The following is a 57671-nucleotide window of genomic DNA, read 5'->3' on the forward strand; positions in this document are numbered from 1 at the left end:
GTGCCGGACGGCGAACCGGCTGGATGCTCGCCGGCGCCGAGCGCGCCCAACTACAAAACGACCCGAAAGGAACCTTGGTGTGAGCCCCGCGATCCGCCCCGTCCCCGCTCGAGCCATCGACGCCATCCTCACGTTGGCTTTCGCGGAAGACTGCCCGCGCGGCGACGTGACCGCCGATAGCCTGCTCAATCCCACGGTGCAGGCCACCGCCGAGGTGGTTGCTCGCGAACCCGGCGTGCTCTCCGGAACAACCGTCTTCGCGCGGGCCATGTCGATGATCGACCCGGACATCGACACCACCGTGCTGCTCGAGGACGGCCAATCCTTTGCGGCCGGACAAAGCGTCCTACGGGTCAGTGGCCCGGCGGCTGCCATTCTCACGGCCGAACGAGTGGCGCTGAACCTGCTACAGCGCATGAGTGCCATTGCCACCGCCACCGCGCAGCTCGTGCAGGCGGTCGCCCATACGCGGGCGAAGATTGCCGACACCCGGAAAACTACTCCGGGACTACGTGTGCTTGAACGCTACGCGGTGCGCTGCGGAGGGGGAGTCAACCACCGCGATAATCTCTCCGAAGCCTTCATGGCCAAGGACAACCACCTGGCCGTGCTCGGCAGCGGAGAACAGCTCACCGCTGGTCTGCGCCGGGTTCGCGCGAGTTTGGGGCACACCACCGCCATGGAAGTGGAGGTCGATCACATCGATCAGATCCCCGCGGTGCTCGACGCCGGTGTCGATGTGATTATGCTCGATAACTTCACCCCCGAGCAGATCCCCGCCGCCCTCGAATTGATCGATTCACGTGCCGTGGTGGAAGCCAGCGGAAACGTGAATCTGCAGACGGTGGCCGCGCTGGCCGAAACCGGCGTGGATGTCATTTCCTCGGGCGCGATCACCCACTCGGTTCAGGCCATCGACTTCGGGCTGGATATGGTGATCTCATGATCTACATGGATGCGGCCGCCACCGCCCCGCCGCGACAAGAGGTGCTGGACACCATCACCCCGCTGTTGACCGGCGAATTCGGCAACCCGGCCTCGCATCACGAACTAGGGCACTCCGCACGCCGCGCCGTGGACTGGGCCACCGGACAGGTCGCCGGCCTGCTCGGCGTCGCACCCGACGAGGTGTTATTTACCTCCGGGGGCACCGAATCCGATAACACCGCAATCATCGGTACCGCTCTGGCCAATCCGCGTGGTCGGGTCGTGGTTTCCTCGGCGGTGGAGCATCCGGCAGTTCTCGAAGCCTGTAGCTATCTTGTGCGGATCCATGGATTCACCCACCGGGTTATCCCGGTGGACCACCACGGCACGATTGACCTCGCCGCGGCCGCTGAGCTGATCGATCAAGACGTCGCAGTCGTCTCGGTGATGGCCGTAAACAACGAGGTCGGCACCGTGCAGCCGGTTGCCGAGGTTGCCGCGCTGGCACGCGCAGCCGGCGCCGTGATGCACTGCGACGCCGTGCAGGCAGCGGGCTGGATGGATTTGGCCGAACTCTGCGCGCAGGTCGACGCGCTAAGTATCTCCGGGCACAAGATCGGGGCCTTGAAGGGCAGCGGCGTGTTGTACCTGTCGCAGAAAGTCGCCCTCGAACCGTTGCTCCATGGTGGCGGGCAACAACGCGGGTTGCGCTCGGGGACCGAGAATCCCGCGGCCGCGGTAGGCATCGCCCGCGCCTTGGCGCTCTGCGCCGAACAGCGCGGGCAGGGCCGAGGCGACAGCTACGGTCGCTACCTCATCGAGCGAATCTGCACCGAACTTGAGCGTAGCCACCCGGGTTCCGTGCAACTCACCGGGGCTCCCGAACAACGCGTTGGCGGCATCGTCTCGTTCGTTTTCCCGCGTACCGCCGGCGAAACCGTGCTCATCGAACTTGAGCGGCGCGGCGTCCTATGTTCTTCGGGATCGGCCTGCGCGGCGGGTAGCACCGAGCCTTCGGCCGTGCTCACGGCCATGGGCTACCCTGCAGAACTAGCACACACCGCAGTACGGCTTTCCTTTACCCGCGCGGCCAAGGAAAACGAGATCAGCCAGGTGGCCAGCGCGGTGATAGCCGCCGTGCGCTCGCTGCTGGGCTAAGGATCACTGCTAGGGCGCATAAACGACAGAATGCCGCCCAACGCTCACGGCGTTGGGCGGCATTCTGTCTGGTCGATTACTCAGAAGACGTGGGCTAGCGCGTCTAGCATTTTGGCTTCATCCGGTTGGTCACATCGGTCCAGACCCACCGTCCGTCGTGCCAGATTTCATCGCGGCGATTCTTGGCATCCCAGCGGGAATACACCACATGCTCACCGCACTTGATGGTGCCCACGCGCTTATCGCCCGAGGTGCTTGCCCTGTCGAAGGTGGCGCCGGTCTTCTGCGCGTAGCGGTACTGGGTTTTGGGCTTCTTGCGGTTGGTGTCACCGGACCAAACCCACCGTCCCTGATACCAGATTTCATCGCGGCGGTTCTTCGCGTCCCAAGTCGCATAGGTGACCTTGTTGCCCACGCGCAAGGTGCCGATACGCTTTGCGCTCGACTTATCGGCGCGGTCGAAGATGGGCGCGGTACGTTGTGCGTAACGGTACTCGGCCTTCGGCTTATTACGGTTGGTCGCAGAGGTCCACACCCACTTGCCATTGAGCTTTACCTCATCGCGGCGGTACTTCCCATTCCACTTGCGGTACTCCACCTTGGTGTACTTGCGGATTGTGCCAACACGCTTGTCACCCGAGGTGCTCGCGCGGTCGTAGACCGCCGCAGTGTACTGGGCGTAGCGGTACTGTTTGGCCTTGGACGAGCCGAGCTTCAGGTAACTACCCGAGACCCAACCGCTGCGGTTCTTGTATTCCACGGGATACCAGCCGCTCTTCCGGGCACCATGCACCTTGACTATGGAGCCCTTGGGGATGGTGAGAATGACGCCATGGGAGGAGCCGATGCCCTTGCGAAGGTTCAGGTTGGCGGTGGTGATGGCCGAACCCTTGGGGATCGAGGGGGAATTGGAATTCCCGGATCCCACTCCGTAGTAGCTTTCTAGGGACTTGGCACCGGATGCCTTGTAGCTCTTGGCCATGGAGGTGCCCACGTAGCGGAAATGCCACGGCTCGTAGGCATAACCCGTCACCTTTTCCTGCCCCTTGCCGTAGCGCAGGATAAATCCGTACTTGTGGGCGTTCTTGGCGACCCAGCGGCCGACCGGCGTGTTTTCAAAACAGCTCTGCAACCCACAGGCACCATTGTGGTTGCCCACGTCAATCGCCAAACCGGTTTGGTGTTCGCTGGTTCCTGGCCGCGCCGAAATACGTTCGGCATATTTCTGTCCGTAGATGCGGGTATAGTAATTGAACAGCTCCGCCTGCCGGTTATAGGACCGGTACCCGGAGACGAGGCGGATCTTCACGCCGGACTTTGCGGCCGCGGACACCATTTTCTTGTAGGCCGTTGCTGCCTCGGGACGCAGACTGATGTTGGTGCCGCTGACTCGGGTGGTTTTCGGTACGTACCGTTTGGGTGAGAGCGGGTATTGCTTGTTGACGAACACGGTTAGTGAACTGGCCGTGCGGTCAATCTTCCGGGTCGGAACGGCCACGGAATTTGTCGGTTGAACCGACTGGGTCGTTGTGAGGAACCCAGGTACCGAGGTACCTGGCGTCGTTGATATGGCGTTGGCTGGTCCGAGGGGAGCGACGATCAACGTAGTGACCATCGCTGTCCCGGCGGCAACCTTAGCAAGCTTCGGAAGGCGTTTCTCGGGCATGATGACTCCATGGTGGCGAATGTGTGAGCAAATCTATCAGATCGAGTGGATCGTCACATTGCTGTACTCCATACTTCGGAGTAATATCCGCCAAATGGGCTAGCGGCCGCGGGAAATTGCGCGGTAACAGTTGACTACCGCCGGGTAGCGGTCAGTTGTCATGCCCTAAGGGTTCTTTGATAAGTTAGCGTCCATGCAGATCCGCGACGAAGTCTTTGATGATCGGGCGGCAGTTTTTGCCCTGACCCACGCGGCCTTCGCTGGTACCGACCCGGTGGCCGAGCCGGCCGAGGTGGATCTGTTGCGGAACCTGTTTACCGACCCGGGCTACGATCCGCACTATTCCTTGGTTGCCGTTGACACGCCGGTTGTGATCGGGCACGTGATCGCCACCTGGGGTTCGATCGACGACTCCAAGCCAATCCTCGGGGTCGGGCCAGTGGCGGTCTCGCCGGAGTATCAGCGCAACGGTGTCGGGTCCATGCTGATGCAGACGCTTCACGACCGTGTGCAAGCACAAGGCTTGCCCGGAATCGTGCTCTTGGGCGACCCGAAATACTACGGACGTTTCGGGTATGAGCCAGCCGCAAAGTACGGCATCGTCCCCAGCGATCCGTCGTGGGGCGACTACTTCATGGTGCGGGTCTTCGACGAAGCCACGCTGCCAGCGGGCAACTTCCGTTATGCCGCACCCTTTGCCTGCTAGTACTCCGAAAAATCGCGCCGCTTGAGCCATTTGCCGGGTGAGTAGTTCGGTTCTTCCCAGCCGTGCCGTGCGCACCACGAACCAGAAGGTCCCGTGCCCGACCGAAGGCAGCAAAACCGCTGACTCTGTGCCGGTACTTACTGGTTCTTCATGGTTGAATTTCTCTCTCGCGCAGACGAGGATCGGGATATGACTTCTTCCGAGCTTTCCGGTGACGGGCAATTGACCGATCTATCGTTCACCGTCAATGGTTTTATCTCGCGCCCACCATCCGAGGTGTTTGAAGCGGTGGCCGACCCGCAGCAACTTTCGGCGTATTTCACCACGGGCGAGGCACACGGCCGCCTTGAAACGGGTGCCGAGGTCAGTTGGGACTTCCACGACTTTCCGGGGCGCTTCACGGTCCGCGTCGGTGAAGTGGTGGCCGAGCAGAGCATTGAACTATTCTGGGCTTCCAGTGCGCCATTGGGCGAGGAAGCCGATACTCGAGTGTTATTCGAGTTTGTGCCGGTCGACGGTGGTGCGCGTACCGAGGTGCGGATCACCGAATCCGCGTGGCCGCTGAGCGTCGAAGGATCACGTGCGGCCTTTGGTAATTGCATGGGGTGGACCGGCATGCTGGCCGCAATGAAAGTGTGGCTGGAATATGGAATCAACCTGCGCGAAGGGTTCTACAAGTAAGCTCGTTGTCCCGGACCGTATCATCGGGACAACGAGCCTACTTTGACCGCCTAGTCTGCGAGCAGGTTACCGCGCAATTTCTGGCAGAGACGCTGCAGTTCGAGGAACTCCGACTCGTCCAGCGCCTGTCCCATGAGTTGGTGCAGGTGTTGCATGTGCGCCCGACCAATCTTCGCTTGAAGCTCCCGCCCGGCGTCGGTCAGCGATAGCGACTGTGCTCGGTGATCTCCCTCGTCCACCTCGCGTTGCACGAGGCCGCGAGACTCTAGGCGATTGATCATGCGGCTGAGGCTCGGTTGAGAGATCAGCAGGTGCTTATTCAGGTCCACCATGCGGCTGCGGTCTTGCGGGCAGTTGCGCAGATTAAACAGCACGTCATACTCGCGGATGGACAGTTCACCGAACTCTTCCATGGTGCTGATTCGGCGCATTACTTCCACCTGGGCACGGAAGAGAGCCTCCCAGCTTTCGGCCACGGTGCGAATGCCGGCTTGATTCTTAGAGCTTTCGGTCATCGCCTTCGCTCCGTTCTGCGCCCTGAGCGGCGAGCTTGGCGTCCCGCGCCGCGACGAGACCGGCATGAGTCGGAGCCGGGGTTAGGTCTTGCGGGGCGCGTGCTTCCATTTCCTTGCGCAAGGTCGGCAGTACGTGCTCACCAAACATGTCGAGCTGATTCAGGACGGTCTTTAGAGGCAACCCAGCGTGGTCAACCAGGAAGAGCTGTCGCTGGTAGTCACCGAAGTACTCCTGGAACGTCAGGGTCTTCTCGATGACTTCCTGTGGTGAGCCGACGGTGAGCGGAGTCTGGGACGTGAAATCTTCCAGCGACGGGCCGTGCCCATAGACCGGGGCGTTATCGAAGTACGGGCGGAACTCGCGCACCGCGTCTTGAGAATTTTTGGCCATGTAGAACTGGCCTCCCAGACCAACCACTGCCTGGTCGGCTCGACCGTGGCCATAGTGTTCGTAGCGCTCGCGGTAGAGCCCGATGAGCTGCTGATAGTGCTCCTTCGGCCAGAAGATGTTGTTTGCGAAGAATCCGTCGCCGTAGTAGGCGGCGATTTCGGCTACCTGTGGGGTGCGGATTGACCCATGCCATACAAAGGGAGCTACATCATCCAGTGGACGTGGGGTAGAGGTGAAGTTCTGTAGCGGCGTGCGGTAGCGGCCCTCCCAGTTCACGATGTCCTCATCCCAGAGCTTGCGAAGCAGGCTGTAGTTTTCCACGGTGAGGTTCACCGAATCCTGAATGTTCTTCCCGAACCATGGGTAGACCGGACCGGTGTTGCCACGTCCGAGCACCAAGTCCACGCGTCCGTTCGACAGATGCTGGAGCATGGCGAAGTCTTCGGCGATCTTCACCGGATCGTTGGTGGTGATCAGCGTGGTCGCGGTGGACAGGATAATGCGTTCGGTCTGAGCCGCGATAAAGGCCAGGGTGGTGGTTGGCGAGGAAGAGAAAAACGGGCGGTTGTGGTGCTCACCGAGGGCGAAGACGTCCATGCCGATCTCTTCGACCTTCTTGGCGATGGCCACGATTGCGTCGATGCGCTCCTTCTCGGTGGGCACCTTGCCGGTGGTGGGGTCGCGCGTAATATCACTGACGGAAAAGACGCCGAACTGCATGGTGGGCTCCTTCGGGTTGCTGAGGTAGGTGTACCTGCCACCGACCAATTTATATGCGTATGCATGTAATAACAAGCTGAAGCGTCAATTATTCCCGTGATTCATCCGGCGAGTTCCTCGCACCTAGTGATGTCCGCGACGGTATCTCAGCGCTCTGCGGTAAAGCGCTTGGTCACGGACAGGTCCCTGTCGCCAAGCCCTGCGTTGATTACTTCAAGTACTGCCTGTTGCAGGGTCGGCAATAGGGTCGCATTCACCGCGGTGTCCCGGGCGATCTCCTGGGCGGATTGCAGGTCTTTGAGTAAATACTTGATGGCACCGGATGGTGAGTCGTCATTCGTCACCAAGCGCTCCTTGCGGCTATCAAGCAATCTCGACGAGGCGTATCCACCACCCAGCAGATCCCACATGGCAGCTAGGTCAAGGCCAGAGCGCTCGGCCAGGACCGAGGCCTCGCCAAGGGCAAATATGGTTGCGCCAACCACCAACTGGTTGCATGCCTTGGCGACTTGTCCGGATCCTACGCCCCCTAGCCTGACCGGCGTGCCGCATGGTGCTAGAACTTCTGCGGCTCGCGCGCACGAGGGGGCGGTGCCCCCGAGCATGATCGACAGCGTGCCTGCCTCGGCGCCGTCTTCGCCGCCGGATACGGGGGCATCGACAACGTCGACTCGTTCGCCATACCGCTCGTGAAGATCCGCCGCCAGCTGTCGCATGCCAACGGCCGAGCATGTGGATCCTATGATCAGCAGAAGGGCGGGGGACTGGCCTGGGCGATGAGTAAGGCCCGCCAGGAGCCCGTCTGGGCCTTCGAGGTACTCTCGGATCTGCGGCAGGTCGGGCAGCATGAGTAGGATTGCGTCGCAATCCGTTGCCATGTCGTTGGCGTTGCTGTTCCATCTGAATGCCGACGCGGGAGTGTTTGTCCCAGCATTGAGGTCTGCTATGACCTCATGTTTGGGCCGACGAGAAGTGATGGCGACCGAGCCATGGGCCGCTGCCAGATGTCGCGCCATGGGGCGGCCCATGGCGCCGAGTCCGATGATGCCTACCCGTTGCTCGGGATGGTTCGAGGTGCTGGTCATTGCATTTGCCTCCGGGGCGGTGGTTTCGGGATAAAGTGCAGGACAATATGAAGAACTCTGTTCAATATACTGGCCAAGCCGTTATGCTGTCACTAAACGAAAGGACGTGAGACCAAATGACCTCCACACCACAGCGCCTTCGCGTGGGAATCGCCGTCGACCTGCCGCTGGCCGACGTTCAGCTCCTGCGCGAACTCGAGCCGCGCCTAGAGCTCGTGCACGACCCAGAACTCAATCGACCACAGCGTTGGGACGGTGACTGGGAGGGGGATCCTCGCTTCACTCGAACCTCCGAGCAGAACGCGAAGTTCACGCAGATGCTGCATTCGGTGGACGCCCTGTTCGGTATTCCTGACGTCAATCCGGCACTACTGACCCAAAGCGTGCATGCCAATCGGGATCTGCGCTGGGTGCACACCACGGCGGCTGGCGGCGGCGCCCAGGTCAAGGCGGCGGGACTTTCGGCGACGGAGCTTGAACGAGTGGCCTTTACGACCAGCGCTGGAGTCCATGGTTCGACACTGGCGGAATTTGCTCTCTTTGGGGTGCTGGCCGGAGCGAAAAACTTGCGCAAACTCGAAGCCGACCAGGCTAGGAAAAACTGGCCCAGCGAACGCTGGCGGATGCGTCATCTCGATGAGATGACGGTCTTGGTCGTGGGGCTCGGGGGAATCGGAAGCGCCGTTGTCGAGCGCTTCAAGGCCTGCGGATCCACCGTGTGGGGCACCTCGCGCAGTGGGCGCCCTGTCCCCGGGGTGGATCGGCTGATCGATCCAGAGCACTTGGCGCAAGCAGCTTCGCAGGTTGATGCCATCGTTGCGACGCTGCCAGGAACGGCGAGCACCGAAGGGCTTATCGGAGCGGAGGTCTTCGCATCGGTGCGCCCGGATACCATTCTGGTCAATGTGGGTCGGGGCGCGGTGGTGGATGAGTCGGCGCTACTACCGGCACTTAATGACGGGCGTATTGGATTCGCGGCTCTCGACGTCGTGGCTCAGGAGCCATTGCCTGAGGATAGTCCGTTGTGGCAGCACCCGAACGTGTTAATTAGCCCGCATACGGCCGCGCTCAGTGCGCAAGAAACTAGCCGAATTGCCAGACTGTTCGCTTCGAACGCCACGCGATTGCTTGACGGGAAGCCGTTGCGAAACCGGGTGGATACCGTAGAGTTTTACTGATGAGAAGCGACAATGAAGGCCCAGCTGACGCCGATAATGCTGCCGGTGATCGTGTAACGCGCGATCCCGCGCCTGCGGTTACCCGTGCCATAGCGATCATGGGTCTTTTGGCCGAATCTGAGGGCCGAGCTATTTCATTGAGCGAAATGGCCCGCACCCTTGGCATTGCCAAGTCCTCATGCGCCAATCTCTGCCAAGCCCTCGAAGACGGGGAGATGATCCGGCGTACCAGTGACGGTTTTTCCCTCGGGCGTCGCACGGCAGAGCTTGGCGGGGCCTATGCGCTTCAGTTCAACCAGGTGCGCGAATTCTTCGGCTTGATCTCCTCATCACCGACCTTGCGGGGCGAAGTAGTGCAGATCGCCATGCTTGACCAGACGGACGCCTTGTATCTCGCTCGGCACGAAGGTCGAGCTCCCTACCGGTTCGGGACCCCGTTGGGTTCACGGCTGCCTGCGGTGTTCAGCGCCGCCGGCAATGCGCTGCTGATGTCCTTGTCGGATGACGAGGTGGAGAGTCTGCTTGGTCCGATCCTGCCCTTGCGTAGCGGGGTCGATGGCCTTGAGCTCACCCTGAAGGAGGTTCAGCGCGAATTGCGCCAGGCCCGAGAGCGAGGTTACGCCCTCGATGAGGGGCATTCGACCGTAGGCGTGATCGGCGTCGCCGTGCCCCTGCCGGCATGGTCGCCAGGTGATCCACCGTTGGCGCTAGGAACAGCAATTCCCGCAGATCAAGCCGACCCGGTGCGCATTGCCGCCATTGGCACGGCACTGCGCGAGGTCGCGGCGCGACTTGAAAACCCTTGGCGTGCCCGCACAGCCCGAGACTAGACCGTTCACCCATTCATCCGAAGCTTCTAAGAGCCCGTGCCCGCTGGGGCACGGGCTCTTCTTGTTGAGCGGTAGGGTCGGACGGCGTTGAAAGTTAATCGTTCAGTAGGTTGTACGACGTTCGCTATACTGGTACATTCGATGCACAGCTAGAAGTGATCTCACTCACTTACTCGTCGAAGGAGACTCGCATGAACGTCATCGCATCCTCATCCCCGGGGTCTGGTGGTTCCGCCACGGACGCGAACTACGCCAAGAACCTACAGCGCGCCACTCTGGCTGCCAGCATCGGCAGCGCATTGGAGTATTTCGACTTTGCGCTCTATGGGCTGGCCACCGCCCTGATCTTCAACGTCCTGTTCTTCCCACAGGGTGACCCGGCCATGGCTACGGTCGCGGCCTTCGCCACCTTCGGCGTGGGCTTTGTGGCACGTCCCTTTGGTGGATTGTTCTTCGGCATGCTCGGTGACCGGCTGGGGCGCAAGCTCGTGCTGATCGTGACCATCATGCTTATGGGTGGTGCCTCTACGTTGATTGGGGTTCTGCCGACCTATGAGATGGCGGGGATGTGGGCCCCAGTTCTGTTGGTTCTGCTCAGGCTCCTGCAAGGCTTTGGCGCCGGAGCCGAACAGGCCGGAGCCACGGTGCTGATGGCCGAGTACGCACCGCCAGCGCGCCGTGGATTCTTCTCCGCACTTCCGTTTATCGGCATCCAAGCCGGCACCCTGCTGGCCGCCGTGGTTTTCTCGCTCCTGACGCTGCTACCCGAAGAGGCGCTCATGTCGTGGGGCTGGCGCGTACCCTTCCTGGCGTCTTTCGTGCTCATCCTCTTGGCTGTATTTATCCGAGCCAAACTCGAAGAGACCCCGACCTTCGTGGAAATGGAAAAACGTGAGCAGGTCTCGGAACACCCCATGCGCGAGTTGTTCCGCACCGGATTCCCCGGCGTCCTGGTAGGAATCGGATTGCGCATGGCCGAAAACGGCGGATCCTACATGTTCCAGGGCCTGGCGTTGAGCTTCTTCGTTGCGGTGGTCGGGCCAGAAGCGGATAAGGGCCTACTCACCTGGGGTGTGACCATCGGCTCGCTGATCGGTGTCTTCTCGGTACCATTCGCCGGGGCCTTGTCGGACCGTTTCGGCCGTCGCGTGATCTACCGAGTCGGTGCCCTGTTTATGTTGTGCTATTCCGTTCCGGCGTGGTGGGCGCTGACCTTGGGCAGCCACGTGTTGGCCATCGCGGTGATCGCCGTCGGCATCGGCGTGGCCGTATGCACCATGCTTGGCCCGCAGTGCGCCATGCTGCCCGAGCTGTTTGGTAGTCGACACCGCTACCTCGGTGTGGCCATGGCCCGCGAGATCTCCGCGGTGCTGGCCGGAGGCCTGGCCGGTGTCCTCGGTGCCTACCTGATTGCCGTGACCGATGCGAATTGGCTAGTGCTCGGGCTCTACATGGCTTCCCTGGCTGCCATCACCGTGGCCTCGACATACCTGGTTCCCGAAACCTTGCGCCGGGACCTGACGCGCACCGACGACGCAGTCAAGATTTCAGCGGTGGAAGCCGGGGACGATGTGTGGCTGGCCGGTAGCGTGGGAGCCGGAGCCTCGGCGGTGTCGGCCCGCACCTCCTTTGCGGCCGAAGAGTCCGTCACGATTGGAGATCAGCATTGAGCACAGCACAAACTAATGCATTCGACCTGACCGGCCAATTGGCCCTGGTGACCGGAAGTTCCCGCGGCATCGGACGGGCCCTAGCCGCCGGGCTTGCGCAGGCCGGAGCCACCGTGGTCGTCCACGGACGGAACCTTGAAGCCGTGAACGCCACGGCCCGGCAGATCGCCGAAGGAAGCGGAAGCACCGTGCACGCCAGCTCCTTCGACGTAACCGACGAGGCCGCCGTCGATGCGGCCCTTGGGGAAATCGAATCGAGTCTTGGGGTGCCGGACATCCTGGTCAACAATGCGGGAATGCAATTGCGGGCGCCGCTGGCCGATTTTTCCCTAGCGGACTGGCACACTCTGGTGGACACCAACCTGACCAGCGCCTTCTTGATGGCGCGTCGTGTGGCCCGCGGAATGATCGACCGCGGCAGTGGGCGGATCATCAATATCGGCTCGGTTCAATCCAGCCTGGCCCGGCCCAACATTACCCCGTATGCGGCCACTAAGGGCGGGATCGCAATGCTGACCCGAGGGCTCTGCGCCGAACTGGCACCGCACGGGATCACCGCCAATACGCTCGCACCCGGGTACTTCAGTACCGAACTCACCGCCGCCCTCGTGGCCGATGAGGAGTTCTCCCAGTGGGTTGCGCAACGCACCCCGGCCGGCCGCTGGGGCCAGGTCGAGGATCTGGTGGGGCCGCTGGTATTCCTCGCCTCGGATGCGGCACGCTTCGTCAATGGCCAGACCCTCTACGTCGATGGCGGGATGACCTCCGTTGTCTGAGCATCCATTAGTCAGCGCCGAGGCCGGCGCCAATCTTGCCGTCGTGGCGCACGCGGCCCGTGACGTTCGCGTCGACGTCCTTCCCGAACCAGATCCCGCGCCCGACGAAGCCATTATCGAGATTGCCTATGGTGGCATCTGCGGATCCGATCTGCACTACTGGCTGGAGGGTGCCGCCGGCGCCTCGATGTTGCGCGAACCGATGGTTCTAGGCCATGAGGTCGTGGGCACGGTGCGCACCGCGGCGGCCGACGGTAGTTCGCCCCCGGTGGGCACCGCCGTGGCGGTGCATCCAAATACGCCGCACCCGCTCGGCGATATCCGCTGGCCCGCCGACAAACCACATCTGGCTCCCGGCGCCTGTTACCTAGGCTCGGCGGCGCACCTGCCGCATACCCAGGGTGCATTTGCCCGCCGTATCGCACTTCCCGCTCGCATGCTCCGAGCCTTGCCTCCGGGGCTGGACCTGCAGACCGCGGCCCTTGCCGAACCGGCCGCCGTGGCCTGGCACGCGCTCGAGCGTGCCGGATCCGTCGAAGGACGCAGTGTCTTGGTGGTTGGCGGGGGACCGATCGGGTTGCTGTGCGTGGCCGTTGCCAAACATCATGGCGCCTCGCGGGTCATCCTCAGTGATCTAGCCGAGGCACCGCGGCGGCGGGCCCAGAAGCTCGGTGCCGACCAGGTGATCGACGCGGCCGATCGAGCGGCACTAGATTCCCTCGATGTCGACGTGGTTCTCGAGGCCTCGGGGACCGTACCGGGTCTGGCATCGGCGATTAACGCAGCCGTGCGCGGTGGCGTGGTGGTGATGGTGGGACTACAGCGGCAAGGTGAGGTCATGGTGCCCATGGCCACGGCGATCAGCCGCGAACTGGATCTGCGAGGCGCACTGCGTTTCAATCAGGAGATCGACCAAGTACTACCCGCGCTGGCCGACGGGTCCTTGGATGTGCGGGGGATCGTGACGCACACCTTTGCGGTCACCAACGTACTGCAAGGGTTACGCACCGCTCGGGATAGCGAAGAATCCGGCAAGGTGTTAATCGACTTCCGCACCGGCTAAGCCTGCAGCAGCTAACAACGAACAGTGCCCTCACGATTGTTATCGTGAGGGCACTGTTCGTTGCAGGCGCCAGGGACTATTTGTCCTCGTGCTCCGTGTTCAGCGACTTTTCGATTTCCTTGCGCTGACGACGGGTCAACGGGATCTGCCCGGTCATCGGGTCCACGATCACCGGATGCCCATCGGCCGTACGGGCGCTCGACGCGGCGAGCGTCGCCTGGGCGGTGGGCGTGGTGGACTCGGTTGCGGGCGTTGCCTTTGTCGCCGGCGTTCCGGCCGAGTCGGTGATCGCCGTCTCGGTCTCTGCCGCGGACTGCGCCGAGGTCCCCGAGTGGTACGACTTAGCCTCGCGTTTGGCTGCCCGCTTGGTGGCGGTGCGTTCCTTACGCCCCTCAATCAACCGATACAGCACGGGAACGAGAATCAACGTCAGTAGGGTCGACGAGAACAGGCCGCCAATCACCACGATGGCCAGCGGCTGCGAAATAAAGCCACTCTGACCGGTGATCCCCAGACCCATGGGAATGAGGGCGAAAATCGTTGCCGCCGCGGTCATGAGAATTGGCCGCAGACGTTGACGGGCGCCATGCATGATGGCGTCATTCAGGCTCAGGGCCGGCCGTTCGGCGGAGGGCAGCCGGTACTGGTTGATCAGGTCAATCAGCACGATCGCGTTGGTGACCACAATGCCCACCAACATCAGCATGCCGATTAGCGAGGGCAAGCCCAGCGGTGTGCCGGTCAATAGCAGTAGTCCGATGGCGCCGGTGGCGGCGAAGGGGATCGAGACCAGCAGAATCAGCGGTTGGATCAGAGACTTGAAGGTGGCCACCATGATCACATACACGATGGCAATCGCGGCGAGAAGCGCAAGGAACAGCTGACCGAATGACTCGGCCTGTTCGGTGGCCGCTCCGCCGAGTTCGGCGCTGGCACCCTGCGGCAACTCTAGATCGGCCAGACGCTTGGTGACCTCGGTGGACACCGCGCGTAGCTGGTTCTCTGCCGGAGTCAGGGAGACCGTGGCGATACGCTCGCCATTGGAGGTGCTCACCTGTTGCACCGTGGACTCGCGCTTGATTTCCGCGAGCTCCTTGAGCTTGACCACGCCGGTCGCGGTGGGGATGGAGAGTTCGCGCAGGTCCTTCTCGCTGCGCAGCTCCTCGCCTTCGCCGATCTTGACCTGCAAGTCGGTAAAGCCGACCCGCAGCGAACCGGCCGGGATGGGGGAGACCTGCGCGGCGATGATCCCGGAGAGCTGAGATTCGGTCAGCCCGGCCTCGGCGGCCTTCTGGGCGTCGATGTCGATGGTGACCTGTTCGCGCTTCGCGCTGAGATTATCCTCAACCTCGGTGACCTGTGGGACGTCACTGAGCCGCTCCCTCACACGCTTTGTGGCATCTGCCAAAACATCTTCGTCCGGGGCGCTGACCTCCACGGTCACGTCATCACCCACCATGGAGTTCGAGGCGCCGACGGTTACCTGCTGATCGGCGGGCAGACCGAGACCATCGACGGCGGTACGCACGCGGTTTTGCAGGACCACCTGATCCGCCTCCGGATCGGTGATCACGGTGAAGCTGGCCTGATCCGCGCCTGAGGCAAACCTCGAGGATAGCGAGCCGCCCGGTTGACCGACGGTGAGCTGCACATCCTGAACACCCTCGGTGTCCATGAGCGCTTTTTCAACCATCTCGGCCTGTTCGACCGTGGTGTTCAGCGAGGTGCCCGAGGGCATGCTCTGTGTGACCCTCATGGAATTCTCGCCACTATTGCCCAAAAGGTTGGCATCGAGCAGTGGAGTCATGGCCACGGTCCCGCCCAAGATCAGAACCGAGGCGATTAGCGTGATCACCGGGTGCCGCTGAGTGGAGCGCAATACGGGGGTGTATCCGCGCTGCAGCAAACCGCGTTCCTCGGCGATATGCGCGGTGTGGGTCGTGGCCGATTGTGGGCGGTGCGGGAGGAACCAGTATGCCAGAACCGGCACGATGGACAGCGACACCACCAGTGAGGCCAGCAACGCAATGGTCATGGTCAGCGCGAACGGGCGGAAGAGTTCCCCGGCCAGACCGGAAACCAGAGCCACCGGAAGGAAGACCGCCACGGTGGTCAACGTGGCCGCGGTAATGGCACCGGCAACCTCGCGCACGGCCAGCAAAATGGCCTGCTTCTTGGACTCTCCATAGGACAGGTGACGCTTGATATTTTCAATGACCACAATCGAGTCATCGACCACGCGGCCGATCGAAATGGTCAGCGCCCCCAAGGTGAGCATGTTCAGCGTGTACCCGGAAACGTTCATCCCGATGAAGGTCACCAGCAAAGACAGCGGGATGGAAATGGCGGTGACCAGGGTGGAACGCAACGAGAACAAGAAGATCAGGATGACCACGATGGCAAAGCCCAGACCGAGCATGCCTTCCACGGTCAACTGCTCGATGGACTGCTCGATGAAGGGCGCCTGATCGAAAACCGTGGTGATCTTCGCGTTGGAACCGAGCTCCTGCTGCCATTGCCCGATCTGCTCGGCAACCGCATGCGAGATGCCCACGGTATCGCCATCGGGGGTTTTGGTAACCGACAGCGCCAAGGTTTCCACCCCATTGGTTCGGGTGATGCTGGTGGCGGTATCGGCCTTAATATCGACCTTGGCAAGATCCTTGAGTAGCTTCGGGGCCTTGCCCTCGATGGTGACCGGGATCTGCCGGATCTTCTCCAACGAGTCGGGGGCCGAACCGGAGATGACCGGCAGGGAGAGTGTGTCGGCCTCGACGGTGCCCACCGGCAATTGGGCACCGGAGTTTTCGATGGCATCCTTCAGGTCGGCCGCGGTGAGCTGTGCGGCGGCGAGCTTGTCCTGGTCGGGAAGCACGGAGATGAACTGGCTGGTGCCACCGGAGACGTCGGCCTCGCGAACCCCGTCGATCTTGTTCAGCTTCGGTACGACGATGCGTTCGACATCGTCGCGCAGCTCCTCCAATTTCTTATCGGAAGACACGGCAAGATACACGATGGGAATATCGGCCACCGAACCGGTGAATGAACTGGGCTCCACGTCCTCGGGCAGTGCGTTCTTGGCATTGGACAGTGCCTTGTCGACCTGGGAGCGTGCCCGGTCCATGTCGGTGCCATAAGCCAAGGTGAGAGAGATCGAGGTGAACCCGGTGCTCGATACCGCGTTGGACGATTCCAGCCCCTCCACGGCCTGCAAGGCGCTTTCGAGCGGCTGGGCGACCTGTTGGTCAATCACCTCGGGGCTTGCCCCGGGCTGCGAGGCGACCACGGCGATTTGCGGAAACTCGAGACTGGGAATGAGTTCCTGTTTGAGTGAACCCATGGATATCACGCCGAAGATTCCGACGAAAACGGTGACTAGGGCGATCAACGCCCTGTTTTTCAGGGACAGTACGGCCAAACGTTGCATGTGCAAGAACGTCCTAGATCTCAGGGAAAATAACACAGCTCGTTACCATGCTAGATGTATCTGTCGATGGATATTGCATCGTAAGGATGATCTCAGGAGCATTTGTGGCCACCCGAGCGGACGAATAAGGATCTCGGCGGCACACGCCGATCGAGAAACTAAGGATTTTCACAAAGACCGTCGATAACGTAGCTGCGATGCAAAGCACATCCAGCAACCAGCGCACGGGGAACCCCGCGGCCTCATGGCGCCGCGCCCTCGCACTGTGTTTGCTGAGCTTGTCGGTCATTCTCGGCCTGATGTCCATGCACAGTTTCGCCTCGGCCGAGCCGATCGGAGAGTCTGCGGCGGCCCACATCAGCCAGCACGAGCAGGGAGCGCATGGAGCGCACGCCTCGGCTCCCGCGCCGGACGCCCCGGCTCCGCAAGCTCCAGAACATTGTTGGGCACAGATCGCCGGCTGTGTACTGCTGCTTGTGGTGGCACTGGTGTTGCTCCGTGGCCCCACGCTGCTCGTGAGGCTACGCCGTCGACTCGTGGCCACGCGCCTACACCGGTTATTGCATACGGCTCGTTTGGCGCTCGAGCCACCCGACCTGAACCGCTTGTGTATTAGCCGAACGTAAACCCCATCCATTCACCGAAGCTCACGATCTAAGAACACTTATGTCGGCTCCGTGCCGTCGGTGCGGAGCCCGAACGAATGGATGCACAGTTGAAGAACCACAAATTTACCTACCCTGTTCTCGTAGCCGTTGCGGCATTGGCCCTCGCCGGATGCAGCACCGCCGGACCGGGCGGCGCAGAGTCGAACCCTCCCACCGCTTCGGCGAGCACCTCGGCTACGCAAGCAAATGCCGCAGATGCGATGTTTGCCGCTGGGATGGCCGAACACCACCAGCAGGCGCTGGACATGTCACAGATCGTGTTGCAGGCCGATGGAACCGACGAAAGGGTGCGTGCGCTGGCGGACAAGATCGCCGCGGCACAGGGCCCGGAGATCGCTCAGATGAAGCAGTGGATGCAGGACTGGGACCAGTCCATGGAATCCATGGATCATTCGGAGATGGGACACTCCGGGATGATTCCCGAGCAAGAGACCCAGCGCCTCGCCAAGGCGCAGGGCGATGAGCTGAATAGGCTCTTCCTCGAACAAATGATCCGCCACCATGAAGGGGCGGTGAAGATGGCCCAGAAGGAGCTCGACGAGGGGCAACATGCCGAGGCTTTGGCCTTGGCGCAGAAGATCATCGACAGCCAGCGGGACGAAATCGATGAGATGAAGCAGTTGCTCGAGAGTCTCTAAACAGCCCGCGAGCATAGAGAAAGGCCCCGGGTCAGTTACCCGCTGTGCGGATAGCTGGCCTGGGGCCTTGCTTCTGCCGGGACCTAGCCCAGCTTGAGGCTCTTATTGGTGGCCGCGGTGACCTCGGCCAACAAGGCAGCGTTCTCGTTGAGCTTCACGCCGTAGGACGGGATAATTTCCTTCAGCTTGGCCTCCCAGCCGCCGAACTGCTTGGGGAAGCAACGCGAAAGCAAACCGATCATGATCGGGGTTGCGGTCGACGCGCCGGGGGAGGCACCGAGCAGACCGGAGATGGTGCCATCCGAGGAGGTGATGACCTCCGTACCGAACTGCAGCACGCCGCCCTTTTTCTTGTCCTTCTTGATGACCTGAACGCGCTGGCCCGCGGTGATCAGTTCCCACTTCGAGCCATCGGCGAGCGGGTAGTACTCGGTCAAGGCCTCATCCTTCTTGGCCCGCGACTTGAGTACTTCCTTGATCAGGTAGGTGGTCAGCGACATGTTGTCCTTAGCCACTGCCAGCATCGGGATGATGTTGTGTGGGCGCAGGGACAGCGGCAGATCCAGCTGTCCGGTGGACTTCAGGAAGTTCATCGAGAAGCCGGCGTATGGGCCGAAGAGCAGCGAACGCTTGCCGTCCACAAAACGGGTGTCCAGGTGCGGTACCGACATCGGTGGGGCACCGACCGAGGCCTGACCATAGACCTTGGCGTGGTGCTGGGCGTTGATGCTTTCGTCGGTGCAACGCAAGAACTGGCCGGAGACGGGGAAGCCGCCGAAGCCCTTGATTTCGTCGATGCCGGACTGCTGCAGCAGGGGCAGGGCGCCGCCGCCGGCGCCGACGAAGACAAACTTCGCCTTGATGGTGCGCTTGGCCTTGGTGGCGTTATCGCGCACGGTGACCAGCCAGCCCGCACCTTCGCGCTTGAGTCCCACGACCTTGTGACCGAAGTTCACCGAGGCGCCCTTGGCGGCCAACGAAGCGGTCAGATCCTTGGTCAACCGACCGAAATCGACGTCGGTACCCGAGACCACACGGGAAGCGGCGACCTTCTGCGACTCGTCGCGGCCGGCAGCAACCAGCGGGGTCCACTCGTTGATGGTGGCCAGATCCTCGGTGATCTCCAGTTCCTGGAACAGGGCGTTGGGCTTCAACGCCTCGTAACGGGTCTTGAGGTACTTCGAGTGGTCCTCGCCGATCACGAAGGACATGTGGGGCAGGGAGTGAATGAACGTCTCCGGGGCCCCGGCGCGCTTGTTCTCCACGGCCCAGGAGAAGAACTGGCGGGAGATCTGGTACTGCTCGTTAATGCCCACGGCCTTGGCGGGATCGACGCTTCCGTCGGCCTTGGCCGGGGTGTAGTTCAATTCGCACAGCGCCGAGTGACCGGTGCCCGCGTTATTCCACGGGGAGGAGGACTCCTCGCCGGCCGATCCAAGGTTCTCAAAGAGACCAATGGACCAGCTTGGTTCCAGCTCATTAATGAGGGTGCCCAAGGTGGCACTCATGATGCCGGCACCAATGAGGACTACGTCAAGGGATTCGGTTGACGTTTCAGAAGGCACGAGGAACTCCATCGACAGTGATACTTTGCTCTAACTCAGGGTATCCCCACTACGTGAGAGGGTGAAAATCGTCAACCATTACTTGGCGCCGCCACCTGCACCTGCGTATCAACGAACACTTCGTTCAAGACGGGGGAGGACGGGTAGTAGCTCACCGATGGGTTGAAGGCCAAGGCAGAGATGGGGTAGACCAGCGGAATCAGCGGTAGGTCTTGGTTTAGCGTGTTGACGATCTGCTGGTATGCGGTGGTGCGTTCTTCGCCCTGTGGTAGCGATCGAGCGAGCAGAATCTGCGCGTCTAGCAGTGCGGAGGTGTAACCGAACTCATACTTTTTCTGCGCCAGAATGCTCGAGATGAAATCATCCGGGGAGCGATAGCCGCCGGAGAAGCCCAGCAGGTGCAGCCCGGTGAATTTCTCCGAGCGTACGGTGCCCAGGTAGTCATCGGACCACGCGATGGGGCGCGGTTTAATGACGATGCCGACCTTGGCCAGGTCTTCGGCGATGTAGGCAAAGGTGCGTTCGGGCAGCGGCAGAGAGGTGCGGGCCACGCGTAGCGGGTAGGCGAATTCGATGGGCTCGCCATCGTATTTCAGCTCGCTAAGCAGTTCTTTGGCCTTTGCCTCGTCATGGCCGAGTACTTCATCCGGGTCGGGAATGGAGAGCGTGGGCGGCAGGATCGTGTGGGCCTGCTTGGTGCCGCTGATGAACAGCTTCTCGGCGAGCTGGCCCTTGTTCAATGCATGCGCGATGGCGTGGCGGAAGGCCGGTTTACCTAGCCACTTGTGCTTGTGATTCATCCCCAGATAGAGCACCGAGAAGGGGTCGCGTTGCACCACGACCTTGGCCTGGCGCACCAGGGTGCGCAAAACATCGACGGAGACCATATCGAAGCCGTCAACCTCTTCGGCCAGAAGCGCGTTGAGCCGATTATGCGGCGAGGGGATGGAAACCACTTCGACGCGTTCGGGATGCTGGGGATTGGCCCCGACGCGTGCGGTATTCCAATAGTCCTTGTTGAGCTCGAGGCTCACCACTCCCTCGGAGAAGGAGCTCAAGCGGTAGGGGCCGGTACCTACCGGTACGGCCGACAGTGCCTTGGTGCCGGTACTCTTCAAGGCTTTGGGCGAGGCGATGGCCATGCCCGGCAAGGTGAGGGCCTCAATCAGGCTCGGCAGTCGCCGACGCAGCGTGAGGGTGACTTCGCGATCGCCGGTGGCTTTGACCGACTCAAAATAGCTGGCGGATTTCTTGTCGCCCGAGCCGGTAAACAAATCGTGCTTAAAGGCGGACTCGATGCTTTTGAGCTGGTCGAGCCGCTGCTGCAGCTGGGCCTTCTCGGCTTCGGTGAGGTCTTCGGATTTGCCGAAGTCTGCCTCGATATCCTTGGCCGAGGGCAGCGACGGTAGCTTGGCCGAGACGTGGAAGACATCATCGAAGCCCTGTACGGACCCGGCCCGCTGTTCGGCATTCATCTTTTGCCAGCGCTCGAAGTTCGCGACCACCGCCTTCGCAGTCAGTGGTTCACCGTCATGAAACTGCACTCCTTCGCGCAGGGTGAAGGTGTAACGGAGCCCGTCTTCGCTCTCGGTCCAGCTTTCGGCCAGCCCGGCCACGGGGCCACCGGTGCTCGTGTCGATGGAGATTAGTGTCTCGTAGACCTGTCGAGTAATGCGGAAGGAGTCGGTGTCGCCAACCAGGGCCGGGTCGAAGCCGAGCGGGTCGGCTGCCGAAGCGAGGCGCAGCACCCGGGGAGGGGTGGCGCTCGGGGAAGCGCTTGGCGTGGGGCTCGGGCCGACGGGCTGCTTAGCGGTGCAACCGGTCGCGGTCAGGGCCAGCGCGGAGAGAGTTCCGGTGATCAGCGCGCGACGCGAGACATGGGGCCAGGGTTGGTGCTGCACCGTAGTGTTCTTCTCCTTGGATGCGGGCTGCGTAAGCAGGCGTCAACGGGTGACCGCCTGTGCCGCCGCCTCTGGGCCTGCATGAGCCAATGGCTCACACGCGGTCAAGATGTCAAGGATACCAACGCCCTTAGCCGCTTGCGGGTTCCAACGCCGGGTAAGTGGCGCAATTACCGGCCTGTCAGTGGGATTGTCTCACAATACTCTTCCCGATGTGTCCGATCGATCATTCCGGTAGTTACCTTGTGCGCAGGCCTACCCGGCGAGGCAGGAAAGCCTCGCTGTTGCCACCGCTGTGCGGGGAGGGGCAGTGCCTGGCGTTGTTGCCAGCTCGCTGCACACCATCGAGCTCTGCTGGATTGGCCCAGTACGAGAACGCGCAAATCTCGTCATCCTCCAGCGAGGCGTCGATCGGTTCGCGCTGCGGTTCTAGGCAGCCCCGGTGAGGAGATTGGGTAGTGGGCCTATCGCCTCGAGAACTATTGATTGAGGCGGAAATCGTGGTCACGACGCGCCTAGCTGCACCATACGTCCATCGAGTGATCGGTCAAGAGAAGTCACTAGTCACACACTGTAATGCAGTTCACCAGAAAAACCTTGCGGTCGAATTTGCATCGCCGAAAATTGCTGGTAGAGTTTTATCTCGTTGCGAAAGCGCGAAGGAAACTTCTAGAACATCGCAGCGGGCGCCTCTAGCTCAATTGGCAGAGCAAATGACTCTTAATCATTAGGTTCCGGGTTCAAGTCCCGGGGGGCGCACCACAAACTAAGGCTCGAGTCATGATTCAACAGTGGATCGGATTCGGGCCTTTCGCATATCCGGCGGCAGGCCCTGCGTCGGAAAGGCCATTCACCCGAAGCTCGCCTATTGCTCAAAGTCCCGACTCCGACGGTGGGGAGGGGATGATCATGCACCGACCAACGAATCGAGCAGTCCTCTTGGTGCGTAAGGCGCCATCTTCGGCGTCCCTCATAAGTCTGCATCGACTACTCAAGATCGGGTTGAGCGAGATCGCCGGCCATATTGACCGTAATGATCCACTGCTTGACGTCGAGCTGTTCGGCAACGACCACATCGAAGTGAGTCGGCAGGCGCGAGCCGTACTGGCGGAATTTGACGGTGCGGAGGTGGCGGTTCACCTGAGCCTCGAGAACGAGAGCCCGTCGCCGCATAACGAGTGGACCGTCGAGGTGTTACTGAATACTCTCCAGGCAAGCGACGAACTACACGAGTAGTGGCGTCAGCCTATTGTTGTCCTAGCGCGCGGATGAGTGCTTCCCGAAGCTGGCTGGCTGTGTACCGCTCGGCAAAAATCTCACTGCCCGGCTCAAAGGCGGCACCGGAAGCCAGCGGGCCGCTGAATACCGGATCGAACCCGATCTGATCAACGAGGAGCATCACTTGCCGCGCTGCGTCCTGATCATCACTGGCCACACCCACTCCGCGACGTCCCGGGTCGCCGGGTGGTAATTGTCGGTTGTCGAGGTCGTACTGGCTCAAGTGATTGAGGCTTTTAACGACGCGGGCTGCAGCAAAGTGCTGTGCGACGATTTCGCTACTACTGATGGTGTGCTCCTCAAGCGAGTGGAGTTGGCCATCGATCGGTGCCCAGTAGTTCATCACGTCAATGAGGATCTTGCCGGCCAGTGGCTCGGGGTCAATACCGCGATGCCGGTGCCACGGAACGGCGAGGAGCACCATCTCAGAGCGCGCGATCCCTGTCGCAGCGCTGGCGGGAACGGCTCCGGATTCAACAACTACTGGGTCGTGACGAATCGCCTCGGCATCTCCCGAGCCGCAGATATAGGTGGTGTAGCCGGCGTCGACGGCCGCACCGGCGATCACGGTGCCTACCTGGCCGGCACCCAATATCGTAAGAGTCTCGAGCGCTGTGGGTGTCGTCTTCGCCATGCTGTCCATGAAACCCAGCCTACGCGTGGGCCCTGTTCGGCGTGACCAGCGGCTCAAGCACTGTATGTGATTACCCCTAGCTGGACGCTGTCCGGTGCACGGCCGAGTCCACACGAAATCCTTATCCTGGAACGGCCACGGGGGAGTATGTGACCCAATGCACCCAAGAAATTTTGGGAGAGCTCCCGGGGGTACAGGGTCTCGAACTGGCTGAATATGCACTTTGACTAGGTGGTTTACGGAAAAGTTAGCAACATTTGGTCGGCTGTTGCCCGATTTTTGTTTTTCCTCGGTTTCTGTCTATGATTATCTACGTCGCAACGACGAGTTCGAAAAAGGACTAGTCAAGCGGTAAATGCGCCTCTAGCTCAATTGGCAGAGCAAATGACTCTTAATCATTAGGTTCCGGGTTCAAGTCCCGGGGGGCGCACCAAGGGACCGATCTGATTTATCAGGTCGGTTTTTGCGTATCTAGAATCGGGAAAGGTAAGAACATGACTGCAACGACCACCGATCGACTGGCGGCCGGCGATAAGGCTCCAGAGTTCACTCTCAATGACGCCGAGGGTAATGCTGTTTCGCTCAGCGATTACCGGGGGAAGAAGGTCATTGTGTACTTCTACCCGGCAGCTTCCACCCCGGGGTGCACCAAGCAGGCCTGTGATTTCCGTGACTCCATTGAATCCCTGCAGTCCCTGGGCTACCAGGTGCTGGGTATCTCGCCGGACCCGCAGAAGAAACTCGAGAAGTTCACCGCCACCGAGTCGTTGAACTTCCCACTCCTCTCCGATGAAGACCACCGCGTTGCCGAGGCCTACGCCGCCTGGGGTGAAAAGAAGAACTATGGCCGCACCTACGAGGGATTGATCCGCTCCACCATCGTCGTAGATGAAGAGGGGAACGTCGCTCTGGCGCAGTACAACGTGCGCGCCACCGGTCACGTCGCGAAACTGCGTCGTGACCTAGGAATTGACCCGAAGTAACCCGGTGAATGCCGGATTTCGGTAATCACGCATCCTTCCGCTACACTGGTTGAGGTCTTGATCGCTCCCGGTGAGTGGTTGGCAAGCGAGTATGGCGGAATTGGTAGACGCGCTGGATTTAGGTTCCAGTGTCTTCGGACGTGAGAGTTCAAGTCTCTCTACTCGCACCGCAAGATAAAGAATGAGCCTCATCCCAACTCTGGGATGAGGCTCATTCTTTATACCGCCCGGCCGTTAGATGAAGTTTTCGGTCCCCTCGACCGTGTTCATGAAGTGATCCATGAAGTCGGCGAAATCTGCCGCGTCATCGGCCTGCTCGATTTCCACTGCGACGACCACTGCGTCATCGAGGTGCAAATCGACGCTCGGGCTTCTGGGAATACTGAATCGGAAGGTGCGGCCCGTAGAGGTGGCGATCTCATAGGCGCCGTCATTCACAATGGCCAGCTGATTAACATTGGTGTTGTTAATGGTGATGGCTGCTTCGGAGGCGCTCAGGTCGGTAGTTTTGACCGGAGCGAGAACCAGTTCCGCAGGCTGTCGACGGTAACCGACAACCTTCAGTCCGCCACTTCCGGCAATGCCGATCGCCGCCACGAGGTTGTAGCTAGCAAAGTTGGGGATCTGCTGGTCAAAGGCTTCGTGAAGCTTACTCTTCACCAGCGCGGCCTGATTTTGATCTGGGCTAGTGTCCATGAATCCCACTGTACCGGCTGGGGTAGACAAAATGACCAATGGGTTCAACGCGAGAAATATGTCGATGTCGCGTCATGGGTTCAAAGATTGGTCATATTGACTCCTAGAATCGATTTCATGAGTCAGGACAACACCCCAGATATCAAACCACGCTCCCGCGTGGTCACCGACGGGATCCATGCAGCACCTGCTCGCGGCATGTTGCGCGCCGTGGGTATGGGCGATGAGGATTTCGCCAAACCACAGATTGGTATCGCCAGCTCGTGGAATGAAATCACCCCTTGTAACCTTTCGCTGAACCGCCTGGCGCAGGGCGCCAAGGAAGGCGTGCACTCCGGTGGCGGCTTCCCGATGCAGTTCGGCACCATTTCCGTTTCCGACGGTATCTCCATGGGCCACGAAGGCATGCACTTCTCGCTGGTCTCCCGCGAGGTCATCGCCGACTCGGTCGAAACCGTCATGATGGCCGAGCGCCTCGACGGATCGGTCCTGCTGGCCGGCTGTGACAAGTCGCTCCCCGGTATGCTCATGGCAGCAGCGCGTCTGAACCTTTCCTCGGTCTTCCTTTACGCCGGCTCGATCATGCCCGGCTGGGTCAAGCTCGAAGATGGCACGGAGAAGGACGTCACCCTGATCGACGCCTTCGAGGCTGTCGGCGCTTGCGCCGCGGGCAAGATGAGCGAGAAGGACCTCGACGCCATCGAGCGCGCCATCTGCCCGGGCGAAGGTGCCTGCGGTGGTATGTACACCGCGAACACCATGGCCTCCATCGGTGAAGCGCTGGGCATGAGCCTGCCCGGTTCGGCTGCTCCGCCATCGGCCGACCGCCGCCGCGATATGTTCGCGCACCGGTCCGGTGAGGCCGTGGTCAACATGCTGCGCAAGGGCATCCGTGCCCGCGACATCATGACCAAGAAGGCCTTCGAGAACGCCATCGCCGTCACCATGGCCTTCGGAGGTTCCACCAACGCCGTGCTGCACCTGCTGGCCATTGCCCGCGAGGCCGAGGTCGATTTGACCCTCGATGACTTCAACCGCATTGGCGATAAGGTTCCGCACCTGGCCGACCTGAAGCCGTTTGGTCGCTACGTGATGAACGATCTGGACCGTATCGGCGGTGTGCCGGTGGTCATGAAGGCGCTGCTCGATGCTGGCCTGCTGCATGGCGACTGCTTGACCGTCACCGGTCAGACCGTGGCCGAGAACTTGGCCGACATTGCTCCGCCGGACCCGGATGGCAAGATCCTGCGCGCGATGGACGACCCGATCCACAAGACCGGTGGCGTCACCATCCTGCATGGTTCGTTGGCTCCGGAGGGTGCGGTCGTGAAGTCCGCCGGCTTCGACGCCGATGTCTTCGAGGGCACCGCTCGCGTCTTCGAACGCGAACAGGGCGCCCTGGACGCACTGGATAACGGTGAGCTGAAGGCCGGCGACGTTGTGGTCATCCGTTACGAAGGCCCCAAGGGCGGTCCGGGTATGCGCGAAATGCTTGCCATCACCGGTGCGATCAAGGGTGCCGGTCTGGGCAAGGATGTCTTGCTGCTCACCGATGGTCGCTTCTCCGGCGGCACCACCGGCCTGTGCATTGGCCACGTCGCTCCCGAAGCCGTCGATGGCGGTCCGATCGCCTTCGTCAAGGACGGCGATAAGATCCGCGTGGACATTCAGGCCCGTAGCTTCGATCTGCTCGTGGATCCCGAGGAGCTCGAAGCCCGCAAGGTCGGCTGGGAGCCGTTGCCAGCGAAGTTCACTTCCGGCGTGCTTTCGAAGTACGCCAAGCTGGTGAACTCGGCCTCTACCGGCGCATACTGCGGCTAAACAAGCCCGAATCCCAATGGGTGGACGCCGCGCGGCGTCCACCCATTGGACTCCAGTCTCATATAATGAGACAAGGTCCGTGTTGTGTTGATCTTTCAGCCGAGCTGAACAAGACTGGGACTATGCAAACAGTTACGGATGTACTACTAGTTATCGGGCGCGGAGCCTGAGACAGCTGCCTTACGGCAGAACATCGGTAACGCGCCTAGCCCCCTTCCGTCAATGCGTTGACGGCCGTGGGGCGTTTTTTATGCGCATATGAAGAGATACAGAAGGAAAGGGATCCCGATGAGCAACGGAACACCTGCCAGTCCGGCGTCGGTTGCCAAGAACATCAATCGAAGCAAGGGTACTACTGCTGTCTCTTCCGTCGTGGAAGCCTCGAACCCCGTCCAGGGTCCGAATAATATCGTTGCTCCCACCAGGATGACCGGCTCACAAGCCATCGTCCGCTCATTGGAAGAATTGGGCGTCAAGGACGTCTTTGGGTTACCGGGTGGGGCTATCCTTCCTACCTACGACCCACTTATGGATTCCACCAAGCTCAACCACGTCTTGGTGCGCCATGAACAGGGTGCCGGCCACGCCGCACAGGGTTACGCAATGGTTAGTGGGGAAGTAGGCGTCTGCATCGCTACCTCCGGCCCGGGCGCAACGAACCTGGTCACCGCCATTGCCGATGCCCATATGGACTCGGTACCGATGGTGGCCATCACCGGACAGGTCAACAGCGCCTTCATTGGCACTGACGCCTTCCAAGAAGCGGACATCGTGGGCATCACGATGCCGATCACCAAGCACGCTTTCCTGGTCACCAACCCGCAGGACATCCCGCGAGTGTTGGCCAGCGCCTTCTACCTGGCACAGACCGGTCGTCCCGGTCCGGTCCTGGTGGATATCACCAAGGACGCCCAGGTCTCCGAGATGGAATTCTCCTGGCCGCCCAAGGTGGAACTGCCCGGTTACCGCGTGGTGACCAAGGGGCACAACAAGCAGCTGCGCGAGGCCGCCAAGCTGATCGCCGGCGCAACCCGCCCGGTACTCTACGTGGGCGGCGGCGTCATCAAGGCCGACGCGCATGAGCAGCTTAAGGAATTCGCCGAATTCATCAACGCACCGGTGGTCACCACGCTGACGGCCCGCGGCGCGTTCCCGGACTCGCACCCCCAGCACATGGGTATGCCCGGTATGCACGGTGCCGTTTCGGCGGTGACCGCGCTGCAGCAGGCCGACCTGCTGATCACTTTGGGTGCTCGTTTCGATGACCGAGTCACCGGTGTGCTCTCCTCCTTTGCCCCCAACGCGAAGGTGATCCACGCCGATATCGACCCGGCCGAAATCTCCAAGAACCGCACCGCCGATGTGCCGATCGTGGGCTCGCTGGATGAGATCATCCCGCAGCTGCAGGAAGCCTGCGACTCCCGCTTTGCCGCCGAGGCGCCGCAGGACCTGTCCAGCTGGTGGGATTTGCTGAACCGCCTGCGCGAAACCTACCCGATCGGCTACACCGAAACCCAAGATGGCCTCTCGGCTCCGCAGAACGTGATTCAGCGAATCGGTGAACTCACCGGCCCCGAGGGCGTCTACGTGGCCGGCGTGGGCCAACACCAGATGTGGGCGGCACAGTTCGTGAAGTACGAACGTCCCCGCTCCTGGCTCAACTCGGCCGGACTGGGAACCATGGGCTACTCGGTACCCGCCGCCATGGGTGCCAAGGTCGCCCAGCCAGACCGCGTGGTCTGGGCCATTGACGGGGATGGCTGCTTCCAGATGACCAATCAGGAACTGGCCACCTGTGTGATCAACCAGATCCCGATCAAGGTCGCGGTGATCAACAACTCGTCGCTGGGTATGGTGCGCCAGTGGCAGACCCTGTTCTACGACGCACGCTACTCGAACACCGATCTGAACACCGGTCACGGCACCGCCCGGGTTCCGGACTTCGTGAAGCTCGCCGATGCCTACGGCTGTGTGGGCCTGCGTTGCGAACGCGACGAAGATATCGACGCCACCATCCAGAAGGCCCTGGAGATCAACGACCGCCCGGTCGTCATCGACTTCGTGGTCTCCGCGGACTCCATGGTGTGGCCGATGGTTCCGGCCGGCGTCAGCAACGACCAGATTCAGATTGCCCGGGGGATGACCCCGGAATGGGAAGAGGAGGACTAAAACATGGATAAGCACACCCTTTCCGTGCTGGTGGAAGACGTGCCGGGTGTTTTGACCCGCGTGGCCAGTCTGTTCGCCCGCCGTGCCTTCAACATCCATTCCCTAGCCGTGGGGCCGACCGAAATCGAGGGCATCTCCCGGATGACCGTCGTGGTCGATGCCGAGGGAGACTCGCTGGAGCAGGTCACCAAGCAGCTGAACAAACTGATCAACGTCATCAAGATCGTGGAGCTTGCCCCGGAAGCCTCGGTGCAACGCGATCACATCATGATCAAGGTGCGCGCCGACGCAAGCACCCGCTTGCAGGTCACCCAGGCCGCGGAGCTGTTCCGCGCTTCGGTGATCGACGTGTCCCAGGATTCGCTGGTCATCGAGGCCACCGGTAACGCCGGCAAGATCGAGGCACTGCTTGCGGTGCTTGAACCCTTCGGGATTCGCGAGATCGTCCAGGCCGGCATGCTGGCCATCGGCCGTGGCTCCAAGTCCATGTCCGACCGGGCCCTGAAAACCATTTCCGCCTGATTCTCAGGCACCATCAACACAAAGACTTCTACACAAGAAGAAACCATTAGAGGAGAAATACAGTGGCTGATCTGTACTACGAAGACGACGCCGACCTTTCGATCATTCAGGGCCGCAAGGTTGCCATCATTGGCTACGGCTCGCAGGGCCACGCCCACGCGCTGAACCTGCGCGATTCCGGCGTCGACGTCACCGTCGGCCTGGCCGAGGGTTCGAAGTCCCGCGCTAAGGCTGAGGCCGAGGGCCTGAAGGTCGCTACCGTCGCCGAGGCCGCCAAGGCCGCCGACGTGATCATGATCCTGACCCCGGATCAGGTTCAGGCTAAGGTCTTCGCAGAGTCGATCGCCGAGAACCTGGAAGAGGGCAACGCCCTGTTCTTCGGCCACGGCTTCAACATCCGCTTCGGCTTCATCCAGCCTCCGGCGAACGTCGACGTTGCCCTCGTGGCACCGAAGGCACCGGGCCACACCGTGCGCCGCGAATTCGAGGCCGGCCGTGGTATTCCGGACCTGATCGCAGTGGAGCAGGACTTCACCGGTGGCGCCAAGGATCTGGCCCTGTCCTACGCCAAGGGCATCGGCGGCACCCGCGCCGGCGTTATCGAGACCACCTTCACCGAGGAGACCGAAACCGACCTGTTCGGTGAGCAGGCAGTGCTCTGCGGCGGCGCCTCGCAGCTGATCCAGTACGGTTTCGAAACCCTGACCGAGGCCGGCTACAAGCCGGAAATCGCTTACTTCGAGGTGCTTCACGAGCTGAAGCTCATCGTGGACCTGATGTGGGAAGGCGGCATCGCCAAGCAGCGCTGGAGCGTTTCCGACACCGCAGAGTACGGCGACTACGTCTCCGGCCCGCGCGTGATCACCCCAGAGGTGAAGGAAAACATGAAGAGCGTGCTGGCCGACATCCAGTCCGGTGCCTTCGCCAAGCGCTTCATGGACGACCAGGTCAACGGCGGCAAGGAGTTCCTGGAACTGCGCGCCAAGGGTGAAGCACACCCGATCGAGGAGACCGGCCGCGAACTGCGCAAGCTGTTCAGCTGGGCTGCCAACAGCGATGACTACGTTGAGGGCTCGGTAGCCCGCTAGCCTGCAACTCGCTAGTAGCTACACCGTACAAAGGCATCCGACCGCATAAGCGGTCGGATGCCTTTGTTTAAAACTCGTGCTGAGCAGAAGTATAGGGCTCACAATCACGTGCTTAGGGAGCACGAGGCCTTCCAAACACGGTTGACGCGTGAGTCCAAAATCAGTGCCGTGAACTCTCGTGGCTCGAGGATAATTTCGAAGGCAAGCTGTTGGACCAATAGCGACAGACCAATATGGTTACCACGGCGCCGGCATAGGGCAAGGCCAGGATGAGGATGCCGAGTGCAATTCGAATACCGAGTGGTCTGTGCCGGTGGGCGAGAAGCATGGCGAAGGCCACGATGATCAGTCCAAGTAGGATCGCGGTCAAGATGTAGCCAGGTATTTGGGTCTGCCACGGAACAACTGGATTCGCGCTCATGGGGCTCCTTGAAGCTGGACTATCGAGCATCGTGACAGCCAGTATAACTATCTTGTTCTTAGAAGAAACCGCTCACTGAGCCCCAAGAATGTGCCGATACGTCAGGTCTCTGTGTATTGTGCTCGGCACGGGTTCTGATTGCCGTGACCCAGCACACTGAATGTTGTCTGGTGAGTCATCGCGTTCGATCGGCGGCGGGAGTAGCGTCGGCATTACAAGGCCAACGGGTACTCCGTGACCATCTTCGAACAGAAAGTGAGACCAGCATGGCTCAGTATGATGTGGCAGATCGTTCGGCAGTTGTCACCGGCGCGGGATCTGGAATCGGCGAGGCGATTGCCTTGCTGTTGGCGGCGAACGGCGCGAAGGTCGTGGTCCAAGATCTCAATGGTGAGGCCGCACAAGCCACCGTTGAGCAAATTGAAGCTGCCGGCGGGCAGGCGGTTGCCGTGGTTGGTGATGCCAGTTCTACCGAGGTGGTTGATCGGACGATTGCGGCGGCTACAGAAATGGCGCCCCTAAAGATCGGGGTGAACAATGCCGGGATCGGCGGGCGCTCTGCCAAGGTCGGAGAGTTGTCCGATGAAGATTGGGACAAGGTTGTTTCCGTGAATCTCAATGCAGTTTTCAAGGGGACTCGCGCACAGGCTAAAGAAATGAGCAAGGGAGGCGGCGGATCCATCGTGAACATGGCCTCCATCCTTGGCTCGGTTGGCTTCGCCGGTAGTTCGGCCTACGTTTCCACCAAACATGCGGTCGTTGGTTTGAGCAAGACCGCCGCCGTGGAATACGCCACCGATGGGGTCCGTGTGAATAGCGTGGCGCCGGGGTTCATTGACACCCCGCTTCTGCAGAAAATGGATGAGGCCGCCTATGATGCGCTGGTGGGAAAGCACCCCATTGGTCGACTGGGTCGCCCAGAAGAGGTCGCGGCGCTGGTGGCGTTCCTGGCTAGCGACGCCGCATCGTTCATCACCGGCAGCTACCACCTAGTCGACGGCGGCTACACCGCAGTCTAACTATTTAACTGACAAACGCTGAATCTAAGCGTTTGAGCGGTGCCCTAAGGGGCGACCCGGACTTGTGCCGATCTACGCGGCAGCTTCTCATCCATGAGCAATTGGTAGAGTATCTGCCGCGTACCGGCGCCGGTCTTTTTCATGGCATTGGCCACGTGATTCTCCACGGTACGCACACTCAGATGCAGGCGATGGGCAATCTGCTGGTTGCTCAGGCGTCCGGTCAACATGCCGACTTCACGTTCTCGGGGACTCAGCGATGCGGTCACCGGACTCGAGGAGATCGGTGGTGGTGCCCACGTTTCCGCCGGACCGTCTCGGTGCTCGTCGAGGATAGCCCGCAAGTCGGTGGCCCGTGTGATCCGCCCCGCCGCTGTATCCCAGCGGGCGGCGGAGGCGATGAGCCTCAAGATCATGGTGCGGGGGAGATCCGCATCCGTGGATTCGAGCCACGCACGTGTCTGCTCCACGCCGCCCGAGGCGAGAAGTTCGACGAGACGACCGAGCTGACGGAACAACGGCAGGTTACACTCGGTCACGGCACGACAAAATTCCAGAGCCGTCGCAGCGCCAAAGTTCACGACGAGACAGCTGAAGCCGGTTTGCGCCGCGGAGAGTAGGTACCCGGCCTCTCTACGACTGCGAAGCGCCGCTGCCATCCGCTCGTCGAGCTCCGCGCCCGCGGCTGGAGCCTCGATAACGGCGCGCACCACATCGATCCCCATGCCCAAAAATGGGCCAATCTGCGGATGAAGTAGCGCCGATTCGTAGACATTGTCTTCGCGAACCGTATGCTGGCCATCGAAATGCGCGATGAGCCCTCGGAGGTTGAGAAATGCGGCAAAGGTCGGAATGAACAGCAACTCCGGGCAGCCGAGCAGCAAAACCTTTTCGAGTGTGCTGCGCATCCGTTGGGTGTCCCCGCGAAAGTGATAGCCGACGACGGCACCGTAGGAGGCCAGCACGAAGGAAGAACGATCCAGGCGCAGCGTGGCCTCTCGCATATGTTCTTCGCAAAGTGCAATACCCGCCTCTAATTCTCCGCGCAGCAACGGTAGAAGTAGCCGGCACCATTCTGCAATACGCCCGCGTACCGGTTGCTGATCAGTTGCGGTGATGAGCGCCTCGGCCTCTGGCAGTTGCCCGCGAGCGGTTAGTACCAAGGCGGCCACTCCACGGCATAACCCGGTGGGATCGGCGCTGGCAGTAGTGAGTCGCGCAGGGTCGTCGATGACGCCTCGACCCATCAACATGTTCAGCAGGGTAGTTGCTGCGTAGCATGTATCTCTCCATGCGTGATTGTCCCGACCGAAGCTTTCAAGAAGCTTCACTCCCTGTTCCAGCTCGCCGTGTTCGAAGATCTGCCACTGGGCTTGCTCAAAGACTATGGTGAAGTCGGCGACGGAAGCGTCGCGACGTTGATATTCGGTTTGTCGCATAACCCGTTCGATCTCGTCCTTGCGGCGTGGATCTCCCGAGGCCTCGCGGAAATATGCGATAGCCGTGCGGGGGTTGGGCGTCTGTAGCCATGCGCGGAAGGCCTGATCAGAGAGCTCCTGCTCATGATCATCGAAGGTGCGTGCCAGCCAGGCCAACTCGGAGGTATCCGGGCGTGCAGGCATGGCGCTCAACTTCCGGTGCGCGTCGAATGATGCGCGCATGGAATGCATGCCGCTGCGAAAACAATCCACCAAGATCGGTGGCCACGGTGAGACGAAGGATCCCTGTGTCGTGGGGCGTACGCGTAGCAACCCTAGATCCGCTGAGCGACCCAGAATATCAGTACCGTAGCGCTTTTCCGCCTGCTCCAGGCTGACGGCTTGGCGTAAGGCAATATCGCGCAAGGTCGTCACGATTTCTTCGTCGATCCCATCCAGATATCCGACGGTTAATGGGACAAGGTCTTGATTCCACAGGGTGGGGCCTGTTTGCGTCCACATGCCTTCCCGTTCGGTAAGCAGACCTCGATCCCGCGCGCTATCCAGCACCGCGGCGGCCAGTAGCGGCACACCGCCGGATTTGCCATAGACTCGAGCTGTTGCCACCGAATCGAGTCGACCACCTAGCACTTCGTGGGCAAGTTGAGCGGTTTGGGCCATGCTCATTGGCTTGAGGCAGATCATGCGTTCGGGCCAGCGGACCGGAAAATCCAGTTGCCGCTGCGGTTCCGAATTCATGGCGACGAGGCTCAGTAGCCCGAGCCGATCTCGGACGGTACTGAGCACCTGCAGGGAAGATTGGTCGATGAGATGGATGTCGTCGAGCACGATCACCGTTGTTTCGCCGAGTGCGGCCGTGAATGCGTCCACGGTGGCCGCGATGCTGCGCCGTGGCGTCGGCCCGAGCAAATCGGCGCTCAACCGTTCGGTCATATATCCGGGATAGTTCGAGGCTGCTACTTCTCCGCGTACCGGCAACACAGGTACGCCGGTGCTTTCTAAGGATTCCGCCACGGCACGAAGGATCGTCGACTTGCCGCTGCCTCGACCACCGACAAGACGCACGCTCTTACCACGTTGCAGGGCTGTGGCGACCTCAGCGACCTCGTGATGAAAAATCATTCCTCCACAGTACCGGGCCGACTATATCTATCGCTTTGTGGCCGGGCACCACGATCTAGTTCGGCGCTGGACTTTTCTGTGCCTTGGGTTGCCAAAGGGTCAGGAGGAAGACCATCGCTACCGCACAGGTTGCCAGCAGCCCGAAGGGGGAGCGCAGGCCCATTGCCAAGGTCCCCAGGTAAGGGAGGGTCAGCAGATGTTGTCCGGCTGTGGCCACCGGATACGGAACCGGATCATTGGACAGGTTTGCGTCTCCCTTGAGCGTTAGCGAGGTAATTCCGTTCGAGTCGGTGGCGGTTCCCACGACGCGGTGAGTCACGGTCCCGTGACCATCGGGTAGTGGCACCGTGACAATCTGCCCCGCGCTTACTTCGCTGACCGGCACCGGGCGTACCAGTATCAGCGAACCAGTGGGTAGCGTAGGTTCCATGGACCCGGAGAGCACCGCTTGTGGACGGATGCCGAAAAGTAGCCCGGCAATAAACAGCACCAGACAAAGCGTGCCCAGTGCTGCACCAATCCACAAAACGGCCGAACGCAATAATTGAATAAGTCTGATGCTCAGTTGGTGGGCGGTGGTCATGGGCCGGCAACCTTTCGCGTGCTGGTGGCGCGGTCGGTGACGGGATGCCCGAAGGGATGCTCCGAATCGACGCGCAGGTGGTCATAGATTTTGTAGCCTGCCTGAGGGCTGGCTGGTTGGGCGCAGGTCCTGAAATCGGTGCCAGCGACGGTGCCGGCACCCCAGGCATAAAGTGTGCCGGATGCGGTGGCGGCCCAGGCAGCGCACTGCGTTGCGGATAACCGAATGATTTTCTCATCCTTCGGTATGCCGCCTACAGCGGTGGGGGAGATTACGAGATCGGTCGCCGCACGTGGCGAGTCGCGCGGACTGGAGCAATCGGTTTTGCTTGTCGGGCGGCCGATGGCCTGGCAGTAATTGTTCCAGCCCCAACCCAGGACGTCCCCTTCACGGTTCAAGGCTTGGGCGGAGCTGATGCCCGTTGTGAAATTACTGAACATTAGTTGGTGGCCGCCAGAACGCACAGCACGCGGCCAATAAGGGGCATCGTTAGGGGTACGGCCCAAAAAGGGGTCACCATAATTCAAGGCGGTGCTTTTCCAAGTGAGCAACGTGCCAGACTGAAGGAGCAACAAGCTTGCGCGGGCCGGGAACCCGAGTTGGCGAACCGGGCATTTGGAGTCATCCACGGTACCGGTGGGCTTCACGCCACGACACTGCGACAGAGGTTGCTTGATCATTTCTCGTACGATGGCCTCGTATCGTGCGTGGCGGTCGTTTTCCGTAGCAAGGTCGCGTTCATCGTAGGTTTCGCCCTCGGCCGTACGGTACAGATCGGGCCGTTCGAGGAATAAGGCCCTGTTGGCCCGCTCATTTAACGCCGGACAGGTGGCATTGACAATCCCATTCCCCTTGGCGGGAGGCTCGTTCGTGTCATAGCCCCAGGAATAGATCAGTCCATTTTGCGATACCGCGCCGGCCGAATTGCTGCCGCCCCACAGTGAGTGCCAGCGCACGCTGCCCATATTGTTGTCGCTATCGCCAAGGCAAGAACCACGGTGCGGTGCCCAGGTTGTCCTGTTGGCCTTGAGAGGCAGCGGCGCGCTACTTGGCCCGTTTGGGTTCGGCAGATTCTCTGCGCCGTAGCCCCACGCCCACAGGGTTCCTTGGCCGTCAAGGGCTAAAAATTGGTTTTCGGTACGTGCGATGTCCTTAATGGCCGGCAATTTGGTGCCCTGGGCCGTTGTGGTTACTTGGCCCACTTGGCGGGCCTGGTCCGCCTCGATCGACCCGCGCCCGATGAGCCGATGTCCGCTGGCGGAGGGGTATACCGAACCCCAGGTCCACACCCCACCCTGACGGTCTAGTGCCATGTAGGAGTTCGTATTGGAAAATGCGGTCGAAAAGTCGTTGGTGGATCCGGCCGCATCAACGATGGCGGTATCCTTCGGGAACGATACCCGAGTCGGATCTGCGGTGGGCGGCGGCGTATCGCCGTTCCCGTCCCCGTTGTTGCGCGCACCGCTGATATACAGGTCACCGCGGGTGGAGATGAACAAGGCCGACGCCGCAGATTGGTCATTATCCGAAGGACCCACCTCCAAGCCGGAACTGGTGCTGAGTTGGGCACGCCCGAACGTGGAATCGGTAAAGCCAGCCTGTGTTCCCGAGAGGAAGAGACAACCTAAGGCTAATAGTGCGCCAGCGCGGAGGATGCGACTGCGCCGGTTACGGACCTGAGAAGTGAAGCTCATGCACAAGACCTTCCTCGGAGCGTGAACTCCGGCGTGAGATGGATAGTGGATAGATCGCGTAGGGATGGATCATCACGAAGATGTAGGGCTAGGGTGAGTGTCGTGGTGCTGGCCGTGCCTCCCTTGAATAATTCACCGCGCCGTTGGCCAGCTCCGCGCCTGACGGCCAGTGGTTGCAGTTCGCTGATCTCGATGGTGTCGGACTGCAACGGCACCCCGTGCCTAGGGTTTGCCGGATCGCCGAGGACTCGATGTCGTTCTCGCACTGTCTGCTGTTCTACCGACAACCGAAGCTGTGGGTAGATCAAGGGGTTAACTTCCTCACGGGGTAGCCGAAGGCTCAACACGCAAGCGGTGCGAGCGCCCGGAGAATTATTGGCGATTCGTAGCACCAAGGACAGCGTGCCTCCGGGCACCAGCCCCTTCACCGGAGCCAGCGGTATCACGGCTGGACGGTCTTCGCTGGCTATTATGGCGAGTGACCCGTGTTCATCGAGGAGCGCGAGTTCGTAACGCCCTTTGAATGCGGTCTGCAAGCGGGCGCTATCGTTCAATGCTGCGGTGGTCGGCGACACGGCAGCCGCACCACAGGCAACTGTCCCAAGTAGAATGAGGCTGCGTCGTGACATACGGGCCTTACGTGCAGGATACTTATTCATGATGCTTTCGATTTCCGTTGATTGCCCTGCCGCGTAAGGCCGCGCCCAAGACCAGGATGACCGTTCCGGCGATGATGAGCCAGGATCTTGCAAGACCAGTTGCTGCCAGATGCCGAACACCTTGTTCCGGTGGAGCGTGGGGTGCAGTTCCCGGATGTGGCAGCTCGCTCGTATCATGGACCGGTTGTGTAGCCCAGAAGGAAAACTCCAGTACAGCGTCGGTGCCTTGGTAGGTGTTATCGGCTTCGGCGGGAAGGTGCGTGGTAACTTGCACGGTGCGTGATTGGCCGGACTGAAGCGGGAACAGCGTGATTGGGCGATCCAGCAATTCTTCGGCGGTACCCCGGGCGAGCAGTGACCCTTCCTCGGTTCGCAAGGTGAGGCGAAGTTGAGCGTCTCCGTGAAGCGCCGAACCACGCGCCGAGTGCAACCCAAGTGCCAAACTCACGGGCAGGTCAGAAGTATTCCGCACGCGCATCGGCCACTGCTGGCTCTTTCCGGGCGCAGGGACTTGAAAAGACACGGTGGTATCCCGACCTTCGATCAATTGTCCGGCAACAGCCGCAGGTGCCGCGCCGAGGAGTATCAAAGTGGCAAGAATCAAAGGTGCAAGGGCTTTCACGGCCAATTTACCTTCATTGAAACGTCCTCGCCGTTCAGAGTTTGAGCGGTGACCCGCAATGGCAGGTCGACGCGCTGCGCGTAGTCTTCCACGGTGGCCTCCGGTCCCAGCCAAACAGCGACCTCTATGAGGCAGTGCTCCTGTGGTTCGAGGCGGGCCTGCACCGGCAATCCGTGGGGATGATCCGAGAACCAGCCGCCAGCTACGACAAGATGATCCGCAAGTTGCTTGCCATCAACGCGTACACCGAAGCGGAATCGGTCCAGCGCAACGCCCTGCGTTGATTCAGCCTCGATGCTCAGGGCGAGCGAGACCAGCGCTGAGGTTGAGAGATTGTGGATCTCAATCGGCACGCTAGCGGTTGCCACCTTGGGCCACGCCACGGGTTCCTCGGATAGCACCGCAATCGGCACGCCGGGATTCGCCTGCTCTAGGATCTTCGCGGCAGAAATTGAATTGTGCTGCTGCTTTCCATGAGAATCTTGGGCGATGTCGATGACCTCGGAGACCTCTGTGGAGCCGGTAAAACTTAATGTCACGGCAGCCTGGGTCACCGCTACAGTACCCAATAGAAGCGAGACAGCGAGCACAAAGCCAAGTGGTCCTCGTGAGCATTGTCGCCAGGTCATACCGATATCCCGTCGACGCGTAGTCGGAGTTTCGTGCCAGCGCCCTGTAGTTCATTGCCCGCCGACGTCGGCAGTAGCACCCGAACGCTGAAAATTTCCACGGCTCCTGGCCGTACTAGCCCCGGCAATCTCGCTGATAGCGAGCCCTGCCCACGTGCCAGTAGCTTGCCGTCGTGCTCCAAACTCAGCTGTAGGGCTGGCAAGAGATCTTTGCTGACGCTAGGTAGCGAAGTGCCAGTCAACGATAGCCGCACCACAGCCGGCAACCCATCTTCGGTGCAACGCACAGCGATGACATAACGACGCTCTTCGCCAGGTAGAAACCGTCCATCCGTTGGCGCCAGCCCGACCACGGCCGCGGTGGGATTGGCTTCGGTCCAGTCAGCTTGGCGCGGGGTGAAATTGGCTTGTGTCGAGGCGGCGACTTGCAGATTGAACTTCTTCGTCGCGGTTCCGGTGGCGAGGAAGTCGACCCGGTCCACGAGCACGGCCGAAGTCGTCAGGGACAAGGTGCCCAGCAGGGCTCCGAGTGAGAGCCATGCGCGTCGGGCGATGCGTGGTGAGCGAATCATTAGTGGCTCCTAAGAATGATTAATAAGTAAACGGTGGTGGCGCGCTCGGGCTGGCAATTTATGTGTAAACGCGACACCACCGTGGTGATCCGGCCCAGCAGCTCGTTGAACGGTGCACAAGATCGGACCGTCGAACTTAGTTGATGGCGGTACCGTCGAAACGGGCCTGTACGGCGACGGTGCCGCCGTTGGCTGCGTTGTCGTCTGCCGAGCTGTTCAGCCCGATGCGCAATACGGCGATCTTGCCCGAGTCCGCGCCCAACTCGTCGAGTTGTACGCGACCGCTCTTCTCGCCGGGGGCGAAACGGTTCATTTCTACCGGCTTCCACGCGGCCTTGCTCAGGTTGGAGGCATCGTCCAGGAGTGCTACGTCTACATGCAGGAGCTGGCCGTAGGCGCGGTTCTTGGCATCCTCGGCGGCATTACCGGTGGGTGCCGTTGTGTTCTGCAGGCTCAAGTCCAGACTCGAGCGCATGGTGTGGGAAGCATTGCGAACCGGAATCTTGGCCACAATGCTCCTTCCACCCGGTATTAGAGCGTCCGCCCCTGGAATGTCCAAGCTTTCAGCCTCTGGGTTGGCTTCAACCCACTGCTTCTCGCTGACGTCGCTGGCGCGATCTGCTGATTGTGTCGAAACCTGAATGTTGTATTTATTCGCGCTCCCGCCAATGCCTCCCGAACCGTTCAGATCGAGCAGCGCAAAGTCGGTGAAGGCCGCAGCCGTGACCAGGGCACCGACACCCAACAGGGCAGCCGCGGTTAGCGTGGCACGCTTACGCCCAGATTTGTTCGGGTGCTGTGCGGGTATTTTGGTGGACATACTTGTCTCCTGAGGGGGTACGTGTTGGTGTGCTCGCCGTGCGTGCACCTTGGGATTCCGATGCTGTGCGTAGCGACAATTCACAACTAAACCGGGACCTGGGACCGGTAGGTGGCGTTAGTTGGGTGCTGAGTGATGAATTAGGTATTTCCTTCGAGCCGGTTGAGTGCTGATTCGGGTGGTTCGCGTCCTGTCAAGGTGTCATGCAACGTTCTGCAACGGTTTATGTTCGCCCTAGGGGCCGGTAACTTGACTGCATTGGCAGGGAGTGAGCGGATCGCTGCGCGGCTCCGTGCCGCATCTGCGAAGGAGGAGATACTCATGAGAGCAGCGCGATATTACGACCGGAAAGATATTCGGATCGAGAACGTTGACGAGCCAGAACTGAAACCCGGAACGGTCGCCATCGACGTGGCGTGGTGCGGCATTTGCGGCACGGACCTACACGAGTATTTGGAGGGCCCGATCTTCATACCTCCGGCCGGGCATCCACATCCGATCTCGGGTGAATGCGCGCCAATCATCATGGGGCATGAGTTCTCCGGGACCATTACCGCGCTGGGCGAAGGCGTAAATGACCTGAAAGTCGGCGAGAACGTGGTGGTTGAGCCGTATATCGTTCGTGAGGATGTGGATACCGGCAAGGGCCAGCCGTATCAACTCTCCAAGGACATGAACTTTATCGGTCTCGGCGGACGCGGCGGAGGGCTGTCCGAGAAGATCGTCGTCGAACGTCGCTGGGTGCACCCGATTGGCAACATACCGCTTGACGAGGCCGCACTTATCGAGCCGTTATCCGTCGCTCACCATGCCTTTGTGCGTTCTGGGGCGCAGGTGGGACAAGTGGCGGTTGTCGGTGGCGCTGGCCCCATTGGGCTATTGACCGCAGCTGTGTTGAAAGCCAAGGGTTTAACCGTGTATATCTCGGAACTGTCGGAGGCGCGTAAAGCCAAAGCGAAAGAAACCGGTGTGGCCGATGGAGTTTTTGATCCGCGCGAGGGAGATGTGGCGCAACAGGTCCGCGAAGCTACTGGCGGACGGGGTGCCGACGTCGGTTTCGAATGCTCTTCCGTGCCTGCCGTGTTGGACATGCTACTCGACGCGGTGACGGCCGGGGGAGTGATTGTGAATGTTTCAATCTGGGGCCATAAGCCCGCGGTTGATATGCCGAAGCTGGTGCTCAAGGAGATCGATCTTCGAGGCACCATCGGTTACGCCTCGGACCATCCGGACACCATCGCCCTAGTACAGAGCGGCAACCTGGATTTGGGGCCATTTATCACCGGTCGCATAGGGCTCGATGAGCTGCTCACCGAAGGCTTCGATCAACTGATCAACAACAATGAGGCACACGTGAAAATCATCGTGGACCCGCGTGCTTAGCTTGGCCCGAACCAGTTGCCAGCGCAACTGCTAGGTGCTCATTCATATGGCCAAGGCAAAGCCCCGGCGCTGACCACTGAGTACTGGTCGGCGCCGGGGCAATGTCGTTGGATGCGGCGTAAGCTACCGCTTCGAAGCGCGGTGGATCCTACACGGACTGCGATCCGGTGTCGCATTTATTTGATGACATATGGGACTGGGTTACCGTGTCGTTGGCGAATTCGTCGTGCACCATGGTGGCGGAGCATTATCGTCAGTCCGTGGCTACGGACTTTGCGAACACCGGATCTCGCTGCTTAAGCGCGCAATGCACAGCAACCGAAAGAAGGACCCGTTCGCCGCGAAGCTGGAGCGGGCGCTGGGATGGCCACAAACCTGCTGGCATGGATAGAGACGCCAGATGCTGATTATCCGGGTTCAAACGGGATGCTACGACTGTAAATCGTGACGGTATCGCACATTTAGGTTGCCGACGACCGACACGTTAGTTCGCCTTTCTCGGGAAGCCGCGCCATGGGCTTTCAGTGGCGGCGATAGAAGCTAAGAACCTGACGAGACCTACTCCAGACAATGCTAAAACATCCAGGCGTCAATATATTCGAGATTTCGGACATTAAAGTGGAATCAGATATCGGAGTGAAGGATACGTGGATAGAATTCATTAGAGTATGGAATGCCGGTGAAAGCGTGTTGTTGTGACGATATCGGGTGGACTGAAAATTCGTCAGACATGCAGGGCTGAATTTGAAAGTTGGTTAGCATCGGGGGTGCCCCTATGTTCTGTGTCAAGCAATTTTCAGCTCTGGAACGTCATAGAGCGATCCGTCACGGATCATCGCGAACAGGACGGTGAGACGCCGGTGAGCCAACGCGATCAGAGCTTGGTTATGGCGTTTGCCCTGAGCCCGTTTCCGGTCATAATAGGCCCGGCAGGTCGGATCGAACCTGATCGAGGCGAACGCCGAGAGGAAGAGCGCTCGTTTCAATCTCTTGTTACCTGAATGACTGACGCGCTCGGACTTGATCGACGTGCCCGACTGGCGCGTGGTTGGTGCCAGGCCGGCGTAAGAAGACAGGGATGCGGCACTGGTGAAGGTCTTGCCGGAGGTCTCGGCGATGATGATCGCAGCGGTCCTGACGGCAACCCCGGGCATGGATGTCAGGACCGGGTAAAGAGGGTGGGCCTCCACCATGGCCTCCAAATGTGTGGCCACGTCCACGCGCTGGGCATGCAACGAGATCAGGTGCCGGGCCAGATGCGGGATGACCAGACCTGCGGCGTCGGTGCCGACCACGACGACGGTCTGCTCATCTAGGGCCGCGATGATGGTTGAAGCCCACGCGGTGTGGCGGCGGGCTCCGTGCTTCTTGAACTTCGCATCGATCCTGGCTTTGCCTGCGTGCTTCAGTTGAGCTGGGGTGGGCCAGGCTGCGAGGACTTCCAAGATCGCGTCGTGTTCCAGCCAGGGACCGAGGATCCGTTCTAGTGGCGGGTGGATCTGGGTGAATAGCCCGCGGATCCTGTTGCTGGTTTGAGTGATCTGACGGGCTAGGTCCAGGTCAAAGCCGGTGAGCATGCCCAGGGTGGCTTCGTCCTCGTCGGAGACTTGGATGCTACGTAGCGTGTGCGGCATGGTGCGGGCCGCGTCAGCGATGATAAAGGCATCTTTTTCGTCTGTTTTCGCCGTGCCAGGATACATATCTGCGATGCGTCGCATCGAAAGTCCGGGCAGATAGGCCACTGGAATACCGAGGTTCTGGGCGACAGCGACGGCTAACGCCCCGATGGTGGCTGGCTGATCTACGACGACCAGGATGGTGCCCTGGGCACTGAGATTCTGGTAGACGGTGACGAGTTTGGTTTCGTCGTTGGGTAGGGTCTTGTTCCAGATCTTGGTGCCGTCAGTGGAGACAGCACAGGCCCAGTGGTCGGTCTTGCCGACATCGAGGCCGAGGAAGATCTGGATGTCGTCGGTTTTTATGAGGTTGGCTCCTTTGCGCTTGGTCCCTCATTTGGTCGGCCAACCTGCGGGAGCAAAGTCTTACATCCACGTTATGACTGACGTCCGTGCACCGGTGGTGCGTGGCGTCGTGCCCCTAATTAGCAATCACCTCACTGCCCTCCCAGCCTCGGTGGCAACACCCCCCCGGATCATTGGTTAGACAGGGGCAAGACACCATGCCGAGGCTAGTCGGCCGACAGCCCCATGATCCTCTTGTTGGGGGCTATCAAAAAGATAACGGGGTAATCCGCTGCAAGCGCCTACGAGCGATAGCAATCAGAGGGTTGTTGGTGCCAGAGAATTTCCGCACCAAAGTGTTGAAGCGCTAGTACTCAAGAAAATCTTCTAAAGCTTGCGCGAAAAGCCGTCCACTTAATAGCCAGAGCTTAATTAGGTGCGTCGAGATGGTTTTATTGTGAGAGTTGCTTTAATCGAAAGCGCTTTATTCCTGATTTATGAATATATAGATCCTTAGCTTTTTAATCGCTTGTCGCTAGAAGCTATTCATAGACTTGATTCCTACAGGGCTTCGGTTTGAGGTGGCTCGCGAGACTTTGTATTACAAATTGGGCCTTATTGTCGCCAGCCCTTCGGTCACTTGAGTAGCGACGGCGAGCAGATAAATGTGGTGACGGGCAGGCCGTCTCAATGAAGTCCCTCTGGGGCGTAGGGCTCGGTTTTGGTTTCGCTTCAAGTCTGAGTGATGTAGTTGCCTTCACCGCACCGTCCATCCTACAAAAGTATGATGCTCTGATTAGGCGATATTTGCTACGCTCGTATTATGGCTTGAGAGTGTAGATATTAGTCGACACCAAAGTGCCCGCAGGGAGCTTCCTCTCGTGCATCGAGTCTATGGAGATTGACAGCTAGCGATGATCGAAGCCGTAAAGGGGTGCGTGCGAAAGTAACAAGCTAATTTTATGAGAATCAGTAGAGCGAAACCCCGGAGGAGATTAATGTGAAAAATTTGAAAAGATGCAATCGGATTATCACTGGCGCCATTGCTACCATTGCCGCGATAGGGCTGGTGGTACCGACGGCAGCACTTGCTGCACCTGGGCCAGATTCTTCAGCTATCGTCTACAATGCCACGCTTAAAGAGAGCTCGGCGGAGGAGCTCGCTCGCGTGTTGGAGGATGTCTTCACGGACGCGATTGTTTTGGGTGATTCGGGCATTATCTCGATTGACCAAAACGAACTCACGTCGATTTTAGGTGAGGAAGAGGCGGGGAAGGTTATTGCCGCGCTTTCATCGAGTCGCCAATTGAATGCGCCAATCGGAGCTTTCGGTACGGCAAAGGCTGCTGCCGGGCGTAGCTTTGTCGACTGCATGATTGACAGTAGTGTGTTGGGCTTTATTAGTGGCATGTCGTCGGGAATTTACGCTGAGCTAATTCGAAAGAAGGAATTCTATGAACTTGCTCAGAGGATAATGCCACGATTGATCAAAGCCGGCGTCGGAGGGGGTATAGCTGGCATTGTGGGTGGCCTAGCGGTAAGCGCGATTGTCTGTTCCCGCGAGTAGTCCGAGGTTTAGTTGAGGAGCCCGGGGTGAGCGAGACTAATCCTCGCTCGCCCCGTACTTCCTTATCTCCTTAAGGAGCTTTCGAAACTCAGCTATACCCTTCTCCGAGGCGGAAACTTCGGTCTGCGCGTAACGTCCGACTCGACCTTTGCTTACATGAACTAAGCCATGCTCATCTAAAAAACCGACCGCGCGTGACACATCGGGTAAGGAAAGTCCTGTGAATTCTTGGATTGACGGGTAGTTGGACCTTTCTACCTGTGTCAGAAACCCCAAGGTCTTAAATCGTGGCGGTGAGAAGAGTGCACGTTGTAGATCCATAGTATTCACCGTCGACGCGGTAGCAGCATTGGTAGTACCAGAGCGATATAGAGCGCCACCGGTACTAGTGGCAGGGCGAACTGCTCCAAACTGCTGCTTGGCGGATTCTGTAGAAGGTTCCATGCCCACACGAACCCAAATGCGGAAACGACGATTGAGCCAGGCCCGGTCCACCGAGGTATGCGGGGTTCGTTGATTTTTCCTAGTCGTATCGTTCGCAACGTAATGACGATTAATCCTGCGAAGGCAACTAAAATAAGGCCATTGGTGTTTTTGAAGGCCACCCCTAATCCACCTAGGTAGAAGATGCATGGTGCCGAAATGACGAGAACCCAATCAAATGCGGTGAGAATTCGTTTTGGGGCGGGTGGTAGTCCAAGGTGCGATTCACTGTTTGTCTGGTTCACTGATACCTCCTGAGCGCTTGTTGGTTTAGTTTTTCAGACTACTTGCACTTTCGCAAGTGTTCGAAACCGTATGGTTTGGTGCCTGTCATTCGTGGATTGCGGGTTGCTCCGCGCTCTAGTCGCCGGTGCCCGCCGATGCAACGGGCGGGCCCCAAGTGGTCAAGGTTACGAATGTACTGCGTGTCTCGTGAAGAGGTCGACGACATTTGTCGGGGAACCGGATGTTTATTCGCGCCGGACTTGATCTTATTGGGGCGCTCTCACGTAGTGATTCGTTGGCTCCGAACGTTTCTGCCGGTAGTTTCTTCTATGACCAGATTGCGCCCCCAGATTGGAGATCTGTTGTCCCGCGGGCGCGCCAATACACATGCCTACTGTTGGAACGGGTGCGCTCTGACACTATTGAGGATTCTTAGTCGCATTGGTCTCAAGTTCAGGGTCGTAGGAACCGCTGAGGCAAAGGTTTGTTGATCTAAGGGGACTGTGGCACTCACAGAATGCGATGTAAGTCTTGGGTCCGACGTCAATAATGCTAACTAACGGGGTGCAGCCTCAACTCAGCTGACGAGCTGGTCAATGACAACATGCCCCAGTCACGTGAGGCCGCGCTGCCGGGGCTACCATCAGTTGTCACGAGCGTGGTGGGGCGCTGGCAATGGTTGATTATTCGTACTCTAGTCCGCGTTTCCTGCGGCTATAGTCCCGAATTGCGATGCAGGGATTGACGTCTTGCCTAGATAACCGGTGGACTATGATACTGCCTGGTATCGCGGACGGGGGCGAATAGGGTGAAAATCATACATTTACCGTCGTGATGAACAATACGTCGGATGGTGCCGTACGCGGCATGGTCAGTGGATCGCGAGTATGACTTGTCAGCCAAACTTGAGGTTTTCGCTAACTTGAGCTGAAACAAACAAAGGATTAGTCCCGGACATTCTGCGGGGGAATCAGCGGCTAAAGTCCTTGGTGAAGCGGTACACCTGGCGTTGGATCAAGTTTCAAAAACACTGTGTGGACAAGGAGTGTCATGTTGGGCATGTTGACTCGGCGTCGGCTTCCGATCGCGTTACGAACGACCGGGAAGTCGGCTAAGACGCGATGAGATTGCTGGCACCTGTGCGCGACACGATCATCGGTGAACGTTGCGATCAATTGCGGTGCAATATAGCACTGTTTGTACTGAGGTCACGACGACAGGGCGCAAGAAGGGTATGACTGAAGCTGAGGAAGTGGCGGATTCGTTTCTTTTCTTCACGCCTTACCTGCCATGCCAGGATGGGGATGTCATTGCCGCTTCCTAGGTCAAGCGGACTACCCGGCACTCTGCCGCGTACCTCGGCGCTACATTATCTGAGCGATGATCGGGGCAGTCGGCTCGAAATAAGACGACGGGACATGGGTTAAGGGCATCTGCCAAGCCGTGAAGGCGGTGTGCCTTGCTCGCCGCGGCGCGAACAATTTGTTCGCGATTGTCGGGCCCGGGTCTTCTGTGCGCCGAAGACCCCGGCCACTGCTCGATCTTGGCTGCATCGAGTGGCAGGTAAGTGGTACCAGAGTTGTCCACGGATTGAGTTACTTAGTCGAACTCGGCTGTAGAAGGTTCGAGCCCGCTAATTTCCCTGATTAGATCGATCTTTAGCATTCAGTGGTCCTCTGAGTAGCACCCGGCATTGCGATGCTCCGTAAACTAGCGCTTCGAAGCGCGGTAGCCTGCTTTCTGGGCATCCCGTTCGGTTTTGAAGCACTCTTCCGGCTTGGTGCGGCTGTAGTACTGGCCGCCCGGAACGTGGTACTTCCACTCCTTGTTGCTGCCGGTGCGGTTGCCCTTCACCGGATAGCCCTTTGGGCAGGAGTATCCTTGACCGTTCATTTTCACCGAACGCTTTTTCGAGGACGATTTCGCCTTGACGACCTTCAGTGTCTGCTTCTTGCTTACCGTGCTCTTCTTGCCCTTGACGGTGTACTTGACTGTCGTGGTGACCGTGTAGGTGCCAGCGCCGAGCTTGACCGACTTCTTGTTTTTCGCGACGGTCTTCTTGCCCTTTTTGACGGTCAGTACCGCGGACTTAACCTTGACGCTCTTAGCCTTGGAATAACTGGGCTTGATGGTTGCCTTGGCCGAACCCTTAACGGTTTTCTTGCCAATGGTCTTGATGGTGACCGGAGCCTGCTTCTTTGCGGCGACTACTGCGGTCGATACGGTGGCTGCGGCCGCCGGGGTGGTGGGGGCGATATTTGCCCCACCGAATGCAATGGCAGCCGCCGCGCCGAGCGCAAGGGCCTTACCAAGGAATTTCTTCACTGATTCTCCAGCAATAAGTGGATGGAATGTCTCCCGATTGGGATTATTCGTATTATCACTCAAATCTCGACCTTGTGCTAGTTCACGGATAAATTGCATACCAGTCGGCTAGCGGGCTTTGGCTGATCGGGCAGAGGCTAGTGCCAAGGATCGGCAAAGGAATGGTCGAGCAAATTCAGCAAATAGTCACCGTACCCGCTCTTGCCGAGGCTGTGGGCCCGCGACCGCAGTTCGGCATCGTCGATAAAACCTCGGCGCCACGCGACTTCCTCAGGCACTCCAATTTTCAGTCCTTGCCGCGCTTCGATGGTGCGGACGAAGTTTGAGGCATCATTCAACGAGTCGAAGGTGCCGGTATCCAGCCACGCGGTGCCACGGGCCAATACGTTGACGTTGAGTGTTCCTTCGTGCAGATAGAGCCGATTGATATCTGTAATTTCCAACTCACCACGTTCCGAAGGAGTCAGGGATTCGGCCTTGTCGATCACGGAGTTGTCATAAAAATAAAGCCCCGGTACCGCGTAGTGGCTACGTGGTGCCTGGGGCTTTTCCTCTAAGGAGATGGCGTGGCCGTCCGTGTCGAACTCCACCACCCCGTAGGCGCTGGGATCTTTGACCCAGTAGCCAAAGATCGTGGCCCCTTCTCGTGTCGAGTAATGCTGCAATTGCGTGCCGAAGCCGGGACCGTGGAAGATATTATCGCCGAGCACCAAAGCGACGGAGTCTGCGCCGATATGCTCTCGGCCAATGAGGAACGCTTGGGCTAGGCCATCGGGCGAAGGCTGTTCCGCGTAGTCCAAGTTCGCCCCGAAATGGGTTCCGTCCCCGAGCAGGTCACGGAACTGCGGGGTATCGCGTGGGGTAGTGATGATTAGAATATCCCGAATTCCCGCCAAGAGAAGCGTGGAAAGCGGGTAGTAGATCATGGGCTTGTCGAACACGGGCACGAGTTGTTTAGAAATGCCCTGTGTGATCGGATGAAGCCGCGAACCAGTTCCCCCAGCAAGTATGATTCCCCTCATGGACGAATGGTAGCAACGCTAGCTCTTCTGTCAATGGACAATGAGCGTTACCCTTGGCCCATGAATAGAATCCTGGTAACTGGGGGTGCCGGATTCATCGGGGCAAATTTTGTGCGCCATCTGCTCGGGCACTCCGACGCGATGATCACTGTACTGGACAAGCTCACCTACGCGGGGAATAGGGGATCCCTGCACGGATTAGATGAGCAACGAGTACGGCTGGTAGTGGGGGATATCGCCGACGCTAATCTTGTCGACGAACTGGTCTCCTCTCATGATGCGGTGGTGCACTTCGCCGCAGAATCTCACAACGATAATTCATTACTCGATCCGGGCCGTTTCGTGCAGACCAATGTGCTTGGGAGTTTCACCCTGCTGGAGGCGGTACGGCGTCACGATGCGCGATTTCATCATGTGTCCACCGACGAAGTGTACGGGGACCTAGCACTTGATGACGCAGATCGTTTCACCGAGAACAGTGCCTATAACCCTTCCAGCCCGTATTCCTCGACCAAGGCCGCCAGCGACATGTTGGTACGGGCATGGATACGGTCCTATGGGATCAGGGCGACTATTTCGAACTGCTCCAATAACTACGGTCCCTTCCAACACGTGGAAAAGTTCATTCCTCGGCAAATCACCAATGTGCTAATCGGTCAACGCCCACGACTTTATGGGCACGGCAATAATGTGCGCGACTGGATTCACGTGGAGGATCATTGCCGTGCGGTGGCGTTGATTCTCGAACGCGGGACGATTGGGAAGACCTACCTTGTGGGGGCCGATGGTGAACGCGATAACTTGTCGGTATTGAAACTAATCCTGGCGCATATGGGATGCGATCCGGGCGACTTTGACCAAGTGATCGACCGCCCAGGACACGACCTGCGCTACGCGCTCGACGCCTCGCTTCTTCGCGAAGAATTGGGCTGGGTGCCACTTCATCAAGACTTTGCCAGCGGTTTGGACCAGACCATTGACTGGTACCGGGAACACCGGGCATGGTGGGAACCGTTGAAGGCGGAGACCGAACGCCGCTATGCGTTGCGGGAGGCGATCTCATGAGTTCGGTACAGTCCCTACAGGTACGCGATTTGGAGCTAGATGGCTTGAAGGTCATCGAGCTGCCGGTGCACCGCGATGACCGCGGCTGGTTCAAGGAAGCTTGGAACCGCGAGCGTCTGACCGAGGCCGGATTGCCGGGCTTTCTGCCCGTGCAGCAGAACATGTCATTCAATACCGCCGTGGGCACCACGCGCGGATTTCATGCCGAACCGTGGGACAAGTTGATCACCGTGGCGTCCGGCAAGGTCTTTGCCGCGTGGGTGGACCTGCGACCCGGCCCGGGCTTCGGTCAGCTGGCCACCCTACAGCTTGGTCCCGAACAGGCCGTGTTCGTGCCGCGCGGCGTGGCCAACGCCTTCCAGACCTTGGAACCGGGAACCACATACAGCTATCTAGTCACCCGGCATTGGCGCGCCGATGATCGTGACGGGTATAGCTATGTGAATCTGGACGATGACCAGTTGGCGGTCCCGTGGCCCATCCCATTGAACCGGGCGGTCATCTCCGCCGCGGACCGGGAACATCCCTCACTGAAGCGGGCGCGTCCGGTGCATGCACTTCCCATCCTGGTGTTGGGGGCCGGCGGACAGCTGGGTCGCGCCTTGGCCTCCCGAAGCGGCATGGACCCTCGGCTTCAGGTGATGGATCGCGAGGCGCTGGATGTCTCCGACCCGGCACAGATCGACGCGCTGGACCTGAGCTCGTATGGGGTGGTCATCAACGCGGCGGCTTACACCAAGGTGGATCTGGCCGAACTGCCCTCGGGACGCCGTGAAGCGTGGACAGTGAACGCGCAGGCGGTATCTCGGTTGGTGGCGCGGTGTGCCCGCTTTGGTACCACCTTGGTGCATATCTCCACGGATTACGTCTTTGACGGGAGCCGTGCCGTGGCCACCGAGGAGGACCAGCCGGCACCGCTGGGCGTGTACGGGCAGTCCAAGGCAGCCGGCGAGGCGGCGGTACGCACACTGGAACGCTTCTATCTGGTGCGTACCAGTTGGGTCATCGGCGAGGGGATGAACTTCGTGGAAACCATGAAGCGGCTGGCCCACAGCGACATCGATCCCGTGGTGGTCGATGATCAGATCGGACGGTTAACATTCGCCGAGGATCTCGCCGCCGGGCTATTGCATCTGATCGATCACCGTGCCGCCTACGGGATTTACAACTTCCAGTGTTCCGGGGCCCCACAAAGTTGGTATCAGCTGGCCCGCCGGGTCTTCGAATACTGTGGTAAGGATCCACAGCGCGTTGGTGCCACGAGCACCAGCGAATACGGCAAATCAAGGGCGAGCTTCGCGCCGCGACCAGCGATGAGCGTGCTGGATACCACCAAGCTGCGGGCCACGGGGTATCACCCGTGGGATCAGCAACGTGCCTTGGCCCGGTACCTGGGCGTCAAACCTTAGACGCGGGAAGCGTCTGACCAGCGAGTTACCCGGCAACCATCTGCCGGGTAACTCGCTGTGTCATCTCGGGTGCCCCGAGCATTGCCCATCTAGGTAATTCCTTGACCCATTGAGTAGCCGCTACTGGTGCCCGCCTTCAACCAACGGCTTAACGTGCGAGGTGGGAACGCGATATTCATTGGGGGCAGTCGAATATGTCGCACACATGGTCGCGCCATGGGCGTCGCAGCACATCGAGTCAACCGACTCGAAGCCGACCCGCCGCGCGCCGTGCGTCCTCCCGGTCCATCGGCTTGGCCGGTTCGCCAGCAGGCGCCGGTGTGGATCGGGTCCCACAGACGGAGCCGGCGGCAAGCCAGTCGCGCACCAGTACGGCTAGCCCCCCAGCTGTCGTCGGCTCCTTCACCTCCGGCACCGGCCGACTGAGCCGAGGCCTGGCCGCGGTCAGTTCGGCCGCCGGAGCTCAAGCCACGCAATCGGCGGCCGGATTCGCGGTGGCGTTGCTGGCGGCACATACTCTGGGGATCGAAGCGTTGGGACTGTTCTCGATCCTGTACGGTGCACTCATTCTGGCCGCCGGGATCACCAGCGGTTTTGTGGGTGATTCGCTGCTCGTGCTCGATCGACATGCGGCCGAGATTCGCGCCGGCTTGGCAGCGTGGTTTGCGGTGCTGGCCACCGCAATCGCCGTAGCGGCGTTCATCACCGGCTGGCTTAGTGGGGTGCTGAGCGTCAGTGGTGCGCTCGTCTTTGCCGCAGCGGCCGCCGCGTACATTGCCGAGGATCTCATCCGACGCAATTTGATGGCCGTTCTTGCCTTCCATCGAATCATTTGGATGGATCTGTTGGTCCTCGCGGTCACGGTAGTGGTGGCCCTAGGGTTCCTTACCGTGGGCTACCGCGGGCTGATCTTCGTACTGGGCGCCGTCACGGTGGGGCAGCTTGCCGGCATGCTCTTTGGGTGGTACCTGTTACCGCGCAGCGAGCGGCGCGGGGTGCATCGGCCGATCGCTTGGGGGCCGGTGGCGCGCTACGGGATCTGGCGGGCGGCGCTCCAAGCATTGCGTCCCGGACAACTCACCGGGGCACGACTACTCGTTACCGGCGCGCTCACGTTGGCGGCCGCCGGTGCCTTGGAGGCCGCACGAATTTACGCGGCACCGGCCATGCTGCTGGTCAGCGGCGTCTGCTCCTATCTCTTTGCCAGTCTGGCCGTCCGCCAGGAGCAGTCGTTAGCAACGGCGTTGGCCTTCACCGATCGGGCGGTACGCTACCTGCTGCTCGCCGCCTTGGTGTGCGGGGTGCTGGGGATGGTTCTACTGCCGGTGGCTGGAGAATTGATCACCGGACGGCAACCGGTAGCGCTGACCGTTCTCGGGTGGCTCGGTTATGCCATGGCTGTGGCAGTGGCCACCCCGTACGGGCTCCTAGCGGCGGTACGACATCGGGCCCGCGCAGTCTTCACAATTCGTGCGCTCGACAGCGCGCTTTGCCTCGTACTGGTGGCCGTGGCCGCGTTCGTATTGCGCGAGGTGACCTTGGTGCCGTGGGCGGCCGCAATTGGGGCGCTAGCCGGTGGGTTGAGCATCCGCGGCTTTGTCTTAGTGCCCTTGGTGCGCGCCGAAGACACGAGCCCAGCGATGGCCGGTGACCGGCCATGAGCGTAAGGAACGGAAGCCTGCTCATCGTGCATTCTTCGGACGAGCTGTATGGCAGCGATCGGATGCTCCTTGAGGTGGTGCAGGCCTTGGGCGGCCTCTGGAAGGTGGAGGTCTGGCTTCCAGTGGATCATCAAGATGGCCGGCAGTTACTCTTCAAAGAACTCGTGCGCCGCGGTGTGGCGGTGCGCCATGTCGAGCTCCCGATTTTGCGACGCGCCTGGCTGAATCCGGCCGGTGTCCTGCGTTTTCTGCGACTGACCGTCCCGACGTGGTGGCGGCTGCGTCAAGCCGCACCGCAGCGGCTGTATTTGATGACCTCGGCCTGCTTGCTGTTGGCACCGATAGCCCGCATGGCACGGATCCGGCGGATCACCCTGCACATCCAAGAGCCATGGACCTCGCGGGAGGCACCGGTATTGCGTGCGTTGGCAAGATTAGCGGACCAGCGGATCGCGATCTCAGAGACCGTAGCACATTTCAGCGAACTATCGCCGATTGCCATACAAGTTGTGCCCAATGCCGTGCCGCACCCAACCGAGAACCAGACGGTCCCCGCTCAGATGGTGCACAGCCCAGCTCCGCACTATGTCGTGGCCAGCCGCTGGAACGGACACAAGGGGCACCGCACACTATTGCGCGCCTGGCAACAGGCCGGTTGTCCGGGCACTCTTTTTGTTCTCGGCGGACCGCCGCCCAGTGGGGCCCAGGTGTCGGTTCCCCAGCTTGTCGATCAGTTCGTTCAGCAACCGCAGACCGTGCAGGTCATTGGAGAGGTGCCCGACCCGGAACGGTGGATCGCCGCCGCAGATGGAGTCATCCTGCCCACCGACAGCATCGAGGGCTTTGGGCTCGTGGCCATCGAGGCCTTCCGCCACGGTACCCCGGCAATCGTCTCGGACTGTGGGGGACCAGCCGAGATCGTACGCCACGGGGTGACCGGATTGATCTTTCCGCCCGGCGACAGTCAGGCGCTCGCCGACCTGTTGGCCGAGACCACCACCGAGCAACTTCGTCAGATGGGCACACGCGCCCGGCAGGAGTATCTCCAGAAATATACACCCGAACACTTTCACTCCCGGATCCGGGAGCTACTTTCGGGACGCCGGGCCAGAACCTGAGCGTCGGGCACGAAAAATTCATCGAGCAGGGGGGCTGTGATGATGCAACATGCGGGAGGATACCGCTGGGCGGTGCATGAACTGCGCCAGCGACAAAAGACCGCGAAGGGGGCACCGGCCTATTCGCGCTACATCAACCGGCCGTTAGGACGGCGCTTGGCTGCAATGGCTTACCGGTGGGGGCTGAACCCGAACCAGGTGACCGGGCTCAGCGCCGTCTGCACGTTCGGCGGCATTTTCTTGATTGCCGCCTTCGCGCCGAGCTGGCCGGTAGCCGGGTTCGTTGCCGCGCTACTGGTGGCCGGCTACGCGCTGGATTCGGCCGACGGGCAACTGGCTCGCTTGCAAAATTCGGGGTCGGCGGTCGGCGAATGGCTTGATCACATCGTCGACGCGATCAAGACGGCGGTGCTGCACGCCGCGGTATTGATCTGTTGGTACCGCTTCTACGACCTGGATGTTCGGTGGTTGCTCGTACCCTTGGCGTTCCAGGCGGTGGCCAGCGTGCAGTTTTTTGCCATGATCCTCACCGACCAGCTGCGCCGGCTCAACCGGGGCATGACTGAGCACTTCATGAGCGGGCAGGGCACCTCCTCATTGGCATATTCCTTAGCGGTGCTACCGACCGACTTCGGGCTGATGTGTCTGCTCTTCGTGCTCCTAGCGTGGCCTGCCGGGTTCGTGACCGGGTACACGCTGTTGTTGCTCGCTAACGGCGGTTTCGTCGTGTTGGCCCTTGCCAAGTGGTATCGGGAGGTGCGCCGCTATGGCTAAGTCATTGGACTATCGCGAAGATCAGGTATTCCTGTCTCCCGGAGACCCACTGCCACCGATACCGGTACGTCCGCCCCAGAGTCAGGAGGCGATGGGCATGGATATCAAGGATTACTTGCGCGTTCTACGGACCCGTAAGTGGTGGATCCTCTTCGCGATTGTGTTGGGGGTCGCGGCCAGTGTCGGCATCACCTTGAGTATGACGCCTAGCTATGTGGCCAAGGCGACCATCTTCATCAACGTGCAATCGGCAGGGGATTCGGCTTTCGCGCGCGGACAGTACGCCCTGCAACGGGCCGATTCCTATCCTCAGTTGATCGGGGACCCGACGCTCTTGGCCGCCGTGGCGCGCCGCGTTGACGCAGATGTGAGCGTCAACGAGCTGCGCCGAGCGCTCAGCGCCACGAACCCGGAGGACACGGTGCTGATCGTGATCACTGCCAGCGCGCCGCAGGCGCAGCAAGCCGCCGATCTTGCCAATGCGGCGGCGCCCTTGCTCGCCGCGCGGATCGGCGAACTTGAGAATTCGGATCCGAAATCGCTACTGGTAACCGCGGAAATTTCGGTGCCGGCGAGCGCGCCCGATGATCCGGTCTCGCCACGCAAAACGGTGAACTTGGCGCTGGGGCTAGTCTCCGGGCTTAGCTTGGGCCTGGTTCTAGCGTTGTTCGTTGACAAGGTGGACCCGCGGATTTTGCGCCCGGCCGACGCCGAACGCGTCACCGGGTTGCCGGTGCTGGGGATCGTACGCGGGAGCGACGATCGCCGGGAACGCGGACGGCGCGATAACGGGTATCGGCAACTACTCTCCGGTCTCTTGCTGGCCAATGATGGAGACCTGCCGCAACGCTTATTGGTGCTCAGTGACCCGAAGGCCCCGACCGTCGACGCCGTGGAACTAGGGCAAACGCTAGCCAGCATGGGACGTAAGGCCGTGGTCATTCAGAGCCGGGAGGGGGCCATCGAACCCGGCGAAGTGGCCGAACACCCCGGACTCTGCCATGTGTTGGCCGGCCAAGCCACACTCACCGAGGCGCTGATCGAGATGATTCATGTGCCCATGGGGTATCTCGCCGCCGGCGAGCCTGCCGCAGGGCTTCGGCGGTATGACGTCTTCCGAAGGATTTCTCCGCTGATCGAGGAACTGGAACGTAGCTACGATGTCGTGGTGATCCTTGCGGCCATGGGGGCCCAACCCATCGACGGCGCCGTGGTGGCAGCACACTGTGATGGAGTATTGCTAACTACTCGGCAGAAGAAGTCCACAGCCCGCTCCCTACGACGAACTCTTGAAGATCTGGCTGCGGTGCGCAGCGGCGCTACCGGGCTGGTGATGCTTCGTCATCCGCGCCGCCGGATCCGGCCACGGCAGGGCTGAGCAATGCGTGGCACGATCACGGCCCAGTGGCCTCGCGCCGGCATCAAAGAACCCCGGCGGGTGGCTGGCCCAAGCGAGCTGCATCTGATTCTCATTTGGTTAATGACGGTGAGTTCGGTGGTGGCTTGGCGGCAGGGCGTGTTCTATACCGGGGGAGCCGACCCAGTGGTGGTCCTCAAGGCCCTACTGCAATTCGGCGCGTTAGGTTGGGCGGCTTTACTGTGCCTGAACTGCCGCACCCATTTTCCGCTGGGTGTCCGTTCGCTGGGATTCTTGTTGCCCATTCTGGCGCTCAGCGTCGTCGGCGCCCTCGCCGAAGGAAACCTCACTGCGTCATTGGTGCTAGCAGTCCGCGTACTGCTGATGGCTCTGACCGTGATGTTCCTGGCGCGTTGCTATGCCCCGCAACGACTGCTGTGGGCTTTGGCGGTGGCACTGGCAGTTGTCGGCGGAATCAGTGCCGTCTCCGGGCTCGTTATTGGCGGCCAAGGACGACTTTCGGGTGGAATCCCGCCGCTTAGTCCGAATGAGATTGCCTTGCTCGCCGGTTTGCCCGCACTGATGCTACTGCATGAAACGCTACGTGCTCGCGTCCACTGGTGGCACAGCGGGGGATTGCTGCTTTTAGTTGGCATTCTAATCCTCAGCGAGTCGCGCACCGCACTGATCGGTGCGGCTTGTGCCGCGGTACTCATGGTGCTGTTGATGCGGACGCTGCCGGTACAGACCCTCGTGGCGACCTTGATCGCAATACCCGTCCTGTTTTATGTCATGTTCTACACGCCAGCGGTGCGCGCGGTGCTGGAACGATCCGATAGCGCCGAGCTGTTGACCTTCAACTCACGAACCATCAGCTGGTCCGCCGTCCTGCAGCTGCCCCTTGATAGTTGGCAACGCTGGGTGGGACAAGGCCTCAGTATGAAAACCATTCCGGTGACCGGCCAATACTGGGAAGAGCAGGTAT

At 60.3% G+C, this 57671-nt stretch carries 49 protein-coding genes and 3 tRNA genes (2 of these 52 cut by a window edge); 30 read left to right on the forward strand and 22 right to left on the reverse strand.

Annotated features, from left to right (window positions below; genetic code table 11):
* The 3 genes in view from ACJD00_RS06775 to ACJD00_RS06785 are tightly spaced (each overlapping or abutting the next) and all read left to right on the forward strand, a layout consistent with a single transcriptional unit that may run on beyond the window.
* On the forward strand, positions 1-83 hold the end of the coding sequence (locus ACJD00_RS06775) for an L-aspartate oxidase (RefSeq protein WP_418909046.1). It extends 1528 nt beyond the left edge of the window; only the last 83 of its 1611 coding nucleotides appear in the window; its start codon lies off the left edge, out of view; the stop codon is at positions 81-83.
* Positions 80-946, forward strand: a complete 867-nt coding sequence (nadC, locus tag ACJD00_RS06780; RefSeq protein WP_418909047.1) for a carboxylating nicotinate-nucleotide diphosphorylase — start codon at positions 80-82, stop codon at positions 944-946. The genes ACJD00_RS06775 and nadC overlap by 4 nt, the downstream gene beginning before the upstream one ends.
* A complete protein-coding gene (locus ACJD00_RS06785) occupies positions 943-2085 on the forward strand; it encodes a cysteine desulfurase family protein (RefSeq protein ID WP_418909048.1) in 1143 nt (380 codons plus the stop codon). Before nadC ends, ACJD00_RS06785 begins: the two co-directional genes overlap by 4 nt.
* Before the next feature lie 103 nt (positions 2086-2188).
* Here ACJD00_RS06785 and ACJD00_RS06790 read toward each other — a convergent pair whose 3' ends face one another.
* The gene (locus tag ACJD00_RS06790) at positions 2189-3751 is read right to left on the reverse strand and encodes a D-alanyl-D-alanine carboxypeptidase family protein (RefSeq protein ID WP_418909049.1); all 1563 of its coding nucleotides are present in this window, start codon (positions 3749-3751) and stop codon (positions 2189-2191) included.
* A 193-nt stretch (positions 3752-3944) separates the two neighbouring features.
* On the opposite strand from ACJD00_RS06790, the gene ACJD00_RS06795 reads away from it, so the two are divergent.
* Positions 3945-4457 carry a GNAT family N-acetyltransferase gene (locus ACJD00_RS06795; RefSeq protein WP_418909050.1) on the forward strand — a complete coding sequence of 171 codons (513 nt, stop codon included), beginning with the start codon at positions 3945-3947 and terminating at the stop codon, positions 4455-4457.
* Positions 4458-4646: 189 nt separating this feature from the next.
* Positions 4647-5138 (forward strand): SRPBCC domain-containing protein, encoded by a 492-nt coding sequence (locus tag ACJD00_RS06800; protein WP_418909051.1) that lies wholly within the window; start codon positions 4647-4649, stop codon positions 5136-5138.
* Between the two features lie 50 nt (positions 5139-5188).
* On the opposite strand, the gene ACJD00_RS06805 is transcribed toward ACJD00_RS06800, so the two are convergent.
* The 3 genes from ACJD00_RS06805 to ACJD00_RS06815 all read right to left on the reverse strand — a co-directional run bounded on the left by ACJD00_RS06805 (position 5189) and on the right by ACJD00_RS06815 (position 7849).
* The gene (locus ACJD00_RS06805; RefSeq protein ID WP_418909052.1) at positions 5189-5653 is read right to left on the reverse strand and encodes a MarR family winged helix-turn-helix transcriptional regulator; all 465 of its coding nucleotides are present in this window, start codon (positions 5651-5653) and stop codon (positions 5189-5191) included.
* Positions 5637-6764, reverse strand: coding sequence for an LLM class flavin-dependent oxidoreductase (locus tag ACJD00_RS06810; protein ID WP_418909053.1), 1128 nt, complete (start codon positions 6762-6764; stop codon positions 5637-5639). Before ACJD00_RS06810 ends, ACJD00_RS06805 begins: the two co-directional genes overlap by 17 nt.
* 146 nt (positions 6765-6910) lie before the next feature.
* Positions 6911-7849, reverse strand: a complete 939-nt coding sequence (locus ACJD00_RS06815; protein ID WP_418909054.1) for an NAD(P)-dependent oxidoreductase — start codon at positions 7847-7849, stop codon at positions 6911-6913.
* A gap of 116 nt (positions 7850-7965) precedes the next feature.
* Between ACJD00_RS06815 and ACJD00_RS06820 the strand changes: the two genes are divergently transcribed.
* The 5 genes from ACJD00_RS06820 (at position 7966) to ACJD00_RS06840 (ending at position 13366) form a co-directional block, all read left to right on the forward strand.
* Positions 7966-9027: a D-2-hydroxyacid dehydrogenase gene (locus ACJD00_RS06820; RefSeq protein WP_418909055.1), complete on the forward strand. Its 1062-nt coding sequence runs from the start codon at positions 7966-7968 to the stop codon at positions 9025-9027.
* A complete protein-coding gene (locus tag ACJD00_RS06825; RefSeq protein ID WP_418909056.1) occupies positions 9027-9857 on the forward strand; it encodes an IclR family transcriptional regulator in 831 nt (276 codons plus the stop codon). Before ACJD00_RS06820 ends, ACJD00_RS06825 begins: the two co-directional genes overlap by 1 nt.
* A 191-nt stretch (positions 9858-10048) precedes the next feature.
* Complete coding sequence (locus ACJD00_RS06830) at positions 10049-11527, forward strand: MFS transporter (protein WP_418909057.1); 1479 nt, start codon at positions 10049-10051, stop codon at positions 11525-11527.
* A complete protein-coding gene (locus ACJD00_RS06835) occupies positions 11524-12303 on the forward strand; it encodes an SDR family oxidoreductase (protein WP_418909058.1) in 780 nt (259 codons plus the stop codon). Before ACJD00_RS06830 ends, ACJD00_RS06835 begins: the two co-directional genes overlap by 4 nt.
* Complete coding sequence (locus tag ACJD00_RS06840) at positions 12296-13366, forward strand: zinc-binding dehydrogenase (protein WP_418909059.1); 1071 nt, start codon at positions 12296-12298, stop codon at positions 13364-13366. Before ACJD00_RS06835 ends, ACJD00_RS06840 begins: the two co-directional genes overlap by 8 nt.
* Before the next feature lie 76 nt (positions 13367-13442).
* Here ACJD00_RS06840 and ACJD00_RS06845 read toward each other — a convergent pair whose 3' ends face one another.
* Positions 13443-16793, reverse strand: coding sequence for an efflux RND transporter permease subunit (locus ACJD00_RS06845; RefSeq protein ID WP_418909060.1), 3351 nt, complete (start codon positions 16791-16793; stop codon positions 13443-13445).
* Positions 16794-16990: 197 nt separating this feature from the next.
* On the opposite strand from ACJD00_RS06845, the gene ACJD00_RS06850 reads away from it, so the two are divergent.
* Positions 16991-17419 carry a hypothetical protein gene (locus ACJD00_RS06850; protein ID WP_418909061.1) on the forward strand — a complete coding sequence of 143 codons (429 nt, stop codon included), beginning with the start codon at positions 16991-16993 and terminating at the stop codon, positions 17417-17419.
* A 77-nt stretch (positions 17420-17496) separates the two neighbouring features.
* The gene (locus ACJD00_RS06855) at positions 17497-18099 is read left to right on the forward strand and encodes a DUF305 domain-containing protein (RefSeq protein ID WP_418909062.1); all 603 of its coding nucleotides are present in this window, start codon (positions 17497-17499) and stop codon (positions 18097-18099) included.
* An 83-nt stretch (positions 18100-18182) separates the two neighbouring features.
* Here the strand turns inward: ACJD00_RS06855 and ACJD00_RS06860 are convergent, their stop codons facing one another.
* Both ACJD00_RS06860 and ACJD00_RS06865 read right to left on the reverse strand, forming a co-directional pair.
* The gene (locus tag ACJD00_RS06860; RefSeq protein ID WP_309407590.1) at positions 18183-19676 is read right to left on the reverse strand and encodes a malate:quinone oxidoreductase; all 1494 of its coding nucleotides are present in this window, start codon (positions 19674-19676) and stop codon (positions 18183-18185) included.
* 59 nt (positions 19677-19735) lie between these two features.
* A complete protein-coding gene (locus tag ACJD00_RS06865; protein WP_418909063.1) occupies positions 19736-21565 on the reverse strand; it encodes an ABC transporter substrate-binding protein in 1830 nt (609 codons plus the stop codon).
* 686 nt (positions 21566-22251) lie between these two features.
* On the opposite strand from ACJD00_RS06865, the gene ACJD00_RS06870 reads away from it, so the two are divergent.
* Positions 22252-22327 (forward strand) — tRNA-Lys (locus ACJD00_RS06870).
* Positions 22328-22552: 225 nt separating this feature from the next.
* On the opposite strand, the gene ACJD00_RS06875 is transcribed toward ACJD00_RS06870, so the two are convergent.
* Together ACJD00_RS06875 and ACJD00_RS06880 are read right to left on the reverse strand one after the other, a co-directional pair.
* Entirely contained in the window at positions 22553-22705 is a 153-nt protein-coding gene (locus ACJD00_RS06875) for a hypothetical protein (RefSeq protein WP_418909064.1), read from the reverse strand.
* Positions 22706-22811: 106 nt separating this feature from the next.
* A complete protein-coding gene (locus tag ACJD00_RS06880) occupies positions 22812-23486 on the reverse strand; it encodes an NADPH-dependent F420 reductase (protein WP_418909065.1) in 675 nt (224 codons plus the stop codon).
* 348 nt (positions 23487-23834) lie between these two features.
* On the opposite strand from ACJD00_RS06880, the gene ACJD00_RS06885 reads away from it, so the two are divergent.
* The 3 genes from ACJD00_RS06885 (at position 23835) to ACJD00_RS06895 (ending at position 24627) form a co-directional block, all read left to right on the forward strand.
* Positions 23835-23910, forward strand: a tRNA-Lys gene (locus tag ACJD00_RS06885).
* A gap of 61 nt (positions 23911-23971) precedes the next feature.
* Positions 23972-24460 carry a thioredoxin-dependent thiol peroxidase gene (gene bcp, locus ACJD00_RS06890; RefSeq protein WP_418909066.1) on the forward strand — a complete coding sequence of 163 codons (489 nt, stop codon included), beginning with the start codon at positions 23972-23974 and terminating at the stop codon, positions 24458-24460.
* A gap of 85 nt (positions 24461-24545) precedes the next feature.
* Positions 24546-24627: transfer RNA gene (locus ACJD00_RS06895), tRNA-Leu, on the forward strand.
* Positions 24628-24694: 67 nt separating this feature from the next.
* Here ACJD00_RS06895 and ACJD00_RS06900 read toward each other — a convergent pair.
* On the reverse strand, positions 24695-25156 hold the full coding sequence (locus tag ACJD00_RS06900) for a hypothetical protein (RefSeq protein WP_418909067.1): 462 nt from the start codon (positions 25154-25156) through the stop codon (positions 24695-24697).
* 117 nt (positions 25157-25273) lie between these two features.
* Between ACJD00_RS06900 and ilvD the strand changes: the two genes are divergently transcribed.
* The 4 genes from ilvD (at position 25274) to ilvC (ending at position 30756) form a co-directional block, all read left to right on the forward strand.
* Positions 25274-26977: a dihydroxy-acid dehydratase gene (ilvD, locus tag ACJD00_RS06905; protein ID WP_309407579.1), complete on the forward strand. Its 1704-nt coding sequence runs from the start codon at positions 25274-25276 to the stop codon at positions 26975-26977.
* Positions 26978-27265: 288 nt separating this feature from the next.
* Complete coding sequence (locus ACJD00_RS06910) at positions 27266-29146, forward strand: acetolactate synthase large subunit (protein WP_418909068.1); 1881 nt, start codon at positions 27266-27268, stop codon at positions 29144-29146.
* A 3-nt stretch (positions 29147-29149) separates the two neighbouring features.
* Positions 29150-29668 (forward strand): acetolactate synthase small subunit, encoded by a 519-nt coding sequence (gene ilvN, locus ACJD00_RS06915; RefSeq protein WP_418909069.1) that lies wholly within the window; start codon positions 29150-29152, stop codon positions 29666-29668.
* Positions 29669-29730: 62 nt separating this feature from the next.
* Positions 29731-30756, forward strand: coding sequence for a ketol-acid reductoisomerase (gene ilvC, locus ACJD00_RS06920; RefSeq protein WP_418909070.1), 1026 nt, complete (start codon positions 29731-29733; stop codon positions 30754-30756).
* A 160-nt stretch (positions 30757-30916) separates the two neighbouring features.
* On the opposite strand, the gene ACJD00_RS06925 is transcribed toward ilvC, so the two are convergent.
* A complete protein-coding gene (locus ACJD00_RS06925) occupies positions 30917-31177 on the reverse strand; it encodes a hypothetical protein (RefSeq protein ID WP_418909071.1) in 261 nt (86 codons plus the stop codon).
* Positions 31178-31443: 266 nt separating this feature from the next.
* Between ACJD00_RS06925 and ACJD00_RS06930 the strand changes: the two genes are divergently transcribed.
* Positions 31444-32196 carry an SDR family NAD(P)-dependent oxidoreductase gene (locus ACJD00_RS06930; protein WP_418909072.1) on the forward strand — a complete coding sequence of 251 codons (753 nt, stop codon included), beginning with the start codon at positions 31444-31446 and terminating at the stop codon, positions 32194-32196.
* A 44-nt stretch (positions 32197-32240) separates the two neighbouring features.
* Here ACJD00_RS06930 and ACJD00_RS06935 read toward each other — a convergent pair whose 3' ends face one another.
* From ACJD00_RS06935 to ACJD00_RS06965, 7 genes are all read right to left on the reverse strand, one after another.
* A complete protein-coding gene (locus ACJD00_RS06935) occupies positions 32241-34757 on the reverse strand; it encodes a helix-turn-helix transcriptional regulator (RefSeq protein ID WP_418909073.1) in 2517 nt (838 codons plus the stop codon).
* 55 nt (positions 34758-34812) lie between these two features.
* Positions 34813-35340 (reverse strand): signal peptidase I, encoded by a 528-nt coding sequence (locus tag ACJD00_RS06940; protein WP_418909074.1) that lies wholly within the window; start codon positions 35338-35340, stop codon positions 34813-34815.
* Positions 35337-37034 (reverse strand): hypothetical protein, encoded by a 1698-nt coding sequence (locus tag ACJD00_RS06945; RefSeq protein WP_418909075.1) that lies wholly within the window; start codon positions 37032-37034, stop codon positions 35337-35339. The genes ACJD00_RS06940 and ACJD00_RS06945 overlap by 4 nt, the downstream gene beginning before the upstream one ends.
* Before the next feature lie 651 nt (positions 37035-37685).
* A complete protein-coding gene (locus ACJD00_RS06950; RefSeq protein WP_418909076.1) occupies positions 37686-38315 on the reverse strand; it encodes a hypothetical protein in 630 nt (209 codons plus the stop codon).
* On the reverse strand, positions 38312-38854 hold the full coding sequence (locus ACJD00_RS06955) for a hypothetical protein (RefSeq protein ID WP_418909077.1): 543 nt from the start codon (positions 38852-38854) through the stop codon (positions 38312-38314). The genes ACJD00_RS06950 and ACJD00_RS06955 overlap by 4 nt, the downstream gene beginning before the upstream one ends.
* A gap of 86 nt (positions 38855-38940) precedes the next feature.
* The gene (locus tag ACJD00_RS06960; protein WP_418909078.1) at positions 38941-39516 is read right to left on the reverse strand and encodes a hypothetical protein; all 576 of its coding nucleotides are present in this window, start codon (positions 39514-39516) and stop codon (positions 38941-38943) included.
* 136 nt (positions 39517-39652) lie between these two features.
* The gene (locus tag ACJD00_RS06965; RefSeq protein WP_418909079.1) at positions 39653-40336 is read right to left on the reverse strand and encodes a hypothetical protein; all 684 of its coding nucleotides are present in this window, start codon (positions 40334-40336) and stop codon (positions 39653-39655) included.
* A 321-nt stretch (positions 40337-40657) separates the two neighbouring features.
* Between ACJD00_RS06965 and ACJD00_RS06970 the strand changes: the two genes are divergently transcribed.
* Positions 40658-41719: a 2,3-butanediol dehydrogenase gene (locus tag ACJD00_RS06970; RefSeq protein WP_418909080.1), complete on the forward strand. Its 1062-nt coding sequence runs from the start codon at positions 40658-40660 to the stop codon at positions 41717-41719.
* Between the two features lie 785 nt (positions 41720-42504).
* Here ACJD00_RS06970 and ACJD00_RS06975 read toward each other — a convergent pair.
* The gene (locus ACJD00_RS06975) at positions 42505-43701 is read right to left on the reverse strand and encodes an IS110 family transposase (RefSeq protein WP_418909318.1); all 1197 of its coding nucleotides are present in this window, start codon (positions 43699-43701) and stop codon (positions 42505-42507) included.
* Between the two features lie 979 nt (positions 43702-44680).
* Between ACJD00_RS06975 and ACJD00_RS06980 the strand changes: the two genes are divergently transcribed.
* Positions 44681-45247 (forward strand): hypothetical protein, encoded by a 567-nt coding sequence (locus ACJD00_RS06980; RefSeq protein WP_418909081.1) that lies wholly within the window; start codon positions 44681-44683, stop codon positions 45245-45247.
* Positions 45248-45283: 36 nt separating this feature from the next.
* Here ACJD00_RS06980 and ACJD00_RS06985 read toward each other — a convergent pair whose 3' ends face one another.
* From ACJD00_RS06985 to rfbA, 3 genes are all read right to left on the reverse strand, one after another.
* Positions 45284-45880: a transcriptional regulator gene (locus ACJD00_RS06985; RefSeq protein ID WP_418909082.1), complete on the reverse strand. Its 597-nt coding sequence runs from the start codon at positions 45878-45880 to the stop codon at positions 45284-45286.
* A gap of 1785 nt (positions 45881-47665) precedes the next feature.
* Positions 47666-48280, reverse strand: coding sequence for a hypothetical protein (locus ACJD00_RS06990; protein ID WP_418909083.1), 615 nt, complete (start codon positions 48278-48280; stop codon positions 47666-47668).
* A 137-nt stretch (positions 48281-48417) separates the two neighbouring features.
* Positions 48418-49302 carry a glucose-1-phosphate thymidylyltransferase RfbA gene (gene rfbA / locus ACJD00_RS06995; RefSeq protein ID WP_418909084.1) on the reverse strand — a complete coding sequence of 295 codons (885 nt, stop codon included), beginning with the start codon at positions 49300-49302 and terminating at the stop codon, positions 48418-48420.
* A gap of 60 nt (positions 49303-49362) precedes the next feature.
* Between rfbA and rfbB the strand changes: the two genes are divergently transcribed.
* From rfbB to ACJD00_RS07030, 7 genes are all read left to right on the forward strand, one after another.
* A complete protein-coding gene (rfbB, locus tag ACJD00_RS07000; RefSeq protein ID WP_418909085.1) occupies positions 49363-50367 on the forward strand; it encodes a dTDP-glucose 4,6-dehydratase in 1005 nt (334 codons plus the stop codon).
* Complete coding sequence (gene rfbD / locus ACJD00_RS07005) at positions 50364-51776, forward strand: dTDP-4-dehydrorhamnose reductase (RefSeq protein WP_418909086.1); 1413 nt, start codon at positions 50364-50366, stop codon at positions 51774-51776. The genes rfbB and rfbD overlap by 4 nt, the downstream gene beginning before the upstream one ends.
* 320 nt (positions 51777-52096) lie before the next feature.
* On the forward strand, positions 52097-53437 hold the full coding sequence (locus ACJD00_RS07010; RefSeq protein ID WP_418909087.1) for a hypothetical protein: 1341 nt from the start codon (positions 52097-52099) through the stop codon (positions 53435-53437).
* Positions 53434-54555 carry a glycosyltransferase family 4 protein gene (locus ACJD00_RS07015; protein WP_418909088.1) on the forward strand — a complete coding sequence of 374 codons (1122 nt, stop codon included), beginning with the start codon at positions 53434-53436 and terminating at the stop codon, positions 54553-54555. The genes ACJD00_RS07010 and ACJD00_RS07015 overlap by 4 nt, the downstream gene beginning before the upstream one ends.
* A 39-nt stretch (positions 54556-54594) precedes the next feature.
* Entirely contained in the window at positions 54595-55329 is a 735-nt protein-coding gene (locus ACJD00_RS07020; RefSeq protein ID WP_418909089.1) for a CDP-alcohol phosphatidyltransferase family protein, read from the forward strand.
* Positions 55322-56707: a Wzz/FepE/Etk N-terminal domain-containing protein gene (locus ACJD00_RS07025; protein WP_418909090.1), complete on the forward strand. Its 1386-nt coding sequence runs from the start codon at positions 55322-55324 to the stop codon at positions 56705-56707. Before ACJD00_RS07020 ends, ACJD00_RS07025 begins: the two co-directional genes overlap by 8 nt.
* 3 nt (positions 56708-56710) lie before the next feature.
* Positions 56711-57671 carry the 5' portion of an O-antigen ligase family protein gene (locus ACJD00_RS07030; RefSeq protein WP_418909091.1) on the forward strand. Its footprint extends 335 nt past the window's final position, so 961 of the gene's 1296 nt are visible here — the first part of the coding sequence; it begins with the start codon at positions 56711-56713; its stop codon lies off the right edge, out of view.

The organism is Glutamicibacter endophyticus (assembly GCF_048457885.1).
Taxonomy (GTDB): domain Bacteria; phylum Actinomycetota; class Actinomycetes; order Actinomycetales; family Micrococcaceae; genus Glutamicibacter; species Glutamicibacter endophyticus.

Coding starts and splice junctions, on each gene's coding strand:
- ACJD00_RS06790 (WP_418909049.1), bottom strand. CDS start 3,751: ATGCCCGAGAAACGCCTTCCGAAGCTTGCTAAGGTTGCCGCCGGGACA.
- ACJD00_RS06815 (WP_418909054.1), bottom strand. CDS start 7,849: ATGACCAGCACCTCGAACCATCCCGAGCAACGGGTAGGCATCATCGGA.
- ACJD00_RS06795 (WP_418909050.1), top strand. CDS start 3,945: ATGCAGATCCGCGACGAAGTCTTTGATGATCGGGCGGCAGTTTTTGCC.
- ACJD00_RS07025 (WP_418909090.1), top strand. CDS start 55,322: ATGGCTAAGTCATTGGACTATCGCGAAGATCAGGTATTCCTGTCTCCC.
- ACJD00_RS06940 (WP_418909074.1), bottom strand. CDS start 35,340: ATGACCACCGCCCACCAACTGAGCATCAGACTTATTCAATTATTGCGT.
- rfbB (WP_418909085.1), top strand. CDS start 49,363: ATGAATAGAATCCTGGTAACTGGGGGTGCCGGATTCATCGGGGCAAAT.
- ACJD00_RS06935 (WP_418909073.1), bottom strand. CDS start 34,757: ATGATTTTTCATCACGAGGTCGCTGAGGTCGCCACAGCCCTGCAACGT.
- ACJD00_RS07015 (WP_418909088.1), top strand. CDS start 53,434: ATGAGCGTAAGGAACGGAAGCCTGCTCATCGTGCATTCTTCGGACGAG.
- ACJD00_RS06800 (WP_418909051.1), top strand. CDS start 4,647: ATGACTTCTTCCGAGCTTTCCGGTGACGGGCAATTGACCGATCTATCG.
- ACJD00_RS06830 (WP_418909057.1), top strand. CDS start 10,049: ATGAACGTCATCGCATCCTCATCCCCGGGGTCTGGTGGTTCCGCCACG.
- ACJD00_RS06860 (WP_309407590.1), bottom strand. CDS start 19,676: ATGGAGTTCCTCGTGCCTTCTGAAACGTCAACCGAATCCCTTGACGTA.
- ACJD00_RS06965 (WP_418909079.1), bottom strand. CDS start 40,336: ATGTCCACCAAAATACCCGCACAGCACCCGAACAAATCTGGGCGTAAG.
- ACJD00_RS06985 (WP_418909082.1), bottom strand. CDS start 45,880: ATGCATCTTCTACCTAGGTGGATTAGGGGTGGCCTTCAAAAACACCAA.
- ACJD00_RS06960 (WP_418909078.1), bottom strand. CDS start 39,516: ATGATTCGCTCACCACGCATCGCCCGACGCGCATGGCTCTCACTCGGA.
- bcp (WP_418909066.1), top strand. CDS start 23,972: ATGACTGCAACGACCACCGATCGACTGGCGGCCGGCGATAAGGCTCCA.
- ACJD00_RS06910 (WP_418909068.1), top strand. CDS start 27,266: ATGAGCAACGGAACACCTGCCAGTCCGGCGTCGGTTGCCAAGAACATC.
- ilvN (WP_418909069.1), top strand. CDS start 29,150: ATGGATAAGCACACCCTTTCCGTGCTGGTGGAAGACGTGCCGGGTGTT.
- ACJD00_RS06805 (WP_418909052.1), bottom strand. CDS start 5,653: ATGACCGAAAGCTCTAAGAATCAAGCCGGCATTCGCACCGTGGCCGAA.
- ACJD00_RS06930 (WP_418909072.1), top strand. CDS start 31,444: ATGGCTCAGTATGATGTGGCAGATCGTTCGGCAGTTGTCACCGGCGCG.
- ACJD00_RS06945 (WP_418909075.1), bottom strand. CDS start 37,034: ATGAGCTTCACTTCTCAGGTCCGTAACCGGCGCAGTCGCATCCTCCGC.
- rfbD (WP_418909086.1), top strand. CDS start 50,364: ATGAGTTCGGTACAGTCCCTACAGGTACGCGATTTGGAGCTAGATGGC.
- ACJD00_RS06785 (WP_418909048.1), top strand. CDS start 943: ATGATCTACATGGATGCGGCCGCCACCGCCCCGCCGCGACAAGAGGTG.
- ACJD00_RS06855 (WP_418909062.1), top strand. CDS start 17,497: ATGGATGCACAGTTGAAGAACCACAAATTTACCTACCCTGTTCTCGTA.
- ACJD00_RS06810 (WP_418909053.1), bottom strand. CDS start 6,764: ATGCAGTTCGGCGTCTTTTCCGTCAGTGATATTACGCGCGACCCCACC.
- ACJD00_RS06925 (WP_418909071.1), bottom strand. CDS start 31,177: ATGAGCGCGAATCCAGTTGTTCCGTGGCAGACCCAAATACCTGGCTAC.
- ACJD00_RS06900 (WP_418909067.1), bottom strand. CDS start 25,156: ATGGACACTAGCCCAGATCAAAATCAGGCCGCGCTGGTGAAGAGTAAG.
- ACJD00_RS06850 (WP_418909061.1), top strand. CDS start 16,991: ATGCAAAGCACATCCAGCAACCAGCGCACGGGGAACCCCGCGGCCTCA.
- ACJD00_RS06825 (WP_418909056.1), top strand. CDS start 9,027: ATGAGAAGCGACAATGAAGGCCCAGCTGACGCCGATAATGCTGCCGGT.
- ACJD00_RS06845 (WP_418909060.1), bottom strand. CDS start 16,793: ATGCAACGTTTGGCCGTACTGTCCCTGAAAAACAGGGCGTTGATCGCC.
- rfbA (WP_418909084.1), bottom strand. CDS start 49,302: ATGAGGGGAATCATACTTGCTGGGGGAACTGGTTCGCGGCTTCATCCG.
- ACJD00_RS07020 (WP_418909089.1), top strand. CDS start 54,595: ATGATGCAACATGCGGGAGGATACCGCTGGGCGGTGCATGAACTGCGC.
- ACJD00_RS06820 (WP_418909055.1), top strand. CDS start 7,966: ATGACCTCCACACCACAGCGCCTTCGCGTGGGAATCGCCGTCGACCTG.
- ilvD (WP_309407579.1), top strand. CDS start 25,274: ATGAGTCAGGACAACACCCCAGATATCAAACCACGCTCCCGCGTGGTC.
- ACJD00_RS06970 (WP_418909080.1), top strand. CDS start 40,658: ATGAGAGCAGCGCGATATTACGACCGGAAAGATATTCGGATCGAGAAC.
- ACJD00_RS06880 (WP_418909065.1), bottom strand. CDS start 23,486: ATGGACAGCATGGCGAAGACGACACCCACAGCGCTCGAGACTCTTACG.